The 56375-nt window shown below is 66.7% G+C and carries 55 protein-coding genes and 2 pseudogenes (2 of these 57 running past the window's edge); 45 read left to right on the top strand and 12 right to left on the bottom strand.

Going from position 1 to position 56375, the window contains the following annotated elements; all coding sequences use genetic code 11:
• The 6 genes from ACERLL_RS07490 to ACERLL_RS07465 form a co-directional block, all read left to right on the top strand.
• Nucleotides 1–896, top strand: the 3' portion of a protein-coding gene (locus ACERLL_RS07490; RefSeq protein WP_373655448.1) for a glutathione S-transferase family protein. Its footprint begins 91 nt before the window's first position; only the last 896 of its 987 coding nucleotides appear in the window; its start codon lies off the left edge, out of view; it ends in the stop codon at nt 894–896.
• Nucleotides 897–1028: 132 nt separating this feature from the next.
• A complete protein-coding gene (locus tag ACERLL_RS07485; RefSeq protein WP_373655447.1) occupies nt 1029–1670 on the top strand; it encodes a TetR/AcrR family transcriptional regulator in 642 nt (213 codons plus the stop codon).
• A 404-nt stretch (nt 1671–2074) separates the two neighbouring features.
• A complete protein-coding gene (locus tag ACERLL_RS07480; protein WP_373655446.1) occupies nt 2075–2524 on the top strand; it encodes a BON domain-containing protein in 450 nt (149 codons plus the stop codon).
• Nucleotides 2521–4479: an Lnb N-terminal periplasmic domain-containing protein gene (locus ACERLL_RS07475; RefSeq protein ID WP_373655445.1), complete on the top strand. Its 1959-nt coding sequence runs from the start codon at nt 2521–2523 to the stop codon at nt 4477–4479. The genes ACERLL_RS07480 and ACERLL_RS07475 overlap by 4 nt, the downstream gene beginning before the upstream one ends.
• The gene (locus tag ACERLL_RS07470; protein ID WP_373655444.1) at nt 4461–5369 is read left to right on the top strand and encodes an alpha/beta hydrolase; all 909 of its coding nucleotides are present in this window, start codon (nt 4461–4463) and stop codon (nt 5367–5369) included. Before ACERLL_RS07475 ends, ACERLL_RS07470 begins: the two co-directional genes overlap by 19 nt.
• 67 nt (nt 5370–5436) lie before the next feature.
• Nucleotides 5437–5922 (top strand): DUF3015 domain-containing protein, encoded by a 486-nt coding sequence (locus ACERLL_RS07465; RefSeq protein WP_373655443.1) that lies wholly within the window; start codon nt 5437–5439, stop codon nt 5920–5922.
• A gap of 154 nt (nt 5923–6076) precedes the next feature.
• Here the strand turns inward: ACERLL_RS07465 and purB are convergent, their stop codons facing one another.
• A complete protein-coding gene (purB, locus tag ACERLL_RS07460) occupies nt 6077–7444 on the bottom strand; it encodes an adenylosuccinate lyase (protein WP_373655442.1) in 1368 nt (455 codons plus the stop codon).
• Nucleotides 7445–7643: 199 nt separating this feature from the next.
• Here purB and ACERLL_RS07455 point away from each other — a divergent pair, with 199 nt between their 5' ends.
• Entirely contained in the window at nt 7644–9008 is a 1365-nt protein-coding gene (locus ACERLL_RS07455; RefSeq protein ID WP_373655441.1) for an alanine/glycine:cation symporter family protein, read from the top strand.
• Between the two features lie 10 nt (nt 9009–9018).
• Here the strand turns inward: ACERLL_RS07455 and ACERLL_RS07450 are convergent, their stop codons facing one another.
• Both ACERLL_RS07450 and ACERLL_RS07445 read right to left on the bottom strand, forming a co-directional pair.
• Nucleotides 9019–9654, bottom strand: coding sequence for a response regulator transcription factor (locus ACERLL_RS07450; RefSeq protein WP_373655440.1), 636 nt, complete (start codon nt 9652–9654; stop codon nt 9019–9021).
• Entirely contained in the window at nt 9644–11077 is a 1434-nt protein-coding gene (locus tag ACERLL_RS07445) for an ATP-binding protein (RefSeq protein ID WP_373655439.1), read from the bottom strand. Before ACERLL_RS07445 ends, ACERLL_RS07450 begins: the two co-directional genes overlap by 11 nt.
• Nucleotides 11078–11897: 820 nt before the next feature.
• Between ACERLL_RS07445 and ACERLL_RS07440 the strand changes: the two genes are divergently transcribed.
• Nucleotides 11898–13538, top strand: a complete 1641-nt coding sequence (locus ACERLL_RS07440) for an alpha-D-glucose phosphate-specific phosphoglucomutase (protein ID WP_373655438.1) — start codon at nt 11898–11900, stop codon at nt 13536–13538.
• Between the two features lie 11 nt (nt 13539–13549).
• Nucleotides 13550–13942 (top strand): hypothetical protein, encoded by a 393-nt coding sequence (locus tag ACERLL_RS07435; RefSeq protein WP_373655437.1) that lies wholly within the window; start codon nt 13550–13552, stop codon nt 13940–13942.
• Between the two features lie 22 nt (nt 13943–13964).
• Here ACERLL_RS07435 and ACERLL_RS07430 read toward each other — a convergent pair whose 3' ends face one another.
• Nucleotides 13965–16223 (bottom strand): PAS domain-containing sensor histidine kinase, encoded by a 2259-nt coding sequence (locus ACERLL_RS07430; protein WP_373655436.1) that lies wholly within the window; start codon nt 16221–16223, stop codon nt 13965–13967.
• 167 nt (nt 16224–16390) lie between these two features.
• The gene (locus ACERLL_RS07425) at nt 16391–18643 is read right to left on the bottom strand and encodes a PAS domain-containing protein (RefSeq protein WP_373655435.1); all 2253 of its coding nucleotides are present in this window, start codon (nt 18641–18643) and stop codon (nt 16391–16393) included.
• 485 nt (nt 18644–19128) lie between these two features.
• Between ACERLL_RS07425 and ACERLL_RS07420 the strand changes: the two genes are divergently transcribed.
• The 3 genes and pseudogenes from ACERLL_RS07420 to ACERLL_RS07410 all read left to right on the top strand — a co-directional run.
• Entirely contained in the window at nt 19129–19545 is a 417-nt protein-coding gene (locus ACERLL_RS07420) for a hypothetical protein (protein ID WP_373655434.1), read from the top strand.
• Between the two features lie 89 nt (nt 19546–19634).
• Nucleotides 19635–19796: pseudogene (locus tag ACERLL_RS07415) on the top strand (hypothetical protein); the annotation flags it as partial.
• Nucleotides 19797–19921: 125 nt separating this feature from the next.
• A pseudogene (locus ACERLL_RS07410) lies at nt 19922–20203 on the top strand (molybdopterin cofactor-binding domain-containing protein); the annotation flags it as partial.
• Nucleotides 20204–20727: 524 nt separating this feature from the next.
• Here ACERLL_RS07410 and ACERLL_RS07405 read toward each other — a convergent pair.
• Together ACERLL_RS07405 and ACERLL_RS07400 are read right to left on the bottom strand one after the other, a co-directional pair.
• Entirely contained in the window at nt 20728–21006 is a 279-nt protein-coding gene (locus ACERLL_RS07405; protein ID WP_373655433.1) for a transcriptional regulator, read from the bottom strand.
• A gap of 36 nt (nt 21007–21042) precedes the next feature.
• The gene (locus ACERLL_RS07400; RefSeq protein WP_373655432.1) at nt 21043–21372 is read right to left on the bottom strand and encodes a TraR/DksA family transcriptional regulator; all 330 of its coding nucleotides are present in this window, start codon (nt 21370–21372) and stop codon (nt 21043–21045) included.
• Between the two features lie 181 nt (nt 21373–21553).
• On the opposite strand from ACERLL_RS07400, the gene ACERLL_RS07395 reads away from it, so the two are divergent.
• The 17 genes from ACERLL_RS07395 (at nt 21554) to ACERLL_RS07315 (ending at nt 39433) form a co-directional block, all read left to right on the top strand.
• Complete coding sequence (locus ACERLL_RS07395; protein WP_373655431.1) at nt 21554–22063, top strand: DsrE family protein; 510 nt, start codon at nt 21554–21556, stop codon at nt 22061–22063.
• Nucleotides 22064–22180: 117 nt separating this feature from the next.
• Nucleotides 22181–22753 carry a flavodoxin domain-containing protein gene (locus tag ACERLL_RS07390; protein ID WP_373655430.1) on the top strand — a complete coding sequence of 191 codons (573 nt, stop codon included), beginning with the start codon at nt 22181–22183 and terminating at the stop codon, nt 22751–22753.
• 48 nt (nt 22754–22801) lie between these two features.
• Nucleotides 22802–23302, top strand: a complete 501-nt coding sequence (locus ACERLL_RS07385; protein ID WP_373655429.1) for an MOSC domain-containing protein — start codon at nt 22802–22804, stop codon at nt 23300–23302.
• Nucleotides 23303–23554: 252 nt separating this feature from the next.
• Nucleotides 23555–23746 (top strand): hypothetical protein, encoded by a 192-nt coding sequence (locus ACERLL_RS07380; protein WP_373655428.1) that lies wholly within the window; start codon nt 23555–23557, stop codon nt 23744–23746.
• A 342-nt stretch (nt 23747–24088) separates the two neighbouring features.
• On the top strand, nt 24089–24658 hold the full coding sequence (locus ACERLL_RS07375; RefSeq protein ID WP_373655427.1) for an outer membrane beta-barrel protein: 570 nt from the start codon (nt 24089–24091) through the stop codon (nt 24656–24658).
• 116 nt (nt 24659–24774) lie between these two features.
• A complete protein-coding gene (locus tag ACERLL_RS07370; protein WP_373655426.1) occupies nt 24775–25113 on the top strand; it encodes a potassium channel family protein in 339 nt (112 codons plus the stop codon).
• Nucleotides 25114–25237: 124 nt separating this feature from the next.
• Nucleotides 25238–25702, top strand: a complete 465-nt coding sequence (locus ACERLL_RS07365; RefSeq protein ID WP_373655425.1) for a pyridoxamine 5'-phosphate oxidase family protein — start codon at nt 25238–25240, stop codon at nt 25700–25702.
• Between the two features lie 162 nt (nt 25703–25864).
• Nucleotides 25865–27457, top strand: a complete 1593-nt coding sequence (locus ACERLL_RS07360) for a phospholipase D family protein (RefSeq protein ID WP_373655424.1) — start codon at nt 25865–25867, stop codon at nt 27455–27457.
• Between the two features lie 181 nt (nt 27458–27638).
• Entirely contained in the window at nt 27639–28031 is a 393-nt protein-coding gene (locus ACERLL_RS07355) for a hypothetical protein (RefSeq protein ID WP_373655423.1), read from the top strand.
• A gap of 189 nt (nt 28032–28220) precedes the next feature.
• Nucleotides 28221–28841 (top strand): porin family protein, encoded by a 621-nt coding sequence (locus ACERLL_RS07350; protein WP_373655422.1) that lies wholly within the window; start codon nt 28221–28223, stop codon nt 28839–28841.
• Nucleotides 28842–29189: 348 nt separating this feature from the next.
• Entirely contained in the window at nt 29190–30281 is a 1092-nt protein-coding gene (locus ACERLL_RS07345) for an efflux RND transporter periplasmic adaptor subunit (protein ID WP_373655421.1), read from the top strand.
• A gap of 111 nt (nt 30282–30392) precedes the next feature.
• Nucleotides 30393–33569 carry an efflux RND transporter permease subunit gene (locus ACERLL_RS07340; protein WP_373655420.1) on the top strand — a complete coding sequence of 1059 codons (3177 nt, stop codon included), beginning with the start codon at nt 30393–30395 and terminating at the stop codon, nt 33567–33569.
• Nucleotides 33566–35068, top strand: coding sequence for a BCCT family transporter (locus ACERLL_RS07335; RefSeq protein WP_373655419.1), 1503 nt, complete (start codon nt 33566–33568; stop codon nt 35066–35068). Before ACERLL_RS07340 ends, ACERLL_RS07335 begins: the two co-directional genes overlap by 4 nt.
• Nucleotides 35069–35297: 229 nt before the next feature.
• Nucleotides 35298–35606, top strand: coding sequence for a hypothetical protein (locus ACERLL_RS07330; protein ID WP_373655418.1), 309 nt, complete (start codon nt 35298–35300; stop codon nt 35604–35606).
• A 410-nt stretch (nt 35607–36016) separates the two neighbouring features.
• Nucleotides 36017–36835: a hypothetical protein gene (locus tag ACERLL_RS07325; RefSeq protein ID WP_373655417.1), complete on the top strand. Its 819-nt coding sequence runs from the start codon at nt 36017–36019 to the stop codon at nt 36833–36835.
• Between the two features lie 121 nt (nt 36836–36956).
• Nucleotides 36957–37811, top strand: coding sequence for a bile acid:sodium symporter family protein (locus tag ACERLL_RS07320; RefSeq protein WP_373655416.1), 855 nt, complete (start codon nt 36957–36959; stop codon nt 37809–37811).
• Between the two features lie 143 nt (nt 37812–37954).
• Nucleotides 37955–39433: an arylsulfatase gene (locus ACERLL_RS07315; RefSeq protein WP_373655415.1), complete on the top strand. Its 1479-nt coding sequence runs from the start codon at nt 37955–37957 to the stop codon at nt 39431–39433.
• Nucleotides 39434–39484: 51 nt separating this feature from the next.
• Here ACERLL_RS07315 and ACERLL_RS07310 read toward each other — a convergent pair whose 3' ends face one another.
• Nucleotides 39485–39628, bottom strand: a complete 144-nt coding sequence (locus ACERLL_RS07310) for a hypothetical protein (protein WP_373655414.1) — start codon at nt 39626–39628, stop codon at nt 39485–39487.
• Between the two features lie 51 nt (nt 39629–39679).
• Nucleotides 39680–40513 (bottom strand): bestrophin-like domain, encoded by an 834-nt coding sequence (locus ACERLL_RS07305; protein WP_373655413.1) that lies wholly within the window; start codon nt 40511–40513, stop codon nt 39680–39682.
• A gap of 365 nt (nt 40514–40878) precedes the next feature.
• On the opposite strand from ACERLL_RS07305, the gene ACERLL_RS07300 reads away from it, so the two are divergent.
• Nucleotides 40879–41109 carry a hypothetical protein gene (locus ACERLL_RS07300; protein ID WP_373655412.1) on the top strand — a complete coding sequence of 77 codons (231 nt, stop codon included), beginning with the start codon at nt 40879–40881 and terminating at the stop codon, nt 41107–41109.
• A 50-nt stretch (nt 41110–41159) separates the two neighbouring features.
• On the top strand, nt 41160–41348 hold the full coding sequence (locus tag ACERLL_RS07295) for a hypothetical protein (protein ID WP_373655411.1): 189 nt from the start codon (nt 41160–41162) through the stop codon (nt 41346–41348).
• 178 nt (nt 41349–41526) lie between these two features.
• Here the strand turns inward: ACERLL_RS07295 and ACERLL_RS07290 are convergent, their stop codons facing one another.
• Nucleotides 41527–42210: a zinc metallopeptidase gene (locus tag ACERLL_RS07290; RefSeq protein WP_373655410.1), complete on the bottom strand. Its 684-nt coding sequence runs from the start codon at nt 42208–42210 to the stop codon at nt 41527–41529.
• 169 nt (nt 42211–42379) lie between these two features.
• On the opposite strand from ACERLL_RS07290, the gene gpmA reads away from it, so the two are divergent.
• From gpmA to ACERLL_RS07225, 13 genes are all read left to right on the top strand, one after another.
• Complete coding sequence (gpmA, locus tag ACERLL_RS07285; RefSeq protein WP_373655409.1) at nt 42380–43090, top strand: 2,3-diphosphoglycerate-dependent phosphoglycerate mutase; 711 nt, start codon at nt 42380–42382, stop codon at nt 43088–43090.
• Between the two features lie 27 nt (nt 43091–43117).
• Nucleotides 43118–43375, top strand: a complete 258-nt coding sequence (locus ACERLL_RS07280; RefSeq protein WP_373655408.1) for a hypothetical protein — start codon at nt 43118–43120, stop codon at nt 43373–43375.
• Nucleotides 43376–43411: 36 nt separating this feature from the next.
• Nucleotides 43412–43765 (top strand): arsenate reductase (glutaredoxin), encoded by a 354-nt coding sequence (gene arsC / locus ACERLL_RS07275; RefSeq protein WP_373655407.1) that lies wholly within the window; start codon nt 43412–43414, stop codon nt 43763–43765.
• Nucleotides 43766–44065: 300 nt separating this feature from the next.
• Nucleotides 44066–44362, top strand: coding sequence for a hypothetical protein (locus tag ACERLL_RS07270; protein WP_373655406.1), 297 nt, complete (start codon nt 44066–44068; stop codon nt 44360–44362).
• Between the two features lie 105 nt (nt 44363–44467).
• On the top strand, nt 44468–45142 hold the full coding sequence (locus ACERLL_RS07265) for an LON peptidase substrate-binding domain-containing protein (protein ID WP_373655405.1): 675 nt from the start codon (nt 44468–44470) through the stop codon (nt 45140–45142).
• 9 nt (nt 45143–45151) lie between these two features.
• Nucleotides 45152–46645, top strand: coding sequence for a carboxypeptidase M32 (locus ACERLL_RS07260; RefSeq protein ID WP_373655404.1), 1494 nt, complete (start codon nt 45152–45154; stop codon nt 46643–46645).
• Between the two features lie 157 nt (nt 46646–46802).
• Nucleotides 46803–48098: an NADP-dependent isocitrate dehydrogenase gene (icd, locus tag ACERLL_RS07255; RefSeq protein ID WP_373655403.1), complete on the top strand. Its 1296-nt coding sequence runs from the start codon at nt 46803–46805 to the stop codon at nt 48096–48098.
• 6 nt (nt 48099–48104) lie between these two features.
• Nucleotides 48105–48761 carry a hypothetical protein gene (locus ACERLL_RS07250; protein ID WP_373655402.1) on the top strand — a complete coding sequence of 219 codons (657 nt, stop codon included), beginning with the start codon at nt 48105–48107 and terminating at the stop codon, nt 48759–48761.
• Nucleotides 48762–48775: 14 nt separating this feature from the next.
• Nucleotides 48776–49726 carry a malate dehydrogenase gene (gene mdh / locus ACERLL_RS07245; RefSeq protein ID WP_373655401.1) on the top strand — a complete coding sequence of 317 codons (951 nt, stop codon included), beginning with the start codon at nt 48776–48778 and terminating at the stop codon, nt 49724–49726.
• 189 nt (nt 49727–49915) lie between these two features.
• Nucleotides 49916–51085: an ADP-forming succinate--CoA ligase subunit beta gene (gene sucC / locus ACERLL_RS07240; RefSeq protein ID WP_373655400.1), complete on the top strand. Its 1170-nt coding sequence runs from the start codon at nt 49916–49918 to the stop codon at nt 51083–51085.
• A complete protein-coding gene (sucD, locus tag ACERLL_RS07235; protein WP_373655399.1) occupies nt 51082–51960 on the top strand; it encodes a succinate--CoA ligase subunit alpha in 879 nt (292 codons plus the stop codon). The genes sucC and sucD overlap by 4 nt, the downstream gene beginning before the upstream one ends.
• A gap of 120 nt (nt 51961–52080) precedes the next feature.
• The gene (locus tag ACERLL_RS07230; protein WP_373655398.1) at nt 52081–53709 is read left to right on the top strand and encodes an NAD+ synthase; all 1629 of its coding nucleotides are present in this window, start codon (nt 52081–52083) and stop codon (nt 53707–53709) included.
• A 204-nt stretch (nt 53710–53913) separates the two neighbouring features.
• A complete protein-coding gene (locus ACERLL_RS07225; RefSeq protein ID WP_373655397.1) occupies nt 53914–54252 on the top strand; it encodes a P-II family nitrogen regulator in 339 nt (112 codons plus the stop codon).
• A gap of 272 nt (nt 54253–54524) precedes the next feature.
• On the opposite strand, the gene ACERLL_RS07220 is transcribed toward ACERLL_RS07225, so the two are convergent.
• Nucleotides 54525–55043 carry a nitroreductase family protein gene (locus tag ACERLL_RS07220; protein ID WP_373655396.1) on the bottom strand — a complete coding sequence of 173 codons (519 nt, stop codon included), beginning with the start codon at nt 55041–55043 and terminating at the stop codon, nt 54525–54527.
• A gap of 36 nt (nt 55044–55079) precedes the next feature.
• A complete protein-coding gene (locus ACERLL_RS07215; RefSeq protein WP_373655395.1) occupies nt 55080–55850 on the bottom strand; it encodes an outer membrane protein assembly factor BamD in 771 nt (256 codons plus the stop codon).
• Between the two features lie 76 nt (nt 55851–55926).
• Between ACERLL_RS07215 and ACERLL_RS07210 the strand changes: the two genes are divergently transcribed.
• Nucleotides 55927–56375, top strand: the 5' portion of a protein-coding gene (locus ACERLL_RS07210) for an RluA family pseudouridine synthase (RefSeq protein WP_373655394.1). The gene runs 541 nt beyond the window's last position; 449 of the gene's 990 nt are visible here — the first part of the coding sequence; its start codon is at nt 55927–55929; the stop codon falls past the right edge of the window.

Genomic DNA, 56375 nt, shown 5'->3' with positions numbered 1-56375 from the left:
GGGACTGGGTGCGCCGCGACGGCTCCACGGGCTTTCCGGCCGAGTCCGGACGGTACCACCTGTACCTGTCCCTCGCCTGTCCGTGGGCCCACCGGACCCTGATATTCCGCAAGCTCAAGGGTCTGGAGGAGGCCATCACCATCTCCATAGTGGATCCCATAATGGGCGAGGAGGGCTGGCATTTCTCCGAGGGGCCCGGATGCATTCCGGACACGGTCAACGGCTGCGCCTACCTGCGGGAAGTATACGTCAAGGGCGATCCCCGCTATACCGGACGGGTCACGGTCCCGCTGCTGTGGGACAAGCAGGCCGGAACCGCGGTGAGCAACGAGTCGGCGGATATCATCCGCATGCTCAACAGCGAATTCGACCATATAGCCGATGACCGCCTGGACTTCTATCCGGAGGCCCTCCGCGGGGAGATCGACGCGGTGAACGCCTGGGTCTACAACGACATCAACAACGGCGTCTATCGCACCGGATTCGCCCAGACCCAGGAAGCCTACGAGGAGGCCTTCGACGCCCTGTTCGGCGCCCTGGACGCCGTGGAGGACCGGCTTGCGGAGCACCGCTACCTGGTGGGGAACCGGCTAACCGAGGCGGACTGGCGGCTGTTCACCACGCTGGTGCGCTTCGATCCCGTCTATGTAGGCCATTTCAAATGCAACCGCCAGCGGATCGCCGACTTCCCCAACCTGGTGGGCTACCTGCGGGAGCTCTATCAGGTGCCGGGCGTGGCGGAAACCGTGGATCTCGACCACATTAAGCGCCACTACTACGGAAGCCACCCGACCCTCAATCCCACCGGCATCGTGCCCAAGGGGCCGCGGCTGCGCTACGACGGGCCGCATGACCGCGACCGGTTCCCGCGAGAGGGTCCCTTCCCGGGCGCGTAGGCTCGGGAAAGGCCTTACGCCCGCACACCCGCCGAGCCCGCCTGAGCGGGGCCGGACAAGCAAGCGTGCCACCAGATGTTGACGGCGTAAACTTACCACTATAAGTTTACGGTATAAACATCGGAGGAAGCCATGGCTGACCCGCCTTCGGAAGAACGGGATGACTATCACCACGGCGATCTGGAGCGGTCCCTAATCCGTGCCGGCCGGTCGCTGGTGGAGGAGGGCGGTCCCGATGCCCTGACCCTGCGCGCGGCCGCGCGGCGCAGCGGCGTTTCCCACGCCGCGCCCTACCGGCATTTCGAGGACCGGGAAGCCCTGCTGGCGGCGGTTGCCGAGGAGGGTTTCGCGGAATTCCGCGATGCGCTCACGGAGGCGGCCCGGGCGGAGCATCTGCCCGGCGATCGGGTCCGGGCCATGGGGGAGGCCTATGTGGCCTTTGGCCGGAGCCGCCCCGGACTGTTCCGGCTCATGTTCGGCCCCGCGGTAGCCGACAAGTGCCGCCACCCCGCCCTGCAGAAGCAGGCCCGGGCGGCCTACCGGGTGATCGAGGAGGGGGTGGCGCGCGCCGTCGCAGACAACGGAACCGACCCTTCCGTGGCAACCATGAGCGTGTGGGCCCTGGTGCACGGGCTGGCCAGCCTGTTCCTGGATGGACAGGGCCCCCCCGAGCTGGATACCGAGCCGGAGGCGCTTACCCGGGCCGTTACGGAATGGTTCGCAACGGCCGTGACGGAGCGCCCCGGGGGAAACGACCAGACGGAGGCATCATAAGGGCCGTGCGCCCATTCTGGCGACGTTTCTGCCCCTGGCCAATCTCTACTGGATGGTGCTCAAGCCCGTCTGAAGGAGCCGTCCCGGATAGGGGCCGGGTGGTCAGTACCCGGCCGGCCGGTTAGGGTAGGCCGTCCAGGTGGGGGGTGTTTGCCAATCCGGAGCCGTGTAAAGGGTTTAACCACGCTCCGGACCTTGCCAATATGGCTTCGATAATCCCGGTTCTCCCCCGGCTCAAGAAATGGACGACCGCAGGGCGCGCGCCCCGGTTGGAACCGTTCCCCCCCGGCCGTACCGGCGATCGGGGAGGCTTTTCTTGCCGTGGCGCCGACCGGAGAACCGCCCGTTGAAGCCCGGATCCCGATACGTTCCATCGATGGATCGATACCAGGAGAGGTGCATTCATGTTCAGCAGAATATCGGCGGGAATCCTGCTGGCCGTGCTCATGGCGTTGGCCGCCCCGGCCCTGGCCCAGGAGAAGGGTGGGGAGCCGGGGAAAGGCCCGGACGAAGAAGGGGGCATCAGCAAGGAGCTCGGTGATCTGGGCCAGGAGATCCGGAAGTCCATGCGCGAGCAGGGCCGTTACCTTGGCAAGAAGCTGAGTGAATGGAGCGAGGAAAGCAGCTCCTGGGCCGCGGACCGTGGGCTGCAGGCGCGGGTCAAGACCACCCTGTCCGGGGTCCTCGGGGCCGGCAGCATCGCCACCGTCAATGTCGACGTGAGCGACGGCGTCGTGACCCTGCAGGGCGATCTCTCCAGCTGGAAGCAGGTGGCCCGCGCCGTCCGCTCCGTGGAGCAGGTGGAGGGCGTCCGGCGGGTGATCTCGGAGCTGACCGCGTCGGGCAGCGTGTGACCGTCGGGCGTGTCCTCGCGCTGGTTTGGGTCGGGCTGCTCCTGGTACCGGCCGTGCCGGTCTGGGCGGCGGAGGGGGACCCGACCTATCTCCAATCCCTGATCCGGGAGGCCCACCGCAAGAACCTGGCGGAGCGGGCCCAATGGCGAGCCTTCCTGCACTACGAGCCCACCACCCTGGGCGGGCTGGAGAGCCGTTCGGACGATCCCGATTTCTTCTTCGCCGACGAGGGCAAGACCGATCCCCGGGCGGAGCTGGAAGCCACCCTGCGCGCCTTCTTCGCCGAGCCCACGGAGGCCCAGCCCATCGAGGCGGGGGAGACCGGCCGGCAGCATCCCCAATGCGCCTTCCCGGCGCGCTACCACTGGCTGCGCGGCGAGCTGGGCTTCGACCCGGCACGTCTTCCCGAGCGCCCCTGCCCGCGCTTCGAGTGGTGGCGGGACCAGCTGGATGCCGCCGGCCTGACCCTGGTCTTCCCCGCCGCCTACATGAACAACCCCTCATCCATGTTCGGCCATACGCTCCTGCGGCTGGACCAGCCGGACCAGACGCCCGATACGCGGATGCTGGCCTATGCCATCAATTACGCCGCCGAAACGGGCGACGACGGGGGCATGCTGTTCGCCGTGAAGGGGCTGACGGGCTTCTATCCCGGCCATTTCTCCATCGCGCCCTATTACGAGAAGGTCAAGCTCTACAGCGATCTGGAGAGCCGGGATATCTGGGAGTATCCCGTGTCCATGGACCAGCCCGAGCTGGACCGGCTGGTGCGGCATCTCTGGGAGCTGCGGGGGATCCGCTTCGATTACTATTTCTTCGACGAGAATTGCTCCTCGCAGCTGCTCGCCCTGCTGAAGGCGGCCCGGCCGGAGCTCCGTCTGGTAAGCCGTTTCGACTACTGGGCCATCCCCGCGGACACCGTGCGCGCCGTGCGGGAGGAGACCGGCCTGCGCGCCGAGCCGGTATACAGGCCCTCCCTGGCGACGCGCATCACCCATTGGGCCGGTCAGCTCCGACGACGGCAGCAAGTCACGGCCCGCCGGATCGCCGAGGGTCGCCTGATGCCGGATACGGAAAGGCTGACGGGGCTTCCCCCGAAGCCCCGCGCCCGCACCTTGGAGCTGGCCTACCACTATCTGCGCTACCTGAAGGCGGATGGCGAGCGGTCCCGCGAGGAAGCGGCGGATATCGGCCGCGCCCTGCTGGTGCGGCGCAGCCGGTTGGAGGTGGGAGCCAGGGAGAAGGGCCCGCCGGCGCCGCAAGTACGCCCGGATCGGGGCCACGCCTCGGCGCGGGTGCAATTGGGCGCCGGGGTCCGGCGGGGCTACGGTTTCCAGGAGGTGGACCTGCGGCCGGCCTTCCACGACCTGCTGGATCCCCAGGGCGGGTACGTGGACGGCGCCCAGATCGATCTGTTCGGGATCACGGTGCGCCGCTATTCGGCGGACGGGCGCACGGAGCTGCACCGGTTCTCCGTGGCGGACATCTTCTCCCTGACGCCTCGGGACCGCTTCCGCCAGTCCATCTCGTGGAAGGTGAATACCGCCCTGGACCGCTATCCCCTGGAACCGAAGGAAGGCGATTTCGGCGAGCGGCCCTGGCGCTGGCGGAGCAACGGTGGTGCCGGTCTGGCCTGGGACCTGGGCAGTGGTGGACTGGTCTATGCCTTCCTGGAGGGCACCGCGGACGTGTCGGGGAGCCTGGACAGAGCGGTGGCGCTGGGGGCGGGACCGGCCCTGGGGCTGATCGCCGACCCGCTCCCGGGCTGGCGGGTGCATCTGCGGGGACGCCTGCAGCGCTTCGCCCTGGGCGAGACCTTCACGGAGGGCTCCTACCACCTGGACCAGCGGGTCACCCTGGCGCGCAATCACGCCCTGAAGCTGAAGGCCGCCCGCCGGCACCTGTTCGGCCGCTGGTGGAACGAGGCCATACTGGAATGGGCCTGGTACGTGTAAGGGGTCCGCTACGGGCCCTGCTGTTGCTCTGCCTGCCGCTGCTGCCCGGCTGCACCGGCCTGTTCTTCTATCCGGACCGCGAGATGGTGCTGAATCCGGCCACCCTCGGCCTCGGCTTCGAGCAGGCCCGGTTCCGGTCCGTGGACGGTGTCCGTCTGCACGGCTGGTACCTCCCCGCCGAGACGGAACGGAGCCCGGCGGGGACCGTGCTGTTCCTGCACGGCAACGCGGAGAACATCAGCAACCATCTCCAGGTGGTGGACTGGCTTCCGGGACGGGGATTCAATGTCTTCCTGTTCGACTATCGGGGCTATGGCCGCTCCGGTGGCGAGGTGGAGCTGGAGGGGGTGCTGCGGGACGTCCGCAGCGCCCTGGCCTACCTTGCGGAAAGGGAGCCTCCCGGCGTGCCCCTGGCCGTCCTCGGCCAGAGCCTCGGCGGCGCTCTGGCCCCCTACGCGGTGACCCGCTCCGAGCACCGGGACCGGGTCGAGGCGGTGGTGCTGGATAGCGCCTTCTCCGGTTTCCGGACCATCACCCGGGAGAAGCTCGCCTCCGTCTGGATCACCTGGCCCTTTCAGTGGCTGGCGGGCAACGTGGAGGATCGTTTCAGCCCGCTCCGCCATGTGCCGGATCTGGCGCCCATCCCCCTGCTCGTTTCCCACAATCTGGGCGACGAGGTGGTCCCGCCGAGCCATGCCATGGACCTGTACTGGAACGCCGTGGAGCCCAAGCGGCTCTGGCTGTTTCCGGATGGTCGCCACGGTATCACCTACTTCCGGCCCCAGGCCCGCGACCTGCTCGCCGCCTATCTCTGGGAGCGCTTCGGACAGCCTGGGGAACCTCCCGAACCCGGAGACGGGATGCCCCCATTCCACCTTGACACCCCCTGAAACCGGTGCCCCTAATGCCTTACTACACTGCTTTTCTGCCCGAATCACCGGACAAGGGGATAGGTACATGTGGAAAAAGTCTTTGCTAATTGGCGCCCTGGCCGCGTTTCCGATGTCCTCCGCCATGGCCGAGGACAGCACCGGCTGCGGTGCCGGAACCATGCTGTTCGACGGCCAGCAGGGCATCGCGCCACAGGTGCTGGCGGTGACCACCAACGGCATCTTCGGTAACCAGACCTTTGGCATCACCTCCGGGACCCTGGGCTGCGACCAGGACGGCGTGGTCAAGTCCACGGAGAAGCTCTCCAAGTTCATCGACGACAACATGAACAAGCTGGCGGCGGACATGGCCACGGGCGGCGGGGAAACCCTGGCTTCCCTGGCCAGCCTGATGGGCGTCGAGCAGGACGATCGTGCGGCCTTCTACCGCTCCGCCCAGGAGCATTTCAAGCGCATCTATGGCGAGGAGGATGTGACCGCCAGCGAGGTGGTGAAGAACCTGAACGCCGTCATGGCGGAGAATCCGCGCCTGTCCGGCTACACCACCGCCTAGGTTGGCGGCACGCCTCGGTCAACAAAGCGGCCCAGGGGGGCCCGCTTTGTTGTGGGCGTCCGGCGGACTATCTGGCGGACTCCCGGGAGCCCCCGAAATGAAAAAGGCGGCCCCGGACGGGGCCGCCTTCCGCGGCAGGCGCGGGCCTCGGGCCTCAGATGGCGCGCGCCTGCTCGGCGGCGTTGCCGATGTAGCTGGCGGGGGTGAGGGCCTTGAGCTTTTGCTTCTCGGATTCGGGCAGCGGCAAGGTCTCCACGAATTCGGCCAGCTTCTCGGCGTCCACCGCACGGCCCCGGGTGAGCTCCTTTAGGCGCTCGTAGGGCCGGTCGACGCCGTTACGGCGCATGACCGTCTGGATGGGCTCGGCGAGCACCTCCCAGGCGCCGTCCAGGTCCTCCGCCAGCCGCTCGCGGTTGATCTCCAGCTTGTCCAGCCCGCGCAGCGCGGATTTGTAGGCCAGCAGGCTGTAGCCGAATCCGGTGCCCATATTCCGCAGCACCGTGGAGTCGGTGAGATCGCGCTGGAAGCGGGAAACGGTCAGCTTGCCGGCGAGGTGGTCCAGGGTCGCGTTGGCCAGGCCCAGGTTGCCCTCAGCGTTCTCGAAATCGATGGGATTGACCTTGTGGGGCATGGTGGAGCTGCCCACCTCGCCTTCCACCAGCCGCTGCTTGAAGTAGCCGAAGCTGATATAGCCCCAGAGGTCCCGGCACAGATCGGTGAGCACCGTGTTGAACCGGCTCATGGCGCCGAATAGCTCGGCCATGTAGTCGTGCGGCTCGATCTGGGTGGTGTAGGAGCTCCACTCCAGCCCCAGGCTCTCCACGAACCGCTCGGCCAGGTCCGGCCAGTCCACCTCGGGATACGCCACCATGTGGGCGTTGAAGTTGCCGGTGGCGCCGTTCATCTTGCCGCGCACGGGACTCTCCGCCACCACCGCGCGCGCCTGGAGGAGCCGGTGGGCCAGGACCGCCAGCTCCTTGCCCACCGTTGTGGGCGTGGCGGGCTGGCCGTGGGTGCGGCCGAGCATGGGCTCCTCGGCCCAGGCATGGGCCAGCTCGCGCAGCTTGTTCACCAGGCCGTCGGCCACCGAAAGGAAGGATTCGGCGCGCGCCTCCGCCAGGGACAGGCCGTGGGCGAGGTTGTTGATGTCCTCGGAGGTGCAGGCGAAGTGGAAGAACTCGCTGCCCGCATCCACCTCGGGCAGCTCGGTGGCCCGCTCCTTGAGGTAGTATTCCACCGCCTTGACGTCGTGGTTGGTGGAGGCCTCGATCTCCTTGATTCGCTGCGCGTCCACCAGGCCGAAGTTGGACACGATGCGGTCCAGGAAGGCGTCCGCCTGCTCGGAAAGGGGCGAAAGCTCCTCCACCGCCGGCTCCGCGGCCAGGGCCTTGAACCAGGCCACCTCCACGCGGACGCGGTTGCGGATCAGGCCGTATTCGCTGAAATAGGGGCGCAGGTCCGCGATCTTGGTCCCGTAGCGTCCATCCAGGGGCGAAACGGCAGTAAGGGCAGAAAGCTCCATTCCGGCGACCTTTTCGTGAACAAAGGCGTGATACTTTACCATGCCGAGCGGCCGGGCTCAGCGGCTTTTCCGCGTCCCGGGGCCGAAAAACCGGATCGGCCCGGTGGGAATCGGCCGGCGGTTCCGTCGGCAGGCCGATCGTCGGGCTCGGCGGGGCGCGCCGCTCCGCCGTCGGAACGGGCCATGAAAGGGACAGCGCATGGAACGACTGAACGCCTTCCTGGAGTCCGTCAGCGGGGTCCTCTGGACGCCGGTGATGCTGATCCTCCTCCTGGGCACCGGGATGTACCTCACCCTCGGCCTCCGGCTGCTGCCGCTGCGGAAGCTCGGCTACGGCTTCCGCATGCTGTGGGCCGGCATCCGTCCCGGGGCCCAGAAGGGGGAGGGGGAGATCACCCCCTTCGGCGCGCTCATGACCAGCCTCTCCGCCACCATCGGCACCGGGAACATCGCCGGCGTGGGCACGGCCATCCATCTGGGCGGACCGGGCGCAGTCTTCTGGATGTGGGTTACCGCCCTGGTGGGCATGGCCACCAAGTACTCCGAGGCCGTGCTGGCCGTGCGCTACCGGGAGGTGGACAGCCGCTCCATGCACGTGGGCGGACCCATGTACTACATCAAGAACGGCCTCGGCCCGCGCTGGCAGTGGCTCGGCGTCGCCTTCGCCCTGTTCGGCCTGATCGCGGCCTTCGGCATCGGCAACACCGTGCAGTCCAACTCCGTTGCCGATTCCATGAACCAGGCCCTGGGCGTGCCGCAGTGGGCCACGGGGGCGGTGATCGCGATGGTGGCATTCGCCGTCATCGTCGGCGGGATCGGCCGCATCGCCCGGGTGGCGGAAGCCCTGGTGCCCGTCATGGGCTTAATCTACGTGGCGGGCGCCCTGGTGATCCTGGCCTTCAATCTCCCGGACATCCCGCAGGGCGTGGCGCGGATCTTCACCGACGCCTTCAGCGGTACCGCGGCCGTGGGCGGCTTCGCGGGCGCCGGGGTGGTGGCGGCGGTGCAGTTCGGCGTGGCCCGCGGCCTGTTCTCCAACGAGGCCGGTCTCGGCTCCGCGCCGATGGCCCACGCCGCGGCGCAGACCACCGATCCGGTTCGCCAGGGGGTGGTGGGTATGCTCGGCACCTTCATCGACACTATTCTGGTCTGCACCATGACCGCGCTGGTCATCGTTACCACCGGCGCCTGGGACAGCGGCGAAACCGGTGCGGGCCTGACCACCATGGCCTTCAACAAGGGGCTGCCCGGCCCGGGTGATTTCGTGGTGGCCTTCGGACTCATCGTCTTCGCCTTCACCACAACGCTGACCTGGGCCTATTACGGCGAGCGCTGCGTGGAGTTCCTGGTGGGCGTTAAGCCGCTGAAGGCCTTCCGGCTGATCTGGGTGGCGGGCATTCTGGTGGGGTCGGTGGCCAGCCTGGAGCTGATCTGGAATCTGGCGGACATCACCCTGGCGCTCATGGCCTTCCCCAATCTGCTGGCGCTCCTGCTCCTGTCTCCGGTGGTCATGCGCATCAGCCGGGAGTACTTCCTGCGCGAGGAAGAAGGGACCGCCCGCTAGGGGGCTGCCGTTATTCGGGGATGCGCACTTCCTCGCCGATCTCCATAAGCATCAGGACCAGATGGGCCACCGAGCCGGCGCCCACCTTCTCCATCAAGCGGTAGCGGTGGGTCTCCACCGTCCGGGGGCTGAGCTGCAGACGGCGGGCGATCTCCTTGCTGGAACGTCCGCCGGCCACCTCCCGGGCAACCTCCTGCTCCCGGGGACTCAGCTTGGAGAAGCGGTTGGCGTAGAGCGCGCGCCGCCGCTGCGCGTCCTGGCGCATTTCCGACCATTCCACGGCACGCTCCACGCTCTCCAGAAGCTGCCGCGGATCGTACGGCTTCTCTATGAAATCCCACGCCCCGAGCTTCATGGCCTGAACGGTCTGCGGAATGTCGCCGTGGGCGGTGATGAAGACGATCGGGATCTCCGCGCCGATCTTCACGAGCTCGTTCTGTAGCGCCAGGCCGGTCATCCCGGGCATGCGGATGTCGAGGATCACGCACCCCGTGGTCTCGTTCCGATAGGCGGCGAAGAAGGATTCGGCGTGGTCATGGGTCTCCGTATGGAACCCGGAGTTCTCCAGCAGCCAACGCGTGGAATCCAGAACGTAAGGATCGTCATCCACCACGAAGACCGTGCTTCCCCGTTGCTTATTCGGCATCGCGGAGCAGCCCTCCTGTCCGTGGGAGGGTGAATCGGAACCGAGCTCCGCTTCCCGCCGTGCAGGGCTCCCCCCAGAACCTCCCGCCGTGGGCTTCAATGATCGAATGGCAGATGGGCAGTCCCCGGCCCACTCCTTGTTGCTTCGTCGAAAAGAAGGGCTGGTATATGGACTCCAAATGATGGTCCGGTAATCCGGGGCCTTGGTCTTCAATGGTAACTCCGACCTCCTTGTTTCCACTGGTCGTGATCGTGATAGCTGTTTCCGTTTTTTCTTCGGAACCGTTCTCTTCCAGGGCTTCAAAGGCATTACGGACCAGGTTCAGTATAACCTCCTGAATCTGGATGGCATCACAGGGAACCTTCGGAAGGTCCGGGGTCAGATCCAACCGGATCCTGGATGTTTGCGCCCAAGAAGTTTCCGCCTCGAGAAGCTCAAGCGCTTCTCTCAATAAAGCATTCCGGTCGGTTTCCTCTTTTTGGAGCTTCCCCTGTCGCAGGAAGTTGCGCATGTCAGTAACGATCCGATGAATGCGCTGAACCTGGGCAAGATTCTTGCGTAGGAAGTCCGCTCCGCCATGAGAATCAGCTTGGGACCCCATGGTCTCCATGGCTAAATTGCCGTAATTGATGGCTGCGGTGAGCGGTTGGCGGGGCTGGTGGGCAAGGGAAGCGCCCACTTGGCTCAAGTGCATTACTCTACGGGTATCGCTGCGGTGCCGACGGTTCTGCCGCGCTCCTTCCGCGATTCGGTTGCGTTCAATCAACTCCCCCATTAGGGCGCCGACCGTGACCAGGAATCGCTTTCGGTCTTCGGATAGCAGAGTAGGTTTGGAAAAGAAAAGGCTAAGGACCCCTGCCTCGGAGCTAGCGTTACCCGAGAGGGGAATGGAGATTTGGGCTTTGGGCCCGTTTGCCTGATCGGGGATATCCGGGCTGAGCTCCACAAGCCTGTCCTCCTGCAGCGCCATTTCGCAAAGACACCAGTAATTCCGGGTAGCTGGAGTACATGGACAGACTGGTAGGGAAGGCAGGTTATAGCTGCCCAGAAGAGTGAAACCAGCCGGGTTCCGCGTTTCCGCAAGCAGGACTGCCCCGGAAAATATTGCTGTACCCCATCGCAGCTCGGCGAGGAGGGTAAGGCTGCGGTTCAGTTTCTCTTCAAGTGGCTCCCAACCCATAGATAGTCGGAACATCCCGACAAGTGCCTGGTGCTGAGCCCAGTCCCCTTCCTGTCCGAGGGGCTCCCGACCATGGCAAGGGGCAAGATCCCGAGAGGCCAGACCAAAGGCGAGATTTCCTGCCAGCTCCTCTAGAAGTGGAACCGTTTCTGAATCGAAGCCCCCTGACACGGAGGAAAAAAGCACCATGCCGCCGAAGGTGACCCCCTCGTGGGTCAGAGGAAGGGCGATCATGGCGCGCATGCCGCGAAGGCTCGCCAACCGGGCCTGAGGGTCGGACTCCGCTGCTTGGGGGAGTTGTTAAGCACCAGGCAAAAGCCCCGACCCACGTCTCCCACGGCTACCTGCCCGTATTTCCTGCCGTCCGCTTTGGAAACCTGCCGAAGGAATTCCGAATCCATGCCCTTGAAGGCCACTGGCCGTAACGCTCCAGGATCGTCGGAGGAAGCAAAACCGATCCAGATCATCGGGTACTCTGCCGTCTCAACGGCTGCGCGATAGATAGCGCGCAGAAGTGGTCCCTCCCCTGTGACCCCGCGGACCGGGGCATTACCGGTTCTCAGGAATTCCAGGGCAGGTGCCTTCCGGGGCATATCCTCGCGAGCCTAGTGTGGTGAGCCCTGACGGTAGGGAGTGTGGAAAGGAGGGGGTATCCGTAAAATTTTGTATTTATTAAGTATATTTACGTAATAATAAGTGCGCAGGCGTACGCCCATATCAACATGGTTCCTCTTAGGCTATATGTGCTGTGACAGAGTTCATTTCGCGGTCCAGGAGGCATCGGGATTTTGGATTGGTGAAAGTGGGTACTAGCTTATATGGCGAATGCCATCGCCCTCCCGGTCTAATGGCTAGCCCAATCCCCCGGGCATTTCCGCATTATCTTGAAGTATGTAGAGAATTTCCCGTGGCTGCGCTACCCTGTATCGCCCGCCGCATGGGGCCACCCGGCCGGCTGGGCCTTTCCTTCTCCGGGAGAATGATGATGGGATCATGAGAGGGGGACCGGCCATGCCCAGGGCCGTACCCCGCGCGGTTTCCCATTCCGCCACCGGGAGTGATCATGGCCATCATCGAGGAAGTCTCCACCCCCTTCGACGACCAGCGCCCCGGAACGTCCGGGCTCCGCAAGACGGTGGAGCAGTTCTCACAGCCTCGCTATCTGGAGAACTTCATCCAGGCCATCTTCGATACCTGCACGGAGCTCCAGGGAGGTACCCTCGTCCTTGGGGGAGACGGCCGCTACTACTCCGAGACCGCCATCGACACCATTCTCCGCATGGCGGCCGCCAACGGGGTGGGGCGGGTCCTGGTGGGCCGGGAGGGGCTGTTCTCGACCCCGGCGGTTTCCGCCACCATCCGTCGCCGCGGCGCGGCGGGGGGCATCCTGCTGACCGCCAGCCACAACCCCGGCGGCCCGGAAGGGGACTTCGGGGTGAAGTACAACGTCGCCAACGGCGGTCCGGCCCCCGAGCAGGTGACCGAGGCCATTTTCGCCCGCTCCCGGGAGATAACCGGGTACCGGATCGTCCAGGCGTTCGCCGCGGTGGACTTGGCCCGGGAGGGCGCGGCGGAGGTGGACGGCATGCCGGTGGAGGTGATCGACCCGGTGGCCGACTACCGCGCGCTCATGGCGGAGCTCTTCGACTTCGACGCCCTGCGCGCCCTGTTCCGATCCGGGACCTTCACCATGGTCTTCGACGCCATGCACGCGGTTACCGGCCCCTACGCCAAGGCCCTCCTGGAGGAGGAGCTGGGCGCCCCCGCGGGTACCGTTATCAACGGCGAGCCCCGCCCCGACTTCGCCGGCGGTCACCCCGATCCGAACCCCATCCACGCGCGCGACCTGATGGAGCGCATGTACCGCCACGACGCCCCGGATTTCGGCGCCGCCTCGGACGGGGACGGCGACCGCAACATGATCGTGGGCCGGCACTTCTTCGTGAATCCCTCCGACAGTCTGGCGGTGATCGCCGACCACCTGGACACGATTCCGGGCTACCGGGGGCGGGTGACGGGCGTGGCCCGCTCCATGCCCACCAGCCGGGCGGTAGTGCGGGTAGCGGAGGCGAGGGGCTATGACCACTACGAGACCCCCACCGGCTGGAAGTTCTTCGGCAATCTGCTGGATGCCGGCCGGGTCCAGCTGTGCGGCGAGGAATCCTTCGGGACCTCCTCCGATCACGTCCGCGAGAAGGACGGTCTCTGGGCGGTCCTCGCCTGGCTGTCCATTCTGGCTGGCAGGCGGGAGTCCGTGGAGGCGGTGGTTCGCGCCCATTGGACCGCGTACGGTCGGGATCTCTACTCCCGCCACGACTACGAGGGACTGACCAAGGACCAGGGCGAGCGGCTCATGGCCAACCTGCGGGACAAGCTGTCCGGGCTCCGGGGTACGGCCACCCGGCCGGGTCCGCGCGTTTCGGACGCCGACGAGTTCGCCTACACCGATCCCGTGGACGGTCATACCACTTCCGGGCAGGGCTTCCGGCTCTGGTTCGACAACGGCGCCCGGGCGGTGCTGCGGCTTTCGGGGACGGGCACCTCAGGGGCCACCCTGCGGGCATACCTGGAAAAGTGGCAGGGGGACACGCTCAAGCACAACGATGACGTCCAGGAGCTCCTTGCCGACGTGGCCGAGGCCGCCCGGGAGGTGGCGGAAGTGGAGGCCTTCACGGGCCGGCGGGAGCCGAGCCTGGTGGTGTGAGGGAGCGCCCCGTGCGTCTGATGCTGTCCATTCTGGTACCCCCCGTTGCGGGGCTGGCCGCCTTCGGGCTCCTCTGGGTGGGCCCTTTCCTGGCCGGAATCCGGCATTTGCCCGCCGATTCCTATTCGCTCGGTGCCCTGTTCGCGGCCTGGGCCATTCCCGTCTACCCCCTGGTTACGGTCCTGCATCTGCCGGTCTTCCTGGCAGCCTGGTGGTGGCCCCGCGTGGCGGGCCCCATCCAGTTCCTGGGCATGATCGGCATCTACACCGGCTCCTTCGCCTTGATCGGTGTCGCCTGGATGGGGGTGTCCCTCCTCATCGGCTCCTGGCACCAGTGGGTGGCGCTGGGGACCGCCTCCGCGCTCCATGCCGGGGCTTTCCTGAACCTGCGGCCCGCCCGCTAGGGCGGCATTTCCCGCCGGGGACCTATTCCCGGGATTCCTCGGACGGAGGCTCTTCAGTCACGGGCAGGAGGATTTGAAAGGTGGCCCCCTCGGCCTCGGCATTGTTCCGGGCCGTCAAACGGCCGCCGTGGGCCTGGATGATGGAGCGGGTGATCCAGAGCCCCAGCCCAAGGCCCTTTTCCTTGGTGGTGAAGAAGGGCGCCAGGGCGTCCAGCTCGAGGCCCGCGGGCAGGCCCGTGCCGTGGTCGGTAATGGTTACCTCCACGTACTCCCCTTCCCGGCGGGTGGTCAGGATCAAGGGCCCGGGACTGTCCGGATTCTGTTCCATGCAGGATTCCATGCCGTTGCGGGCCAGGTTGAAGATGGCCTCCTGGATCTGGACCCGGTCCACCTCGACGCGGGGCAGGTCCTCCTCCAGTTCCGGCAGGATGGATGGCACGGTCCCGGTGCAGCCGGTACAGATGAAGGGAATGATCTCCAGGATGAGCCGGTTGAGATCGAGGGGCTGGAGCTCGGGGCCCTGGCCCTTCAGGAAGTTCCGGATCTGCGTCAGGATTTCCGAGGCTTTCTGGGCTTCGTTCTCCACGCCTTCCAGGATCTCCCCCAGCTGCGAGGGCATGGCGCCCTGATTGGAGAGTAGCTGGCTGCCCGCCGCTGCGTAGTTGTTCAAGGAGGTGAGCGGCTGATTGAGCTGGTGGCTCAGGATGGATATCAGCTCGCCCATGGAGATCAGCCGGCTGACCCGGTTCAATTGCTCCAGGTATTGACGCTCCCGCTCCTCCGCTTCCTTCTGCGCCGAAATATCCACCCCGATGGCGGAGAACCGCTCCACGCTTCCCTCCCGGGTGAAGTGCGCCACCAGGGTCAGCAAAAAGGGGATCTCCCGGCCTTCCTTGTCCAGCAGTACCGTTTGCCCGGTCCACAGGCCTTCCCGTCTCGCGGTGGGCAGGGCCTCCTCCTCTAGGACCTCCCGGAGGCTGTGCTCGGCGAAGAAGCTTTCCGCCGAGGCGGCCCCGGCGTCGCGGGGGGCCAGCATTTCCTGCGCATAATGATTGTGGTAGAGGAGATTCAGGTCGGCGTCGCAGATCCCCACCGGCCCGGGGAAGGCTTCCAGGATGTCGGCCAGCCGTTTCAGGCTCTTCTCGGTATGCCGCAAGCGGCTGACATCGGTTATGAAGGCTACCGAGTAGGCGGGGCGCCCGTCGGGATCGGAATAGGTGCTGACGTTCGCCACCACCGGCACCTTGTGCCCGTCACTGGCCAGGAAGCGCACCTCGTAATGCCGGGTACTGTGCTCACGGCGCTGATTCGCCTTCTCCCAGAAGGCCTCCCGGTCTTCCGGATCGAGCCAGGCGTCGGGCCGGGCTCCGAGCAGCTCCTCCCGGCTCCGGCCGAGCATGCGGCAGAAGGCGCTGTTTACCTCGACGGTTTCCAGGGTCTCGAAATCCCCCATCCAGAAGCCTTCGGGGGAAGCCCCCAGGATCTCCTGCAGCATATGCTCGCTGTTCTGGAGGCGCTGTTCCGTATGGCGGTGGTCGGTGATGTCCCGGCCCAGTCCGATGACGCCGCGGAGCCGGCCGTCCGTGTCCCGATAGGGAAGCTTCAGGAGCTCCAGCAGCGACCATTCGCCGTCGGTGTTCCGGACCCAGCGCTCGGTCTTCCGCGGGCGCTGCTCCGTGAGCACTTCCCGGTCGGTGGCGGTGCAACGGTCGGCGATGTGCGCGGGCAACAGGTCATGGTCCCGGGCGCCCACAACTTCGTGGATGTCCTTTCCGAGCCCCTCCAGGAAGCGCTGGTTGCAGGATTCGTAAACGCCGTGGTGGTCCTTCAGGAAGGCGGCATCGGGAAAATGCTCCATGAGGGATTCCTGAAAACCCAGCACCCGGGTCAGCTCCTCCTCCCGGGAGGCGTCCAGCAGGGCGGTGTGGATATGGAGCTGTCCAGCGGCATGCAGGACAGTACCCCGAAGCTCCAGCACGCCGGGGGTGGGCGGATAGGCCCCGGTCCGGATGCGCTGGGAGGCGTTGGTATCCCGGACCGCCCGCTCCAGGAAATCGGCGACGCGATCGGCCGCATCCGGAAACAGGTCGCCCGCCAGGCTCCCTTCCACCCGGCTTTTCGGGGTGCCGAGCAGCCGGCAGGCCGCGGGGCTGGCGCGCAGGATGCCGCCCTGCTCCGGCTCCATCAGGAGCTGGGGAAGCGGGCTCCTATTGAATAACTGCTCGAACAGGCCGGATTCTTCTCCCCGGGGCTGCGCGTCGGTTTCGGAATCCATATGCATTTATTCCCCCCCAGCCCATTTTTTCTCCCCGCCCTGGTTATACCGCAAAAGGCGATCCCGTATTGCCGGGGTTGCACTACCTGGGTACGGGTGCATCCCGGATGGAAAGTCCACGAAAAGTTCCCTTTTAACCACTTATAAAGCAATTAGAAAAACCGGCATAGACCTCAGTACACGTCCTGCATTGTCTCGCCGTCGGGGAGGATCATCTGCAGGGTCGCCCCTTCCCCGTGGGGGTTATTCCAGGCCTCGAGGCGGCCATGGTGGGCTTCCAGGATCGAATAGGTTATCCAGAGGCCCAGGCCCAGCCCCTCCGCCTTGGTGGAGAAAAAGGGTGTAAGGGCCTGGACATCCAGATCCGCCGGAAGCCCCCCACCGGAATCGATGATCGAGATCACCATGTGCCCGTCGCCTTGGCGGGTGCGGATGGTGACGGGCCCAGGGTCCGAAGGGCGGTGCTCGCGGCTCGCTTCCATGGCATTCCGGACCAGGTTCAGCAGGGCCTCCTGAAGCTGCACGTAATCCGCCACCACCCGGGCCGGGCCCGTATCCAGGTCGAGCCGGATGGGTACGGGATGCGCTTCCGGGAGGCTGGAGCGGACGAAGGGCAGGAGCTCGCGGATCAGGCTGTTGATGTCCAGGGCTTCGAAGGCGGGCCCCTCTCCCTTCAGGAACTTGCGGACATGGGCGAGGATGTCCCCGGCCTTTTGCGCTTCCCCCGCGATTCGGGTCATCAGGTCCTCGAAGCGCGTGGATTCCGGGCATTCCCGGGGAAGCAGCCGGATGCCCGCCGTCGCGTAGTTGCTGAGCGCCGCCAGCGGCTGGTTGAGCTGGTGGCTCAGGAGGGAGACCAGTCCGCCCATGGAGATCAGCCGGCTGATGCTGTTCAACTGCTCCGCGTAGCGGCGCTCCCGCAGCTCCGCCGTTTTCTGGGCGGTGATGTTCACGCCGATGGTGGAGTACCGCTCCACCGTCCCGGCGGCGTTGTAGTGGGCCAGAATGGTCTGGAGGATGGGTGTCTCGCGGCCCTGCGTATCGAGCAGGGCGGTTTCCCCCGCCCATTTGCCTTCCCGGGCGGCGGTAGGAACGCCTTCCTCCAATATTATCCGCTCGGCCCACTCGGGGTGGAACTCGGGAACCCTGGAGTGTCCCGGATGCAAGGGACCGAAGAGCTCCGTGGCGTATTGGTTGTGATAGAGGATGCGGAGGTTGCTGTCGGCCATGCCCACCAGCCCGGGGAAGGCCTCCAGGATGTCCTCGAGCTGCTTGAGGAATTCCGCCTTGGCCTTCACCTCGGAGATGTCCGTGACGAAGGCGAAGGAATGGACCGGATTCCCCGCCTCATCGAAGGAGGTGGAGGCATTGGCGATGACCGGAATCCGCCGCCCTTTGCGGTCCACGAAGCGCAGCTCGTAGCGACGGTTGCCGGTGTGCTTGCGCCGCTCCGATTCCCGCCAGAGAAGGGGATGATCCTCCGGATCGATCCAGTCCTCCGGCCGGGTGCCCAGCAGCTCCTCCCGGCTGCGGTCGAGCATGCGGCAGAAGGTGTCGTTGACCTCCACCGTCTCCAGCGTCGCGAAATCGCCCATCCAGAAGCCTTCGGTGGAGGTGGCCAGGATCTTGCGGAGCCGACGCTCGCTTTCCCGGAGCTGCTCCTCGGCCCGGTGCCGTTCGGTGATGTCGCGGGCGATGCCGAACAAGCCCTGGATCTCGCCCCGGGCGTCCCGGTAGGGAAGCTTGAGGACGTCGTAGAGCGACCAGGAACCGTCCGGGTTGGGGATCCATTCCTCCGTGTGCCGGGGACGGTCGGTGGTAAAGGCCTCGTAATCGCCCACCTTGCAGCCCTCGGCGATCTCCGCGGGTGCGAGCTCGGCGGTGGTCCTGCCGATGACCTCCCCGCGGGTCCTGCCGATCCGCTGCAGGAATTCCTCGTTGCAGAAGCGGAAGACGCCGTTCCGGTCCCGCTGGAAGATCAGGTCGGGCATATGCTCGATCAGGGATTCGTGGAAGGCGTGGGCATCCTGTAGCTGCTCCTCGGCGGAAACATCCTGAAGCTGGATATGGATGCGTGCCCCGCTCTCCAGACGCAGAGGCGTCCCCTGGAGCTCCAGGAGGGCGGACCCGCCGCCATTCCCGGTTCCGGGACGCACCCGCAGGGAGGCCGCCTCCCCGGTGATTACCGTCCGGAGGAAGGAATCCAGGGCCTCGGCGCTATCCGGGAGGATAGCGGCCAGCGGGCATCCCATGGGCGCATCGTGGAATCGCCCGAGCAGACGGCGTGCCGGGAGGTTGCTTTCCAGGATGACGCCGCTTTCGGGGTCGAGGAGGAGCTGCGGAGCCGGACTATTCCGGAAGAGCTGACCCAGGGGCGTGCTTTCCCAGGGGAGGGCGGAGGCGCCCGGTCCGGAGTCGCTTGGCATTGGCGGCTTCCCAGGGCATGGCGTATGGAGCTCTGGCAGGAGCGGATCGGGAGGAGTGCTTTCGGCGAATCGGCGTACCCTTTCCCCATTCCCGCAGTGGGCGGGGAGCCGGGCAAGGGCCGGAACCGAATCCCGGCAAGTGCCGGGACAGCGAGCCGGCTCCGGAGCCCGTCCCGCCGACCGCGTTCCCAAGCTCTTTAACAGATTTCGACCGTGACGGGCAAGGGAATATCCGGATACGGGGAAACCGCTCTTGCCAGCCCCGGCTCCTGCGGTGTCGCCATTCTCGTTGCAAGGATTCACGCCGGTTTTCAAAGCGCTGTAAAGGTTCCGGACAGCCCGGTGTCGCCGGGCGGCGCCAGGAAGCGGGGCCCCCGTCCGGCGAAACCGGAGCTTATTCATGGAATTCAGTCGCTTGTGCGCTTGGCCCGGCTTTTGCTGCCCCTTTCTTGAATGGAAACCCCGAAGTCGGGAGGAAAGGGACCATGCGCACGTTTTTCGCCTTTCTGGTCAGCCCCCTGGCGGGGATAACCGTCTTTTTCATGGTCTGGCTGCTGGCGGGCATGGCCGTGGAATGGGCCGATACCGGGGAGGCGACCCTGGCGCCGGACAAGCCGTTACCGGCCTGGGCCCTGGCGGCCTATCCGGTGGTGCTGCTGTTGAGCATTCCCCTGTTCCTGGAGATCCGGGCCGCCGTGGGCTGGACCACGGGCAGCCTGTTCTTCGCCGCCGCCGCGGCCTATCCCTCGGTACTGTTGCTGCTGGGCTACGCGGGAGTGGAATTCCATTCCCTCATGCGTGGCTGGCCGGACTGGCTCGGGGTGCTGGTGGCGGCCCTGGTGCATGCCGAGCTCTTCCAGGGCATCGTTCATTCCCAGCAAAAGAACTATTTCTATCGGTAAAGGTCGGGGAAGGGCGCTCCGCCAAACGGAGTCCCGGGGCGGGATGCATCCCGCCCCGCCCGCTGACGAAGGGCCGCCGCGGTGCCAAGGTGGAAAGAGGACGGGCTTTCCACGGAGGCGCCGCCAGGGTCGAGCTTACCGTCAACGGCGTGGCCCGCCGCTGTGAGGCCGCGCCGGAGCGGCCCCTGCTCTGGGTCCTCCGTCATGATCTCGGATTGAAGGGGACCAAATACGGCTGCGGAGTGCGGGTGTGCGGTGCCTGCCTGGTCCATCTGAACGGCGAGGCGGTCCATGCCTGCACCACCAGCCTGGACCAGGTACCTGGCGCACATGCCCCTGGAGCCCATGAACTGCACGGCCCGCGCGGACGCGGCGCATTGCGAGGTCTGGGTGGGCACCCAGGCGCAGACCCGCGCGCCGGGCCGCGGCGGAGGCCGCTGGACTCCCCCTGGAGCGTGTGCGGGTGCATACCACCTTCCTGGGCGGAGGGTTCGGTCGGCGCCTGGAAACGGATTTCGTCAGCGAGGCGGTGGCCGTGGCGCGGCGGCTGGACGGCCCGGTGCAGGTACTCTGGACCCCCACGGACGACACCCGGCACGGCTTCTACCGTCCCGGCCACGCCGCCCGGCTATGCGGCGTCCTGGACGGCGCGGGCCGGCTGTCGGCCTGGTGGATGCGGATCGCCGGTCCCACTTTGGCGCTGGGCGGCGTTTCCGTCCCCTACGCGCTTCCCCATTACCGCGAGGAGCGCGTGGAGTCGGATCCGGGGATTCCGGGGGGGCATGGCGCTCCGTGGAGGCTTCCAACAACGCCTTCCCCGTGGAATGCTTCCTGGACGAGCTGGCCGAGGCGGCGGGACGGGATCCGCTGGCCTTCCGCCTCGACCACCTGGCCGACGCCCCGCGTCACCGCGCGGTCCTGGAAGAGGCGGCCCGGGGGCCGGCTGGGGCGCGGCGCCCGAGGGACGGCATCAGGGCCTGGCCGTCTACCGGGCCTTCGGCAGCATCGTGGCCCAGGTGGTGGAGCTGGCGGTGGATGCCGCGGACCGGGTTACGGTTTACCGGGTGACCGTGGCCATCGACTGCGGCCGCGCCGTCCAGCCGGACGGCATCCGCGCGCAGATGGAGGGAGGGCGTGGCCTTCGCCCTCTCCGCCGCTTGCGCCGGCAGCGGCCAATGCGGTTCACGCGGCCACTATCCACACGCGGGGCTCGTGGATCCAGGTGCCCCGGCACTCGGGGCATTTCCCGGGCTTGGTGAGCTTGTCGGCGGAGAAGGTGAAGCCGCACTTTCGGCAGACGGCCGGAATTACCTCCAGGCGGTACGGCTCGTTGCGGAGGCTCTGGCGCAGGTGCGTCAGCTCGTCCGCCACGTCCTTGCCGCGCATCCCCAGGGCCTGGGCCAGCTCGCCCACGCCCATGGGATTATCCCGCAGCATCAGGATCAGGTCCTTGCGGTACATGCCGGTGCCCTTGCTCCGTGGGAGCGGACTGAAAGCTCAATCCTCGGCGCGCGCGCATTCGATGCAGAAAGTGACCGAGGGGTCCGCTTCCAGACGCCCGACGCCTATGGGCTCCTCACAGCGCAGGCAGTAGCCGTACTCGCCCGATTCGATTCGCTGCAGGGCGCCGCGGATGCGCTGCTTCTCCAGCTGGGCGCGGCGGTTGCTCGCCTGGGCCATGGCCTGCTGCTGGAGGGCGTCCATGCGCGTGAGCCGACCGGTACGGGCCTGGTCCAGGTCCACCGTCCCCGAGGCCTCCGTGCGTGCGTCGTGGCCGGAGTCCAGCTCGGCCAATCGCGCCTGCAGGCGCTTCGCCAAAGCGTCCATGTCGATATCCGTTCGCATACCCCAAGCATACCGCGCCGCCCACCGTCCGCCCATGGCTTCGGAGCTGCCGTCGATCCAGCTCCCGCTGGCTCGACATCCCGGACCCGGCGTCCTTCCCTCCGGTCCGGAATTCCGGTATGAATGCACCGAATGAACATTCGGTCGGACAAAGGAGGAATGCATGCGGACTATCCTGCGGGCGGGCGGACTGGCGGTTCTGTTGTTGCTGGCGTGCTGGCCGGTCCAGGCTCCGGCGGAGGCGGCCTACGACGATTCGGCCGCGCTGAAGGGCGTGACGGAAGGCAAGGGCGTCTTTCTGGTGGACATCGGCGACCCCCGGAAGCTGGGGCTGTATCTGAACCTGATCCCGGGGACCTACCGAAACCTGGCCGATCAGGGCGCCGAGCCGGACTTCGTGCTCACCTTCATCGGACCGTCCGTGAAGTTCCTGACCAAGGACAGCGACAGCCTGCGGGCCCTCGAGCATGAAGCGGCGCTGAAGCGGGTCCGGCAGGGGATCGACAAGCTGCGCGCCCTGGACAACGTGCGTCTGGAAGTGTGCAACGTCGCCCTGGAGGTTACGGGAACCGATGCCGACAAGCTGCTTCCGGGCCTGGAGATCGTGCGTGACGGATTCGTGTCCATGATCGGCTACCAGGAGCAAGGCTACCACCTGGTCCCCGTCTACTGAGGTTCCTGCTCCCGTTTCCGGATCCCTCCCGATTCCCGGTCCCGCGGGACTCTGCTATTCCTGGCCCGAAGGCCCGGGGCAGTTTGACCGGGCCGGCTTCCGGCGAGGGGGAACGGGATGCGGATGCTGATCGTTTACGGAACCGGCGAAGGCCAGACCCGCAAGATCGCCGAAGTCCTTGCCCGGCAGTGCCGGGAGGTTGGGCACGACGCGGACCTGTACCAGGGGGATGCCCTGCCGCGCGGCCTGGCCCTGACCCCCTACGCGGGGGTGCTGGTGGGCGCCTCCGTGCACATGGCCCGCCATCAGCCCTACATCCGACGCTTCATACAGAGGTATCTGGAGGAGCTGCGGGCCCGGCCGTGCGCCTTCTTCTCCGTGAGCGCTGCAGCGGCCAGCCCCGATCCGGAGTCCCAGGCCCAGGTCCGGGAGCTGGTGACGGCCTTCCTTGCCGAGGAGGGCTGGCAGCCCGGACAATGGGCGGCCTTCGCCGGGGCCGTTCCCTATACCCGCTACGGGCGCCTGAAGCGCTGGATGATGCGCCAGATCCTCCGGCGCGCCGGCGGCCCCACCGATACCAGCCGGGACTGGGAATTCACCGACTGGGAGGCGGTGCGCCTTTTCGGGGAGCAATTCCTGCAGGCGGTGTCCCGGCAGCGTGCCGGGCGGATGGACGTGGCTTCCGGCTGATTCCCCGGCTATACAGCCCCTTGCGCCCGAGAGGGAAGCTTACCCGCCATGGAAGAACCGACCGGCATAACGCTGGAGCACCTGCGTAGCACCTTTCCCCGCGGGGGCGAGCTGGTCTGGATCGGTATCCGGCCCGGCCGGCGCACGGCCATGGAGGCCCCGGAGGCCGTCACCGCCGTTGCCGGGAGCGGCCTGGAAGGCGACCGCTATGCCGCCTCGGGGAAGCGCCAGGTCACCCTCATCCAGGCGGAGCACCTACCGGTGATCGCCGCGCTGGCGGGATGGGAGAGCCCGCTGGACCCCGCGCTTCTGCGGCGCAATCTGGTGGTGGGGGGCATCAACCTGCTGGCCCTGAAGGATTGCAGGTTCCGCATCGGCGAGGCGGTGCTGGAGGGCACGGGCCTTTGCCATCCCTGCTCGCGGATGGAGGAGGTGCTGGGGCCGGGGGGCTACAATGCCGTCCGCGGCCACGGCGGCCTTACCGCCCGGGTACTGGAAGGCGGCGGGATGCGGGTCGCCGACCCGGTGGCGCCCCTCCAATCCGGATAGCCTCGCTCCCTCCCGGGGCTATCTCCCCGGCTGCCGCGATGCCTCCGCTCCTAGGCATGCTCCCCTACATCCGGAACTCCTGGCCGGGCGCAATTTCTCATTCAAGAAAGGCCTTGAAAGTACTGTTCTCCCGAATGCCTGTTCATGCGGGGAACGGACCCGGAGCGGAGCGTCCGCCCCCGGGAAACGGCGGGCGGGACCAACCATGCACCGGGATGCCCGGTCCGCCTCCAACCGACAGGGGAATCAACCATGAGAGCACGTAACCGCATGCCGCGCTTCGCCTATCTCGGATCGATCGGGGTGGCCCTGGTATCCGCCATCGCGGTGCCTTTCTGGATGTCCCGGCGGTCCCGGCGCGGGGAGAGGGGCTACCTGCTCCGCCGCAAGGGCCATTATTTCAACCGCAAGGGCCACCTTCGCCGCGGGCATCTGTTTCACTGAGCCCTAGGGCCCGAGGGGGCCGTGGGCCCTCCGTGGCCGATTTCCTGCCCGGCGGACCGGGGAGGTGCGTGCCCCGGGCTCCGGGCGGGGTCGAGGCGCGCTACCGCCACGCCCTGATCCCTTCGCCTTTCCCGATTTCCCCGCCCATTGCCCTCCTGAACCCTTGCCGGTGCGGCCGTGCCCGGATCGTCCGCGTCCCCAAACCGAGCCCGGCCAAGTTGCGGCCAGCTTTCCGTTGCCGGCCCGTCCGGACGAGGTTTATGCAGACGGGAGGGGGCCGTCTGCACCGGGTATGCGTGGTAGGCAGCCTCCGGCCATGGAAGCCAGACAGAGGAGGCAGCAATGCCGGTTCGGAAGATGCTTCTGATAACGGGGGCCGCCGTCCTGGTGGGCTGGCCGCTGGCGGGACAGGCCGGCGGACAGAGCGGGCTCTATGTCGGTGCGGGCGTGGGAAACGCGCGGCTGGAGGCCAGCGCCGACCTGCCCGGTGGCGGTGAGGCCACCGTGAGCGGTAACGACTCCGCCTACAAGCTGATCCTGGGGTACAACTTCGGCTGGCTGCCCTTCCTGGATCTCGGTCTGGAGGGCTCCTATGTGGATTTCGGCAAGGCCTCGGAAAGGGTGGGCGGCGACAAGGTTACCTACGAGCAGACCGCCTTCGACGGCTTCGGGGTCGCCGGAGTTAGCTTCGGCCCCCTCGGGGTCTTCGCCAAGACCGGGTTCATCACCTGGAACAGCGAGATCGACGGGCCCGGGTTCTCCCGCAGCGATTCCAGCACGGATCCGGCCTACGGCATCGGCGCCCGCATCCAGGTCCTGTCCATAACCGGGCGCCTCGAGTATGAGCTGTTCGACCTGGGCGGGAACAAGGAATTGGAGATGACCTCGCTCAGCGCGCTCTACACCTTCTAGATCGGTATTGGCGTATTCAGGAAAGTTGGCCTTTCTTGCCGGATCTAAAAGGTAACGGTTGCCAAGCGGGTAATCGGCCTCAGCTCGCTCTGGCTTAGCGGCCGAGAGGAGAGGGGATGAGGTTCACGGTCGAGTTTCTGTGGAATCTGGGCGGCATGCTAGGCGAGGGATTGCCGCTCTTGCTCGGCCTGATGATGATTATCTCCCTTCTTTCGGCTGCCGCCGGCTATCGGGAAGGCTGGTCATTCGGGAACAGCCTGTATTTCGGTTTCATTACCGCCCTGACTATCGGTTATGGGGACATGCGGCCGGTATCGGGCCTCGGCAGGGCGCTGGCGGTTTTTATCGGCCTGTTCGGGCTGATTACCACCGGGCTCGTCATCGCCGTCGCCGTGGAGGCTGCCAGCCTTACCTTCCAGCAGCTCCAAGGGACCACGGATTACTCCAAAAGGTGAGGAAGGGCCCTAATGGCCGCCCAGGGGGGAACGGGATATACAGTCCAATTTTCTGGACTCCTGTTTCCCCCAGCTCCGTTGGAGCCAAGGTGGCTGTTTCGGGCAAAACCCTGGAGCTCGGGCAATGAACGAAGAAACCGAGCGCTTCATCCTCGACCTGCTGGCCGATCACAACATCCTGACCCTGGCCACGGTACGTCCCGACGGTTATCCCCAGGCCATTACCGTGGGCTACGTGAATGACGGCCTGACCCTGTATGTGGGTGTGGGTGCGGACAGCCAGAAGGCGGCGAACATCGCCAAGGATTCGAGGGCTTCCCTGACCGTGGACCGCGACTACGCGGACTGGAACAAGATCAAGGGACTTTCCATGGGGGGCCGGGCGGAGCTGGTGGACGATGAGGCGGAAATCCAGAGAGCCCTGGACCTGATGCTGAAGAAATTCCCCCAGATAACCGAGCTCCTGGGGTCGGACGAAAGTCTGGCCGAGATGGACGAGATGGCCCTGATCCGCATCACACCGGAGGTGATCTCGGTGCTGAACTATGAGCTCGGCTTCGGCCATACGGAAATGGTGTGGCTGGACTAGGCGGGAGGGTGGCCACGGACCGGGACTGGGTTGGGCTACCCGGCGCTCCGAGGAGGCCCCGTAAATGAACCCTTGCCGACATTGCAAGGAAGAGCGGGAATGAGGCGACAGACCCGCCAGGGCCCTGGAAGTAGGACGCCGGGACCGGGGATAGTGCCTTTATTGTTTCTCCTTTTGGCCCTGGCCGGCTGCGCGACCCTGCCCACGGATTTTGAGCGTACCCCCTCCCAGGCCGTCGAGCCTACGGGGGACACGAAGCTCGGGCAATTGTTTGCTCCCCGGGTGGCCGCCCACGGGGGCGACCTTTCCGGGATCCATTCCCTGCGATATGGCACCGATGCCCTGGCGGCGCGTATCGGGCTGGCCAACGCCGCCCAACGCACTCTCGACGCCCAGTACTACATCTGGAGCGGGGACCTCACTGGCAGATCGGTGCTGGCCGCGCTGATGCGGGCCGCCGACCGCGGTGTCCGGGTGCGCCTGCTGCTCGATGACCTGTCGGAATATGGCTATGACCGGGCGCTCAAGACCTTCGCGCTCCACCCCAATGTCCAGGTGCGGATGTTCAATCCCTTCGCCGAGCGGGGCTTCCTCGGCATCCAATTCCTCACCCAGTTCAGCCGCCTGAACCGGCGCATGCACAACAAGGCCTTCGTGGCGGATAACCAAGCCGCAATCGTCGGCGGGCGCAACATCGCCGATGAATACTTCGAAGCCAAGCCCGAGCACGACTACCGGGATTTCGACGTCCTTACCGTGGGGCCGGTGGTGCGGGAGGTATCCCGATCTTTCGATGCCTACTGGAACAGCAAGTTCGCCATCCCGGTAGCGGTCCTGGAGGGAGAGGGGGAGCCGCCTACCCGGGCCGACCTGAGGGAGCTTCGCGAGCGGCTCGCCGCCCATGTCCGGAAGGCCCGCCGATCCGAATATGCCGAGGCCGTTCAGGGTGGCGAATTCGTTGAAGAGGCCAAAAGCGGCGAGCTGTCGATGCTGTGGGCGGAGGCTTACGTGGTCTCCGACGCCCCGAGCAAGTTTGGCACCGATCCGGAGGACCCGTCGGGCCACCTCGGACCGCAGCTACGGTCCATTGTGGAGGGGCTGGACCAAGAGCTCTTCATTATTTCCCCGTATTTCGTTCCCGGGGAATCCGGCGTGGAGCTGTTCAGGAAATTGGAGCAGCAAGGCGTCGACGTACGCATCCTCACCAACTCCCTGGCCTCCATCGACTCTCCGTCCTTCGCCGGCTATGTCCGCTACCGGGTGCCGCTGCTGCGCGCCGGCGTGGAGCTCTACGAGCTAAAGCCCTCCGCCCGGCTCCCGGAGGAAAGGAAGCGGGGCGGCCCACTAGGGTCCAAGGGCCCTTCCGGCGGCAGTCTGCATGCCAAGGTATTCATATTCGACCGGAAAGAAACCTTTGTCGGGTCCATGAACCTGGATCCCCGCTCCCTGCGGCTGAACAGCGAGCTGGGGGTCATTGTCGAGAGCCGGGAGTTTGCGGGGGAGGTGTTAAGCACGGTGGAGAACCAGCTCGCCACCGGGGCTTACCGGCTCGACCTCGAATATGCCCCGATAATGCACCAGCCGCCGCCACGCCCAACCATGGCGTGGGATGACGTCGACCGCCCGAAGCTGGTCTGGGAAACGGTTAGCGAACAGGGGAAGAAGAAGCGATTCGAGACCGACCCGGAAACGAGCTGGTGGCGCCGGTTCCTTAACGGAGTCCTGTCCATTTTTGTGCCGGAGGGTCAGCTCTGAGCCCGGGCGGAACCACGGAAGCACAGGGACGGACAAACAGGGGGCGGGCATGGCCGAGGAAATCCGAATCGCCCACCACACGCCGAGGCGAACCCGCATGAGGGTTGCGGAAAACCTACGCGGTGGCCGGGAAACGTGGCGGATAGCGCAGACGCTCCGGAGTGCATCGAAGGCGCACGGGGTGGAGATCAGATCCAGAACGGGTAGCCTCATCGTGCATCACGAGCCCGGGGCCCTGACCGACATCAAAGCGGTGCTGGAGGACTTGGGCATTCTCCTGGCCGGTACCACTGATGTGGGAACGGAATTGGAGCGGGGCGCCGGCCCCGGTAGCGTGCTAATCAACGCCGTGAATGACTTGAACCGCCGCCTAAGACTGTCTTCGCGCGGCTTGCTCGATCTCCGGATCCTGGTCCCCGCGGGCTTCGCGGGACTCGCCGTGCGCCAAGCGCTGCGTCACGGTCTCCAGATCGAGGCCGCCCCCTGGTATCTCCTGGCCTACCTCGCCTTTGACAGCTTCGTAAAGCTGCACCCGCCACAAGGAGCCGGTTCCGGGACCATTCCGGACCGCTAGCGGTGCCTCAGGCCGCTTAGACGCCCCCATGGGGTCGGGGTCGCGTGCAAGTAGCCCGCCCTGGTGCTCTGGACCCCATGGGAGTGGCCTGTACAGCGTAGCCAAACCTCCCAATCCCATGGGCCCGGCCCGAAGCCCTATTTTGGTATGAAGGATTCTTCACGTTCGAAGATATTTGGGGATACCAAAATGGGCTACCAAAAGCGCCTCATCGCGACCGCCACGGGTGTCCTGCTGGCGGCTGGAACCGCAACGGCTCAGGCTGCCGAGGATGTAGGCCCCGGTTGGCGGGGTGTCTACTTCGGTGCCGGTGTCGGCCAGTACAGCTACAAGCAGGAAGGAGAAGTGGGCGGCATCGATTATTCCCTGGATGAGTCGGATACCGCCTACAAGGCCTTTCTCGGTTATCGTTTCACGCCCTATGTCAGCATCGAGGCGGCCTACGCGGATCTCGGCAATCCCGCGGGCAATCTGACCGAGGACCTGGGCGGTAATCGCCTCAAGGCCGATACCGAGGCCTGGTATGGGTATTTGGTGGGGTATCTGCCCATTGCGAATGCCTTCGACTTCTTCGGCAAGGTGGGCGTGGCCGACTGGAGCGTCAACGCCAAGCTTCAAGGGGACGGCTTCGAGAGCGAAATCGACAACACCCCCGACGGCACGGACTTCGCCTGGGGCCTGGGCGCGGAGGTGAACCTGCCACTCAATTTCTCAGTCCGGGCGGAGTACGAGCGGATCGAGATGGGCGAAGGGCCGCTGAAGAACCTGGACAATGAGCTGATCAGCGCATCCGTGCTCTGGCAATTCTGAGCCTTTGTTCTGACCCCCTTCCAGCCCGATTGGCGCAGCGGCCATCGGGCTGGAAGCTTTCCCAAGTAAAGCTTGGTGTCTCCCTGTCCTGTTTGCATTGCTGCCAAATGCTTTCCCCTCCCCCGTGACCCCCGGGCGCAAACCGCACAAACCGCATCAGTCCTCTTGAATTTGGGACCGGTAGGGTTGTCACCACCTTGCTGTGGAAGCCTAACTGTGCCTATAGATAATTGATAGTCACTGTCATTTATGCCGTTGGTCAGGGCACCCGACCTTTCGGTGAATCCCCGCCTGCCAGATACCAGACAGGTAATGAACCCTCCTGGTTTGGGCGCTAAGAAGGCATCCATGGCGAACTCCCGCAGAATCCTGGTAAACGCGCTCATCCTCGTCCTGGTGGCGGTCTTGGGCGCCTGCGAGCGGGGGGAGGAGCAGGATGCGCAGCGGGAGCGGACGGTTCGACCGGTCAAGACCATGGTGCTCACCGGGGCGGAGGTGGCGGGTAGCCGGCGGTTCCCGGCAACGGTGCGGGCGGCGCAGCGGGTGGATATCGCCTTTCAGGTCTCCGGCCAGGTGGTGGAGCTGCCGGTTCAAGAAGGGCAGACCATCGGTAAGGGTGGCCTGGTGGCCCGTCTGGACGCCCAGCGTTACCGGTCCAGCTTGCAGTCCGCCCGCGCGGAATACCAGGAGGCCCGCGCCAGTTTTCGGCGCGCCCGAAAGCTGGTGAAGGGAGGATTCGTTTCGCAAACCGAATTCGAACAGGCGCGGGCCCGCATGCAGAAGGCCGAGGCGGCCCTGGAAAAGGCCCGGAAGGATGTGGAGGACACCGTGCTGCGATCGCCCTTCGAGGGGGTGGTGGCCCGGGTGATGGTGGACCAGTTCCAGGAGGTGCAGGCCAAGGAGCCGGTGGCCAGCATCCAGGACATCACCACCATCGAGCTGGTGGTGGACGCCCCCGAGCGCATCGTGGCCCGCCGCGGACAGGCGCCGCGGGCGGAGATGGTGGCGGTGTTCGAGTCGCTGCCGGAGCAGGAATTCCCCGTCACCCTCAAGGAGTTCGCCACCGAGGCGGACCCGGTGACGCAAACCTTCGAATACGTCTTCGCGCTCCCCCAGCCGGAGAATGCCAACCTCCTCCCCGGAATGACCGCCTCGCTTATTGCCCGGCCCAAGGCAGAGAAGGAACAGCCAGGTAGGAAGGGCTTTGTCCTTCCCGCATCGGCGGTATTCGCCGCCGAGTCCGGGGCCCCTTCGGTGTGGGTGGTGGATCCGAAGACCAACAAGGTGTACCGCCGGAAGGTGGAAACGGGGGAGCTCACTGGGTCGGACAGTATCCGCGTACTGGAGGGCCTGGAGCGGGGGGACCGCATTGCGGTTGCCGGGGTGACCCAGTTGGAGGAGGGGATGAAGGTGAATCCGGTGGAGGAAATTGACTATTAGGACGTGGACCGGGCGTTCAGCCGCCGTGCGGCGTCTGTATGACGCCGCCCTGCGGGTCGCGGCGGGGACGCCGCCTCAAAAGGGGCCGTTTAACGCGGGGTGGCGTCTGCAATGAACCTCGCCGAATGGAGCCTCCGCAACAACATCACGGTCTGGGTGCTGACCGTGCTCATGGTGGTGGTCGGTGCCAGCTCCTTCTTTAACCTCTCCTGGCTGGAGGACCCCGAGTTCACCATCAAGGAGGCGGTGGTCATCACCCCCTATCCGGGGGCCTCGGCCCGGGAGGTGGAGGAGGAGGTCACCAACGTCATTGAGCGGGCCGTCCAGGAGATGGGCCAGCTTAAATTCGTCACTTCTCGTTCCTCCCGCGGTCGCTCGGAAGTCAATGCCACCATAAAAGACCAGTACGACAAATCCTCCCTGCCCCAGGTCTGGGACGAGCTGCGCCGCAAGGTCCACGACGCTCAGCGCAACCTCCCCCCGGGAGCGGGCCCTTCCGTGGTCAACGACGATTTCGGCGATGTCTACGGGGTCTACGTGGCCCTCACCGGCAAGGGCTATAGCGCGCAGGAGCGCTACGAAGTCGCCAAGTTCCTGCAGCGGGAGCTGCTAGGCGCCGAGGACGTCAAGCGCATCACCCTTTACGGGGCGCTCCCCGAGACCATCTACGTGGAGATGCAGCGGGACCAGATGAGCCGGTTCGGTGTCTCCCCCGAGGCCATATTCGCCGCGCTGCAGGCCAAGAATATCGCCGTGCCCGCCGGCAATCTGACCGTGGGCGACGAGCTCGTCGCCGTGGACCCCACCGGGGGATTCCGTTCCGAGGAGCAGTTCGGCGACCTGCTCATCCGGAGCGGCGGGGAAGGCGGTAACCTGATCCAGCTGCGCGACGTGGCGGAGATCAAGCGCGGCTACCAGGATCCCCCGGATACCATCCTGCGGGTGGACGGCCAGCCCGCCATCGGCCTGGGCATCTCCACGGTGGAAGGCGGCAACGTGGTCAACATGGGCAATGCCTTGAAGGAGCGCCTAGAGCAGCTTCGGGGCCAGCTGCCCATCGGCATGAAGATGCACCCCATCGCCGTGCAGAGCGATGCCGTGGTGGAGTCCGTGCGGGGGTTCCTGGTCAACCTGATCGAGGCGGTGGTGATCGTGGTCCTGGTCCTGCTGCTGTTCATGGGGCTGCGCAGCGGCTTGATCATTGGCGCCGTGCTGCTGGTGACCATCTGCGGCACCTTCATTTTCATGGACTTCCTGGACATCACCTTGCAGCGCATCTCCCTGGGGGCGCTGATCATCGCCCTGGGCATGCTCGTGGACAATGCCATCGTAGTCACCGACGGCATGCGCGTACGCATGCGCCAGGGGGAGGACGCCGACAAGGCCGCCCGCGAGGTGGTGGGCCAGACCGGCATCCCCCTGCTCGGCGCCACGGTCATCGCCGTGCTCGCCTTCGCCGCCATCGGCACGTCCCAGGACTCCACCGGGGAGTACACCCGCACCCTGTTCCAGGTGGTGCTGATCTCCCTGCTGCTAAGCTGGGTCACCGCAGTCACCGCCACGCCTTTGCTATGCAAAACCTTCCTGAAGCGGGGTGCGTCCGGCGGCGAGCAGGGCGGCGGGGACCCCTACAGCGGCGGGCTCTTCCAGGGCTATCGGCGCCTCCTGACCCTGGCCATCCGCCACCGGGGCATTACCCTGCTGGGGGTGCTTTCCCTGTTCCTGGCCGCGCTCGCCGCCTTCGGGGCGGTCTCGAAGAGCTTCTTCCCCGACTCCACCCGGCCGCAGTTCTACGTGGATTTCTGGTTCCCGCAGGGCACCCGCATCGAGGAGGTCGCCGAGCGTATGCGCCCGGTGGAGGCGTATCTGCGCGACCAGGAAGGAGTGAGCCAGGTGGCCACGCAGGTGGGCGGCAGCCAGGTGCGCTTCCTCCTCACCTACCCGGTGGAGAAGCTCGACCCGCGCTTCGCCCAGGCCCTGGTGAGCGTGGACGACTACCGCAAGATTCCGGATATGATTCAGCGCCTCCAGCGGGAGCTGCCGGAAAAGGTCCCCGATGCGGTGGTCAATGCCCGGCAGTTCATCCTCGGACCCTCCACCGGCGGCAAGGTCCAGCTCCGCATCAGCGGCCCGGACCCCCGGGTCCTGCGCCGGCTCGCCGAGGAGGCCCAGGGGATCATGCAGGACGACCCCGCCTCCAAGGGGGTGCGCAACGAATGGGGCAACATGGTCAAGGTGGTCAAGCCCATGCTGGCGGAGACCCAGGCCAGCCGGGCGGGGATCGACCGCACCGACCTGGGCCGGGCCATGGAGATGGCCGTGGACGGTACCCAGGTGGGGGTGTACCGGGAGGAGGACGAGCTGCTGCCCATCGTCGCCCGCCTGCCCTCGGCGGAGCGCTTCGACCTCGACAACCTCGGCTCCATCCCGGTGTGGAGCGAGGTGGCCGAGGAGATGATCGCCGCCGACCAGGTGGTTACCGGCTTCCGCCCTGAGTTCGAGAACACCGACATCTGGCGCCGCGACCGCACCACCATGCTGCGGCTCCACGCGGACGTGGACCGGGGCCTGCCGGCCGAAATGATGAACCGCATCAAGGCGCCCATTGAGAAGGCCCTGGGGGTGGATGCGGAAGCGGTACTGGGCCATCCGGTGTCCCGGGCGGAGTGGGGGCCGCAGACCATCCCGGTGCAGGACATGGGCAGGCTGCCGCTGAAGGGCATGCCCGGCTACTCCATCGCCTGGGGCGGCGAGGCGGAGGACTCGGCCCGAGCCAACGCCTCCCTGGCCGGCTACATCCCCATCTTCTTCGGCTTGATGGTGCTCATGGTCATCATCCTGTTCAACTCCATCCGCAAGACTCTGGTGATCTGGCTCACCGTGCCCCTGTCCATCATCGGCGTAACCGTGGGGCTCCTGCTGTTCGGCCAGCCCTTCGGCTTCATGGCCCTGCTCGGCCTAATGAGCCTTACCGGGATGCTCATCAAGAACGCCGTGGTCCTCATCGACCAGATCGATGCCGAGCGAGGGGGCGGCAAGGCGCCCTTCCCGGCGGTGGTGGATGCGGGGCTCAGCCGCCTGATCCCCGTGTCCATGGCGGCGCTTACCACCATCCTCGGCATGGTCCCGCTGGTGGGAGACGCCTTCTTTGTCGCCATGGCGGTGACCATCATGTTCGGGCTCGGCTTCGCCACGGTGCTGACCTTGGTCATCGTCCCGGTGCTCTACGCCGTCTTTTTCAAGGTGCCGAACCCTACCGTGGCGGAAACGGGGGAAAAGCAGGCTTGAAGGGGCTAACCCGTAATCTCGTCCCCCTGCTTGCCCTGCTGCTCACCACCGCAGTGGCGGTGTGGGGCATCGTCGATACCGATGGGCTGGCCGGCCTCGCCGAGCGGCACGTGGCCCTGGTTTTCCGGAGCCGGGGCTGGTTCGTGATGCTGACCACCAGCATCCTTCTCATCACGGCGGTGGCTCTGGCCCTATCCCGGTACGGCAGGCTGCGGCTCGGCGGCGATGACGACCGCCCGGAGTTCTCCACGCCCAGCTGGCTCACCATGATGTTCGCCGCCGGCATGGGCGTGGGCCTGCTCTTCTACGGCACCGCTGAGCCGGTAACCCACTTCCTCTTCCTACGCCAGGAGTTCGATCCGGCCCGGGCCTCCGACGGCGCCCTGTTCATCACCGATTTCCACTGGGGCCTGCACGCCTGGGCCATATACGGGATGACGGGGATGGTCATCGCCTACTTCAGCTTCCGCTGGGGCGGTCCGCAGCTGGTGGGCGCCCCCCTGGCGCAGGTCTACGGGGCTAATCGCTGGACCCGGGGTGCCGGGGGCGTGATCGATCTGCTGAGCATCTACGCCACCGCCATCGGCCTGGCCGGGTCGGTGGCCATGGGGGTGTTCCAGGTCTCCGACGGTCTCGCCGGGATGCTGGGGATGGAGCCCGGCGGCATGGGCTTGGCGCTGGCCGTGTTCGCCGTGCTGTTCGCCGCCTATATGTTCCCGCTTACGGTGGACCTGAGCCGCGGCATGGCCCTGCTCTCCAATACGGCCATCGCCATCACCATCGGCCTCATGGTCTACATCCTGCTGGTGGGGCCCACGGGAACCCTGATGGGCTCCATCGTGGATTCCATCGGCAACTACCTGAGCCGGGTGGCGCACCAGGGGTTCCGCACCTATGCCTTTTTCGATCGGTCCGTGGAGGGCTGGTTCGCGGAGTGGACCCTGAACTACATGGTGTGGTGGTTGGCATGGTCGCCCTTCGTCGGCGTGTTCATCGCCCGCATCTCCAGGGGGCGCACCATCCGCGAGTTCGTGGCCGGGGTGCTTCTGGTGCCCACGGCCTTCTCCATCTTCTGGTTCGGGGTACTCGGCAGCGCCGGCTTCTTCCAGGGGCGGGCGGGCCGCCTGGACCTGGAGGTGGTGAGTGAGGACGTGAACCGCGCCACCTTCCTGCTGTTGGACAACTTCCCCCTGTCGCCGCTGACCACCATCGCCACCATCGTCGCCGCCCTCCTGTTCATCATCACCAGCGTGGTGAGCGCGGCCTATGTGCTGGCCATGTTCTCCAGCCACGGCGACACCAACCCCCGGGTGCGGGTCAAGCTCACCTGGGGGGTGATCCTCGGTGTGCTGGGCCTGGCCATGATCCTGTCCGAGAGCGCCGAAGCGGTCCGCCAGATCATCGCCCTGAGTGCCGGCCCCTTCGTCTTCATCGTCCTGCTGCTGCTGGTGACCTTCTTGCGGGCCCTGCGCCAGGAACCCCCACGGAGGGCGGAATAATGGACAAATTCCTGAATGTCATGGTGTTCGCCTTTGTGGGACTGCTCATCTGGCTCTGGGTGAAACGGATTCCCGGGGAGGGCGAGGACTGAAAGGGTACTGTGGACCATTCGCGGCGGCGTGGACCCCGTTTTGCTCCCGCTACCAGGACGGAGCAGGAGGTGGTGGATAATGCTGGAAAGGCAGGGGTCCGGGGCTGGCGCAGACGGCCGGTGATCAAACTGCTGGAGTGAGGTCCGAACCGGCCCCGCGCGAGCGGGATTCGGCCGGGATCAACGGGCCGACCAGCGTCCTTGAGCAGATCAGGGAGATCAGAAAAGCGCGGGAAAAGGCGCGGCCCGTCTGGCCCACTATCCCCTCGCTGGGAAGATACGACCTCAAGCTGGCGGCTGATTACAACGCCCTGTACCAGCACCTCACCGACATCCCCGGAGAAGACACCGCGGCTGGTGGTGCCGTCCGGCTCTACGGCGAATGGCTGGGCCTCCGAGTAATAATCTTGCGCCCGTCGGCGGGGCGGGCGCTCCGTGGTACCTGAGGCGAAAAATCAACGCCTTCATATAGTTTTGTGGAGGGGTTTGCCGGAATAGTTCCTCAGTAAAGTCCCGGCCAAGGGGCATCCCACTATCCGTAAAGGCTTTGCGGGACCCGCCGAGGTGGGCCGCCGCTTCTCCTTTCGCCATGGAAGAATCCGGAGAGGTTCGGAATCCGCAATATGGGGTGGAGGGATAGTGCTGTTGGCCCGCCGACCTGTTCCATTTTCATTTAAGGAAATTCCCCGCTTTTTCTCCTGAAGATCCCTCTTTGCTCCAATTTACGGCGCCAAATGATGCCCGGCTCCTTGAGCCGGGGCGATTTGTTGTGCCCTTTTGGGAGGAGCGGAAAACCGTTATTCCGGTTTTTGAAGACAGGAATGCAGAAAGAACGGGAAATGGAAGGGTAATACTCATGAATAAGGTGACCACGGGTACCCTGGCAGCCCTACTGGGCCTGGGGGCTCCACCCGCACTGGCGCAGACCGCCGACCCGGAAGAGGAACGTCCGGATACCTTCGTCCTGAACCTGGGAGCTTTCTACATCGATGATGCGGATTCCACCATCAGCGCCAACCGGCCGGCGGGGCTGCTTGGGACCAGCATCAGCCTGGAGCGCGACCTGGATGTGGAGGAGCGGGTGACCGTACCGCGCCTGCAGGGTTATTTCCGGTTCAATCCCCACCACCGCATCGATTTCTCCTATTTCCAGTATGAACGGGACGGGAAGAAGACCATCGGCCGGGAGATCGACTTCCGGGACCAGACCTTCGACGTCGAGGCCCGGGTGAAGGGCTCGCTGGAGAACGAGGTCTGGAAGCTCGCCTATACCTGGTCCTTCTATCACACGAAAACGTTGGAGCTGGGCTTCACTGCCGGCGCGCGGGTGACCCGCTATGAAGCGGAGCTGAAGACGACCGGTGGGGCGGTTTCCGAGAAGGAGGAGGTGAAGGCGCCGCTACCCCTGCTGGGGCTGCGTCTGGACTATGCCATCAGCCGCAATTGGCATGTGCTTTTCACCACCGAATCCCTCTATGTGGAGCTGGGCGAGGATATCCGGGGCTCCTACAACGACATGCGGCTAGCTATCGAGTGGCGGCCCATCCAGCACGTGCACTTCGGCCTGGGGACCAACCGGTTTACCCTGAATGCCCGGGTGGACGAGCCGGACTGGCGGGGCCAGCTGGATAACGCCTATCGGGGCTACCTCGGGTATGTCGGGGTCCGGTTCTGACGTCTGCCGGCGGGAACCAGCTTGAGCGTACCCACCCTGTAGACCACGGACATGTATTCGAGCAGCCGGCGGTGCTTATCCATCCCGGTGGGAAGCAGTTGCTCTCCGGGGGAAGGGTTTCATGGGTGCCAGTGCAACCGTTTCCCTGATTGTTTTCGTCGCAGCCTCCATGGTGGGTATCGGCCTGCAGGTGACCACGGGGGCGATGCGAGAAGCATTGCGTCTGCGAGGTTTTCTCGGCCGCGCCCTGGTTGCGAACTTCCTGGTGATACCGCTGATGGGCGTGGCGCTGGTGCGCCTGGTGCCCATGAAGCCGGAGTTGGCGGTGGCATTATTGCTGCTGGCTTGCGCGCCCGGCGGGCCGAGCGCCTTGCAGTTTACGGGCAAACAAAAGGCGGCGCTGGCCCATGCCGGGACCACGGCTTTCGCACTTTCCCTCGTCGCGGTATTCCTTTCGCCCTTTTTGATGGAGCTAGCCCTTTCGGGGAGCATGCCCCTGGCCGTTCCCTATGCCCGGGCGTTCTGGGTGTTCCTGCTTCTCCTGGTGCTACCGCTGGGGCTCGGCCTACTCCTGCGCTCGCAGGTGCCCGGGCTGGCCACCAGGCTCGCCCCGCCCGCAGTGATTACCGGTACCTTGGCGTTCGTCGCCTTTATCGGCTTCACCCTCGCCCGGCGCCAAGCCAATATGGCGGCCTTGGAGCCCTGGGCCTTGCTGGCGATGTTCGGCTTCATCCTGGCATCCCTGGCCATTGGGTGGCTTCTGGGCGGCCCCGAAGCTCCTACCCGCAGGGTGCTGGCCACCGCCAGCAGCATGCGCAATGTGCCCTTTTGCCTTGCCGTGGCTCAGCACAGCCCCCCCGGAATAAACATCGAGGTGCCGTTGGTGGCCTTCAGCGCCCTCATGATCCCGCCGAATCTGGTTTTCTTCCTGGTGACGCTGCTGAAGGGGCGGCGGGGTGAAGGCCAAGCCAGCTAGGTAGCCGCAGCGTAACCCCCGGGTGAGCCCCTATTTTCGATCCCTTATCAGCTAGAAAGGTCAAAACAGTAAGGACCGTTGCTGTTGTAAGCGGGGCTGAGGACTGGTGCTTTTGTTTTGACCAAACCGATCGGAGAAGGGCCATGCCCGAAGGAAAACCGAACATCCTGGTCCTGTGGGGCGACGACATCGGCTGGTACAACCTGAGCTGTCACAACCACGGCGCCATGGGCTACGAAACGCCCAACCTCGATCGCCTCGCCCGCGAGGGGATCGATTTCACCGACTACTACGGCCAGCAGAGCTGCACCGCCGGCCGGGCCGCCTTTATCACCGGCCAGAACCCGGTCCGCACCGGCCTGACCAAGGTGGGCATCCCCGGGGCGGATGTGGGTCTGCAGGCCGAGGACCCCACCATCGCCGAGCTGCTCAAGCCCCTGGGCTACGTCACCGGGCAGTTCGGCAAGAACCACTTCGGCGACCTGGACAAGTTCCTGCCGCACAACCACGGTTTCGACGAGTTCTACGGCAACCTCTACCACCTGAACGCCGAGGAGGAGCCGGAGCATCCGGACTACCCCGAGGACCCCGAATTCCGCAAGCGCTTCGGTCCCCGGGGCGTGATCCACGCCTTCGCCGGCGGAGCCATGGAGGATACCGGCCCGCTGACCAAGGAGCGCATGGAGACCATCGACGACGATGTCACCGACCGTACCAAGGGCTTCATCCGGCAGGCCCACGAGGCGGGCAAGCCGTTCTTTATCTGGTGGAACGCCACGCGCATGCACCTGTGGACCTATCTCAAGGAGGAATCCCGGGGCCTGAGCGGCCAGGGCTTCTACAATGACGCCATGGTCGAGCACGACGGCCACGTGGGCCAGCTCCTCGACCTCCTGGACGAGCTCGGCATCGCCGAGGACACCATCGTCCTCTACAGCACCGACAACGGCCCCCACTACAACAGCTGGCCCGACGCCGCCATCAGCCCCTGGCGCAGCGAGAAGAACACCAACTGGGAAGGCGCCTACCGCGTGCCCTCCCTGGCCCGCTGGCCCGGCAAGTGGCGCTCCGGGGCGGTCCTGAACGGCATCGCCACCCACCAGGAATGGCTGCCCACCCTGCTGGCGGCCGTCGGGGAGCCCGATATCGTGGACAAGCTCCGCAAGGGGCACGAGGCGGGGGAGAAGCATTTCAAGGTGCACATCGACGGCTACAACCTGCTGCCCTACCTGAGCGGCGAGACCGACGAGAGTCCCCGCAAGTGGTTCTTCTACACCAACGACGACGGCAAGGTTGTTGCCATCCGCTACGGCGACTGGAAGGCGGTGTTCGCCGAGCAGCGGGCCAAGACCATGCAGCTGTGGGCGGAGCCCTTCGTGGACCTGCGCCTGCCCAAGCTCTTCAACCTGCGCCAGGACCCCTTCGAGCAGGCCGACGAGAACGCCAACGGGTACTGGAACTGGGTCATCGAGCACGCCTTCGTGATCTATCCCATGCAGGCCCTGGCGGCGGAGCAGCTCCAATCCTTCCGCGAGTTCCCGCCGCGCCAGAAACCGGCGGCCTTCAATCTGGATGCGGTGATCGAGAAGATGCAGACCGCCGTGGACGGGGGTCTTCACTAAAGGCAGGTGGGCGTCTTTTAGTGGCCTGTCCTGAGACAGGACACTAGATGCTTATGTCGTATCGGCAATTTTCTGGTTCGGCTGGCTTTCCATCTCCCTTAGCTCCCGTTGGAGGAACAAGTTCAGGGCCGTCCGGATCGCCGCGACGGCCGCCACCTGCAGCCAGGACACCGCTTGGATAAGCGCCTCTTCCACGGTCTTTCCGCAGAATGGTGCCTCCCGCGGTCAGTCTCGGGCCCGGGTGAGCTACTCGGTGCCTGGAAGACGGCTACCCGGTTGAAAACCCCTCGGAGGGCCTTCCGGGCCCACCGCACCGATGTTCTCCTGCACGTCCAGAAGGGGCTGCTGGCTCGCTGTGATGAATCCCATCCGCGCATTCTCCAGGTCCACGATCACGGTCAGCAGGATGGTGATGAGCACGACCATGGCGCCCAGGCCGATATAGAACCGGCGGTTGTCCAGCCCTGTCACGTAGCCCATGAAAAGCACCGCGATCACCGCGCCGACGTGGAGTACGAACAGCAGCGCCGGCGGGGCACGGTACAGATAGGCGGCGACCCGGCTGGTGTGCAGGTCGATGGTTTCGTTGAGGGAGCTGATGAACAGCGTCTTGCGCGCCGGATCGGCGCCGCTGCGGGAAAACTGCTCGGCCTGCTTCCACAGTGCTTCATGCAGCCGTTCCGCCTTGGCAATGGCCCGCTCAACTGCCTTTGGCATGGGCGTCGGTGTCCGGGTAATGACGTAGTCGCGCAGTAAGGCCCGCGTGCGCTCCCGCATCTTCTCGGGCATGGTGCCCGCCCGCAGGTAGGTGGTCTCGATGGCGTTGGCCTCCTGGATGACGAGCTGGCGGCGGGTGTCGAAGCGGTTGTAGGAACCGGAGTAGGTGAAGCTGAGCACCAGGGCCAGGAAACCGAGGATCGCGGCCTGGAGGGTGGTGGCCTGGGACCGCTGTGAGCTTTCTATTTGCCCCGCGTATGGACGCCCGAGCCGAAATCCGGCCTCGGTGGCTAGGAATAGCACGATCAGGACGATCAGACCCAGGAGGCGGGGGTCAAGGCCGAAGAATACGGCTTCTAGCATGGATTACTGCTCGGTGACGGATGGCTTAACGCTCTGTTGGAATTGATTCGGATCTTTCAGGTCTTCGTGCATCCGCAGGCCGTTAGGAAAGGTCTGGTAGGAAGAGCGTTAAGGGGATCGGGCGGATAATGCAATTAGGACAAGCCCAGACTCGTTGCTTGTTGTTGGATAGGCGGACGGGGTCTGATCATCCCGACCTGTAGGCTTCCCCTCCCGAAGCTGCTTGGTAGCCCTATATACACGATTCTTCCCCGGGTGTTACTCGGGAAAGAATACCGGGCGATCTTCCGTCGATCCGACTTTCCCGGCAGCGAGGTTACATGCGGCAGCGTCAGCGTCCCCGTTCCCGGAATCGACCGCCCCCAGTGTTTCGGCTGGGCCTGCGGTTCCGCGGCCGTCCCCTGCCCCGCTGGCGGCTGTTGCTTGGAATCCTGAGCGCCGGTGTCGCCGGCGTGCTCCTGCTGTGGGTTTTGCTGGGCTTCCTGCCGGGGTTTCCCCCGGTCCCGGGGGCGTCGGGACCGGGCGGATTGCGGGCGGTCGCCGCGGTGATCGTGGCGGGGCTGCTGGTGGCCAGCCTGGCCTTCGCCGATTTCTAGCTCCCGGATCCTATCTCCGGTCGGGTACCGGTTTCAGAAGGAGGCCCTGCATGTTCAAGCTTTCCGATTTCTTCATCCTGCTCGCCGTCATCGTTTCCTTCGCGGTATCCGGTTTTCTCTGGTACTCCGGAAACCAGAGCCAGGGCATCTTCACCGCCATCTGGGTCCCGGCGATCCTGTGCTTCGGGATCTATTTCAAGCTGGCGGCCCTGGTGGCCCGGAGCGAAGACCATGAGTAGTAACCTCCATCTGGCCGTAGCGGTCTTCGTGTTCTTCATGCTGGTGATCGGCCTGGCGCTGACGGTATTGGAGTTCCGCCGGGTCCGGCGTCGCGGCTGATCGGCGGCGCCAAGACGGTTGATGTACGACAAGGGCGGCATTCGGGCCGCCCTTCATCGGTGGGCTCCCGAGGGTCCGTTAGCGCCGCAGCAGCCGCAGCCAGTACCAGAGGTTGAGCATTCCGGACAGGGAGGCGGCGACATAGGTGAGGGCGGCCGCGGACAGGATGCGCCGGGCGGGGCGGCGATCGGCCTCGGGGAGATAGCCGCCCCGTTCGAGGACGGGCAGGGCGCGCTTGAAGCTGGCGTCCAGCTCCACCGGCAGGGTCACCAGATGGACCACGGCCGCCGCGCCCACGCTGACGACCCCCGCCAGCAGGGGCACCAGCAGTCCCGTGGGGGAGCGGCTGGCGAGCAGCACGAGCGGGGCGGTCATAACCACCACGGTACCGGTGCGCTGCAAGCCCTGGGCGATCTGCACCAGGCGGGTGCGCATGCGCAGCGGCCGGTAGTTGGCGTGGTCCTGCAGGGCGTGGCCGATCTCGTGGGCGGCCACCGCCACTGCCGTCAGGGAGCGTCCGTGGTAGTGCTCGGGCTGGAGGGCCACCACCTTGCGGTCCGGGTCGTAGTGGTCGCCCTTCTCCGAGGCCTCCACGCGGACGCCGTCGAGGCCCAGGTGCTCGCGGAGGTGGTCCGCCAGCTCGCCGCCCGTGCCCGGATAGTCGGGGCGGTCCTTGCCGTAGCGCGCCATGACGCTGCGGACCCAGAACTGGGGACCGAAGAGCAGGGCGAGCAGGCCGGCGGTAGCGATCAGGAGATGCATGGGAGACCCCCGCGGAACGGTTGCACCCTCGCATTATAGGACAGCGGAACGCCCGCCGGGGTTGCCGGTCCGCGCGCCGCGGCCGCCAGCGGTGAACCGAGCCTGGCCAGGGCGGGACCAAATGGGGGAAAGTGGAAGATCAATTCATCCGCCATGGAGCCCTTCTCCTATGCCCTACCTCGCCCTTATCCGGCACGGCGAGAGCCAGTGGAACCTGGAAAACCGGTTCACCGGCTGGACGGACGTGGACCTTTCGGAAAAGGGAGTGCAGCAGTCCCGGGAAGCCGGTCGGCGGCTGCATGGATCCGGATACACCTTCGACACCGCCTTCACCTCCTACCTGCGCCGGGCCATCCGCACCCTGTGGATCGTTCAGGACCACATGGACCAGATGTGGATCCCGGAATTCAAGGACTGGCGGCTCAACGAGCGCCACTACGGCGCCCTGCAGGGGGAGGACAAGGCTGCCTTCCAGGAGATCTACGGCAAGGAGCAGGTGCACCAGTGGCGGCGCTCCTATGCGGTCCGCCCGCCCCAGCTCGAGCCCGACGATCCCCGCCATGCGCGCTTCGAGCCCAAATACCGCGGCCTGGAGCCCGGGGAGATTCCCGCTGCGGAATCCCTGGCCGACACCGTACACCGGGTGCTGCCGTGCTGGCGCGAGCAGCTCCAGCCCCGTCTGCGCGCGGGCTCGGATCTGGTGGTGGCCGCGCACGGCAACAGCCTGCGCGGTCTGGTGAAGTACCTGGAGGGGATCGCCGACGACGCCATCCCCCATCTCGACATCCCGCTGGCCGTGCCGCGGATCTACGAATTCGGCGACGACGGCGCCATTCGCCGCTGCTTTTACCTGCGTGAGGAAGGCGAGGAGGAGCTTTGAGCTCCGGCACCCGGAAGGAGCGCGCCCATGAGCAGCCTGCTTAGCCGACGGGAGCGGGCCCGGCTGGAGCCGGCGGAGCGCGCCGGACGCATCCAGTGGGTTAGCGACCTGGCGGAGATCCCGGAGGATTTGCGGGCGCGGTTCGGCTTCGGGCCGCTGGGTCCGGCGGACGGTCCCGTGAAGCGCGCCATGCGGGCGATGAGCGACCCAGCCGCAACACGCCCCACGGCTATGTCCGCGCGGAAGGCTAGGGGAGCGGGCAGCGGGCCGCCAGGAATGCTATAGTCCGGCGCCGGACATCCAGCATGACAGGGAGGCGCCATGTCGGACATAACCATCTACCACAATCCCCGTTGCTCCAAGAGCCGCCAGACCCTGGACCTGCTCAAGGAGGAGGGCCTGGACCCGGTGGTGATCGACTACCAGAAGACGCCCCCCGCGGCGGAGGAGCTGGACCGCATCTGCACCATGCTGGACAAGGGTCCCCTGGAGGTTACCCGGACCCAGGAAAAGCTGTTCAAGGAGCTGGGATTGTCCAAGCAGGACGAGCGGAGCCGGGCCGAATGGCTGCGGCTGCTCACCGAGAACCCCAAGCTCATCGAGCGGCCCATCGTGGTCAACGGCGATCGCGCGGCCATCGGCCGGCCTCCGGAGAATGTGCGCGCCATCCTATAGGCCGCCGGCTAGACCGCCGGCCCGCGCGTGGTAGTCAGGCCATGTGGTTCAGACCACGTAGTTGGCGACGATGATCAGGGCCAGGGTGATTCCCATGAGCCCGATGAGGATCACGGCCAAGTTCTTGACCATAAAGCTGTCTTCAGGATGCAACATGGCGGCTTGCTCCCTGGAGCCGGGCCGGCTCCCATTGCTGCCCCCCTATAAAAATCTGATTTGGTGAGGAAAATTTAGTTCCGCATCTGCACGGCAACCTAGGGCTTCCCGGCGGGCACCGCCCGGGAGCGCGGAGGAGGAGCCATGGATCTGGAATCCTTCAAGGCGAGCTTGTCCGACGACGGCCCCCCCGACGGGGTGGGACGTCCCCTGCAGGCACTCTGGTGGGACGCCCAGGGCGACTGGGACGGCGCCCACCGTCTGGCCCAGGCCGAGCCCGGCCGCAGCGGCGCCTGGGTGCACGCCTACCTGCACCGCGAGGAGGGGGATCGCGGCAACGCGCAGTACTGGTACAGCCGGGCCGGCCGCAAGATGTCCCAGTCCTCCCTGGCCGCGGAATGGGAGGAGATCGCCGCCGCCCTGCTGGGAAACGGCGGCTAGCCTTCCGGGAACGGGCCGCGTCGCTCGCCCTCCTTGGCGAGCGGCCCGCGGCCTGGGAGAGTGAGAGGATAACCCAGGGCGGCAACGCCCCACCGCGAGGTCTCTATGGGCACCCGGGGACGCTATCCCGATATCGACGCACTCCCTTCCTCCGCCCCGGTATTTCCCCTGACCGGCGCGGTGCTCCTGCCGCGGGTGCGGCTGCCGCTCAATATCTTCGAGCCCCGCTACCTGGCCATGGTGGATGCCGCGCTCGCGGGTGACCGGGTGATCGGCATGATCCAGCCCGCCACGGCCGGCGCGGAAGGGGAGTCCATGAGCCCGGATCTGGCCCGGGTGGGCTGTCTGGGGCGGCTCAGCGCCTTCAGCGAGACCGAGGACGGTCGCTACCTCATCACCCTGACCGGTCTGTGCCGGTTCTCGGTGGGCGCGGAGCTGGAGGTGGATACCCCGTTCCGGCAGGTCCGCATGGAGTACGGCCACTACAGCGGCGACCTGAAGCCCGCACCCGAGCCCGATCTGGACCGGCGACGCCTGCTCGGCGCCCTGGAAGCCTATCTGCAGAACAGGGAGCTGGAGGTGGACTGGGATTCCCTGGAGGGAGCGGGCTCCGAAGGACTGGTGAACACCCTGGCCATGATGCTCCCCCTGGGGGCGCGGGAGAAGCAGGGACTGCTGCTGGCGGAGACGCTCAACCAGCGCGCCCAGCTGCTCGTGACCCTGCTGGAGATGGACCGCTCCCGGGGCTCGGAGGACGATTCGGATACGCCCTTGCAATAGGGGGGCGCCGTGGACGCCTATCAGGCCCTGTACGGGCATTTCGAGGAGCTGGCGGCCCTGGACCACGTCCGGGGCATCCTCGACTGGGACCGCCGGGTGGTCATGCCCGCCGGGGGCGCCGAGGAGCGGGCGCGGGCCCAGGCGGCCGTGGCCCGCTGGCGGCGCGCCCGGCTCGCCGATCCGCGCGTGGGTGAATGGCTGGAGGCGGTGGAGCCCGGATCGCTTGCGGTCGAGGACCGCGCCAATCTCCGCGAGATGGCCCGGCTCCATAGGCGGGCGGCGGCGGTCCCGGAGGGACTGACCGGGGCCCTGGCCGAGGCCGCCGCCCGGGCCGAGTCCGCCTGGGCGGCCTGCCGCCCGGCGGGCGACTGGGCGGCTTTCCGGCCTCATCTGGAAACGGTGGTGGAGCGGGTGCGGGAGCAGGCCGCCGCCCTGGCCGAGACAGAGAGAGTGACCCGCTACGGGGCGCTCCTTGCCGGCTTCCAGCCGGGCCTCACCGCGGACCGGGCGGAAGGACTGCTCGGCGAGCTGGAGGACTTCCTTCCCGGCCTGGTGGCGCGGGCGGAGCGGGAGGGGGAAGCCGCCCCCGATCCGGGTGGCCCCTTCGCGGCGGATCTCCAGGAGGATCTCGCCCGGCGCGTTACGGGGCTGCTCGGCTACGATTTCCATCATGGGCGGCTGGACCGGGCGGCCCATCCCTTCACCGGCGGGGCGCCGGCCGATATCCGTATCACCACGCGGTTCGAAGAGCGCGACTTCGCCCCCGGCCTCTTGGCCGCCGTCCACGAGGCCGGCCACGCGCTCTACGAGCAGCACCTGCCGGCGCGCTGGCGCCACCAGCCCGCTGGCCGGGCGCGCGGCATGGCGGTCCACGAGGGTCAGAGCCTGTTCATGGAGAACCAGGTGGGCCTTCACCCCGGCTTCCTGGCGCAGGTGGACGGGATGCTCGCCGAGGCGCGGGGGGCGGACCCGGACCGGCGGCAAGGGTCCGGAGCGGCCCTTTTCCGGCGCCTGACCCGGGTAGCGCCGGGGCTGATCCGGGTAGAGGCCGACGAGTGCACTTATCCCCTGCACATCCGCCTGCGCCACCTGCTGGAGCAGCGGCTGGTCACCGGCGAACTGGCGGTGGCGGACCTGCCCGAGGCCTGGGAGGCCAGCATGCGCGAGCACCTCGGCGTCGCCCCGGAGGGCGACCATGGCAACGGCGTCATGCAGGACCCGCACTGGGCCGCCGGCCTCTTCGGTTATTTCCCCTGTTATGCCCTGGGTGCCCTGATCGCCGCCCAGCTCATGGAAGCCCTGCGTCTGGATCTGCCGGCGCTGGACCACCAGCTGGCGGCGGGGGATCTGGCCCCGCCGCGCCGGTGGCTTGCCGAGCGGGTGTGGGCCCGGGGCAGCCTGGAGGAATTCGAGGCGCTGATCAGTGACGCCACCGGCAAACCGCTGGACACCGGGGCCTTCCGGAGGCACCTGGAGGCTCGGTACCTGCGAGGGCCGGGCTAGCGACCGGCGGATCCGGGGCGCTCCGGGCAAATTGCGCCGGCCGCCAGATCGGGTTAGCCTTCTCCCCCGAATTGACGCGCAAGTACAGCCGCTTTCCCCGGGTGCCGGACATCCGGGGCGCGGGGTCATGGTGAAAGCAGACGGAGTGCAACACTCGATGGCGTACGACAAGATCCAGGTACCGGAAGACGGCGAACCGATCACCCGCGGCGAGGATGGCCAGTGGCGCATCCCCTCCCGCCCGATCCTGCCCTACATCGAGGGCGACGGCATCGGCACGGACATCACCCCGGCCATGCGCAAGGTGGTGGATTCCGCCGTCGAGCGGGCCTACGAGGGCCACAAGCGGATCAGCTGGATGGAGATCTACGCCGGCGAGAAGGCCGTGCACACCTACGGGGACAACAACTGGCTCCCCGAGGAGACCATGGAGGCCCTGCGCGACTACCGGGTGGCCATCAAGGGCCCGCTGACCACGCCCGTGGGCGGCGGCTTCCGCAGCCTCAACGTGACCCTGCGGCAGGAGCTGGACCTGTACGTCTGCCTGCGTCCGGTGCGCTACTTCAACGGCACGCCCTCGCCGCTGAAGAAGCCCGAGACCGTGGACATGGTCATCTTCCGCGAGAACTCCGAGGACATCTACGCCGGCATCGAGTGGCCGGCGGGCTCCCCGGAGGCCCGCAAGCTGATCAAGTTCCTGCGCGAGGAGATGGGCGTGGAGAGCATCCGCTTCCCGGATACCTCCGGCATCGGCATCAAGCCGGTGTCCGAGGAGGGCACCCAGCGGCTGGTGCGCAAGGCCATCGAGTACGCCCTGGAGAACAACCGCCAGTCGGTGACCCTGGTGCACAAGGGCAACATCATGAAGTTCACCGAGGGCTCCTTTAAGCAGTGGGGCTACGAGCTGGCTGAGCGGGAGTTCGGCGACCGCACCTTCACCTGGCGCCAGTACGAGGCCATCCGCGACCAGGACGGCGTGGAAGCCGCCAACGCCGCCTGGGACGCGGCGGAGGAGGAGGGCCGGATCCTCATCAAGGACGCCATCGCCGACAATTTCCTGCAGCAGATCCTGCTGCGTCCGGCCGAGTTCGACGTCATCGCCACCATGAACCTCAACGGCGACTACATCTCCGACGCCCTCGCCGCGGAGGTGGGCGGCATCGGCATCGCCCCGGGCGGCAATCTCTCCGACGAGTACGCCATGTTCGAGGCCACCCACGGCACGGCGCCCAGCTACGCGCACCTGGACAAGGCCAATCCCGGCTCGCTGATCCTGTCCGCGGAGATGATGCTGCGCTTCCTGGGCTGGACCGACGCCGCCGATCTGGTAATCAAGGGCATGGAAGGCGCCATTTCCAACAAGACGGTCACCTACGATTTCGAGCGGCTCATGCCCGAGGCCACCCTGCTGTCCACCTCCGAGTTCGCCCAGGCCGTCGTGGACAACATGTAGGGCGGCATGGCCTCCCGGCTGCGTACCCGGGTCCTGGGCAAGCGGGTCCACCTGAAGCGGGTGGACGGCTGGGTGCGCCAGGACGGGGAATCGTCCCGGGACGGCCTCTCTCTGGATACCGGCTCGCGCCGCCTGCCGCTCCGCATTCCCGGCAGGTTCTTCCGCGACGGGCAGCGGCTTTCCCTGGTGGCGGTCTACCGGGGCAGGGGACGCCGTCGCGCCTGGGCCCTCTGGAGCGATCCCGGCTCGGGGCTCCGGGAATGGATCACGCGTCCGGCCGCCCTGGCGCGGCGCCTGCGCCTTGCCTGGCGCCCGCTCACGCCCCTCGACGCCCTCCTCGTCGGGGCGCTGGTCTGGGCGGTGGCCGTGCGCGGCCTCCGGCTCCCCGCCCTCTATGCGGGGGCGGCGGCCTGGTTCGGCGAGGCGCCGGTCCATGCCGTGCTGGACCGGATCTCGGCGCTGTTCCACGGGCTCGACCGCCTGCTGGTGCGGCTCGAATGGATGCGGGCCTACGAGCGGGTCTTCGACCATCCCGTGTGGCTGGGCGCCGGGGTGGTCCTGGCCTATGCGGCCCTGAAGGGGGCGCTGCTGGGACTTTCCCTGGGGTATTCCATTTTCCGGCTCCGCCGCGCCGTGCTACGGGCGAGCGGGGCGAAGCACTGAACGGAGCAGGCCCGATGCATCTCCCCAAGATCGCCATGATCGGCGCCGGGCAGGTGGGCGCCACCGCCGCCCACCTGATCGCCAAGAAGGAGCTGGGCAACCTGGTGCTGGTGGATGTCGACGCCGGCATGGCCCGCGGCAAGGCCCTGGACATTGCCGAGTCCGGTCCCGTGGCCGGCTTCGACGTGGCGGTGTCCGGCACCGACGACTACGCCGACATCGCCGGCTCCGAGGTGGTGGTGATCACCGCCGGCATGGCCCGCAAGCCCGGAATGGACCGCTCCGAGCTGCTGCGCAAGAATGTCGAGATCGTCTCCGGCATCGCCCGGCAGGTGGCCGAGCATGCCCCCGAGGCCTATGTCATCGTGGTCACCAACCCCCTGGATGCCATGGTGTGCACGGTGAAGGAGGTGACCGGCTTCCCGCCCAACCGGGTCATGGGCATGGCGGGCGTCCTCGACTCCGCCCGCATGCGGCGCTTCATCTCCCAGGAGCTGCGGGTCTCCGGCAAGGACGTTACGGCCATGGTGCTGGGCAGCCACGGCGACCGCATGGTGCCGGTGCGGGGCAGCTCCACGGTGGGCGGCATTCCCATCACCGAGCTGCTCTCCGCCGAGCGGCTGGAGGCCATCGTCGAGCGCACCCGCCACGGTGGCGGCGAGGTGGTGGAGCTGCTGAAGACCGGCTCCGCCTACTACGCGCCTGGGGCGAGCATCACCGAGATGGTGGAGTCCATCGTCCGCGATCAGCGCCGCATCCGGCCGGTGGCCGCCTACCTGCAGGGGGAGTACGGCGTTTCCGATCTCTATATCGGGGTGCCGGCCATCATCGGCTCCGGCGGCGTGGAGCAGGTGGTGGAGATCCACCTCACCGAGGCCGAGCGGGAGCAGTTCGACGCCTCCGTGGAGTCGGTGCGCAAGCTGATCGCCGAGGCGCGCGCCGTGAGCGGGCCCGGAGGAGCCTAGCGGGGCGGCGGGCGCCCAGGCCTTCCTGGCCGGAAGCGCCCTCCGGGGGCGCGGACTCCGCTCAGCGCCGCCGCGTCCCCATACAGTGGCGCGGCCGGAGGCCGCTCCCACAGGGGCTATGTTTTTACAGGGCTTTCGCATCCGCCGGACGGATGGAATGATTCCCGAAATTGCAAACCGGGGTGCTAGATGCTGATTCACGAATACCAAGCCAAGGCCATCCTGGAGGAGCACGGCGTGCCCGTGCCTGCCGGGCGGCCGGCCTTCACCGTCGCCGAGGCGGTGGACGCCGCCGAGCATCTGGGCGGCGACCGCTGGGCGGTGAAGGCCCAGGTCCATGCCGGGGGTCGGGGCAAGGCGGGCGGGGTGCAGCTCGCCGATTCCCTGGACGAGGTGCGCGAGCGCGCCGACGGCCTCATGGAGCACACCCTGGTCACCGAGCAGACCGGGGCCAAGGGCCGGCTGGTGCGCCGGCTGCTGGTGGAGAAGGCCTACGGCTTCACCCAGGAGTTCTACGTGGGCGCGGTGGTGGACCGTCACGTGGACTCCATCGTCTTCATGGTCTCCAGCGAGGGCGGCGTGGAGATCGAGGAGGTGGCCCGTACCAATCCGGAGAAGATCCTCCGGGTGACCGTGGACCCCGCCGTGGGCCTGCAGCCCTTCCAGGCGCGCAAGCTGGGCTTCGGGCTCGGCATGGACTGGGCCCAGGTGCGCCAGTTCACCAAGATCCTGATGGCCCTGTACCGCGCCTTCGTGGACAAGGACGCCTCGCTGGTGGAGCTCAACCCCCTGGTGCTCACCGACGAGGGCAATCTGCTGGCCCTGGACGCCAAGTTCAACCTCGACGACAACGGGCTGATCCGCCACAAGGACCTCACCGAGCTGCGCGATCCCAACGAGGAGGAGCCCAAGGAGCACGAGGCCACCGCCCACGGGCTCAACTACATCGCCCTGGAGGGCAACATCGGCTGCATGGTCAACGGTGCCGGCCTGGCCATGGCCACCATGGACATCATCAAGCTCTACGGCGGCGAGCCGGCTAACTTCCTCGACGTGGGCGGCGGGACCTCCGTGGAGCGGGTGACCGCGGCCTTCAAGATCCTGCTCTCCGACGAGAACGTGGAGGCCATCCTCATCAACATCTTCGGCGGCATCGTCCGCTGCGACGTCATCGCCGAAGGCATCATCGCCGCGGTCCAGGAGGTGGCCCTGAACGTGCCGCTGGTGGTGCGGCTGGAGGGCACCAACGTGGAGCAGGGCCGCAAGCTGCTCCAGGACAGCGGCCTCGACCTGATCACCGCCACCACCCTGGCGGACGCGGCGGAGAAGGCGGTTACCGCCGGAAAGGGCGCGGCATGAGCATCCTCGTCGACAAGGACAGCAAGGTCATCTGCCAGGGCTTCACCGGCGAGCAGGGGACCTTCCACTCGCGGCAGGCCATCGACTACGGCACCCGCATGGTGGGCGGCGTGACCCCCGGCAAGGGCGGCCAGACCCACCTGGATCTGCCGGTGTTCGACACCGTGGAGCAGGCGGTGCGCGAGACCGGGGCCTCGGTTTCCATGCAGTACGTCCCCGCCGCCATGGCCGCCGACGCCGTCATGGAGGCGGCGGACGCCGGCATCGAGCTGGTGGTCACCATCACCGAGGGCATTCCCGTGCTGGACATGACGCGGGTGAAGGCCTACCTCAAGGACCGCCCCACGCGCCTGATCGGCCCGAATTGCCCCGGCGTGATCACCCCCGGCCAGTCCAAGGTGGGCATCATGCCCGCGGCCATCCACACGCCGGGCGGCGTGGGCGTGGTGTCGCGCTCGGGGACGCTCACCTACGAGGCGGTCTACCAGACCACCCAGCTCGGCCTGGGCCAGTCCACCTGCGTGGGCATCGGCGGCGATCCCATCAGCGGATCGGACTTCGTGGACATGCTGGCCATGTTCGAGGCCGATCCGCAGACGGAGGTGGTGATCATGGTGGGCGAGATCGGCGGCACCGCCGAGGAGGAGGCCGCCGAGTTCGTGCGCGCCCGCATGACCAAGCCCGTGGTGGGCTACATCGCCGGCATGACCGCGCCGCCGGGGCGGCGCATGGGCCATGCCGGCGCGGTGATCTCCGGCGGCAAGGGCACGGCGGAGGAGAAGTTCGCCGCCATGGAGGCGGCGGGCATCGCCATCGCCCGCTCCCCGGCGGAGATCGGCCAGCGGGCCAAGGAGGCCCTGGAGGCAACGGCCTGATACGGCGCGAATCGCCGCGGAGGGCGGTCGCCGGCCGCGGCATTTCCCTGAGCGGCTTCCCCGGATGGCGGCGAGGCCGCCGCTCCCGCATCTGATCCTGTCCTCTGAACGGAGCTGCTTGTGACCGACCGTCCCCTGCGCATCGCCCTGGCCCAGATCGATCCCGTGGTGGGCGATCTGGAAGGGAACGTGAACCGCATCCTGGGTGCCTTGGAGGGTGCCCGGGAGGCGGGAGTGGACCTGGTGGTGACCCCGGAGCTGGCCCTCACGGGGTATCCGCCGCAGGACCTGCTCCTGCACCGCCAGTTCGTGGAGGATTGCGAGAGCGCCATGGGCCGGCTGGTGCAGCAGGTGCAGGACGTGGACCTGGTGGTGGGCCATCCCGAAGTCGCCGCGGAAGGCCTGTACAACGCCGCCAGCTGGGTGCGGGCTGGGGCGGTGCGGGCGCGCTACCGCAAGCAGCGCCTGCCCAACTACGGCGTCTTCGACGAGAAGCGCTATTTCCTTACCGGCTCCGAGCCCTGCGTGGTGGAGCTGGACGGCGTGCCGGTGGGCGTCACCATCTGCGAGGACGCCTGGGAGACCGACGGTCCCATGACCCGGGCGGTTTCCGCCGGCGCCCGCATCCTGGTGAACCTCAACGCCTCGCCCTACGACTACACCAAGCTGCACAAGCGGGAGCAGGAGATCGGCCACCGCGCCCGCGAGACGGGGGTGCCCGTCGCCTACGTGAACATGGTGGGCGGCCAGGACGAGCTGGTGTTCGACGGCGCCTCCTTCGCCGTGGATGCCGGGGGCTACGTGGTGGATCGGGCGCCGGCCTTCGAGACGGTGCTCCAGGTCACGGAGTGGGAGCGCGCGGGGGACGCCCTGCTGACCGCCGGTCGGGAGGTGCTGGCCTCGGAAAGCCAGGAGGAGGGTATCTACGGCGCCCTGACCACCGGCATCCGGGATTACGTGGAGAAGAACGGCTTCCCCGGCGTGGTGGTGGGGCTGTCCGGCGGCATCGACTCCGCCCTGACCCTGTGCCTGGCGGTGGATGCCCTGGGGCCGGACCGGGTGGAAGCGGTGTTCATGCCCTCCCGCTATACCTCGGATATGTCCGGCGAGGATTCGCGCGACCTGGCGGCCAACCTCGGCGTGGCCCTCCACGAGCTTTCCATCGACCACATCCACCAGGCCTTCCTGGACGGCCTGCGCGGGGAGCTCGGCTCCGACCCGCACGGCGTCGCCGCGGAGAACATCCAGGCGCGCGCCCGCGGCATCCTGCTCATGGCCATCTCCAACGAGCGCAACCTCATGGTGCTCGCCACGGGTAACAAGAGCGAGATGTCCATGGGCTACGCCACCCTGTACGGGGACATGGTGGGCGGATTCTCGGCGCTCAAGGACGTGCCCAAGACCGTGGTGTACCGGCTGGCGGAGCTGGTGAACCGCGACGTGGAGATCCTGCCCCGGCGCATCATCGACCGGCCGCCCTCGGCCGAGCTGGCCCCGGACCAGAAGGACTCCGACACCCTGCCGCCCTACGAGGTGCTCGACGCCATCCTGTTCGCCTACGTGGAGGAGGATCTGGCCCCCGAGACCATCGCCGCACGCGGCCACGATCCGGCGCTGGTCCGCCAGGTGCTGAACCGGGTGGAGAACAACGAGTACAAGCGGCGCCAGGCCCCGCCGGGGGTGCGCATCAGTCCGCGCGGCTTCGGAACCGATCGGCGCTATCCGATCACGAACAAGTATAGGTTCTAGAGGATAGGAACGGCGGAAAAACGCCAAGGCGCCAAGACACCGAGAAGGTCAGGGAAGGCCCGGACCTCTCCGAATGGGGGGCGGGTTGGTGAAGGTGCTTCCCGGGCCCCGGAATGGCCGGACCAATGGAAGTGTTTTAATCGTATTCCTGGCTTCTTGGCGCCTTGGCGTTTTCTTTAACGCTTTTCTAGAAGGGATCTATCCATGAAGAAGATCGAGGCGATCATCAAGCCGTTCAAGCTCGACGACGTCCGCGAGGCGCTGTCGGAGATGGGCATCGCCGGGCTGACGGTGACCGAGGTGAAGGGCTTCGGCCGCCAGAAGGGCCACACCGAGCTCTACCGGGGTGCGGAGTACGTGGTGGATTTCCTGCCCAAGGTGAAGATCGAGGTGGTGCTTTCCGAGGACATGGTGGACCGGGCTATCGAGGCCATCATGGAGTCGGCCCGCAGCGGCAAGATCGGCGACGGCAAGATCTTCGTCACGCCGGTGGAGCGCATCGTGCGCATCCGCACCGGCGAGGAGAACGACAACGCCATCTGAGGCGGCGGAATCCGGCTCCGCGCCCTCCGGTCCGCGTTACTGACCAGAGGGAATGGTGCCGGCGGGCCCCGCCGGAACGGAGCCCGAAGAAGCGGATGGTTCCCGCAAGGCTGGATGATGCCTGGGGCTTCCGTGGGAGCGGCCTCCGGCCGCGACGATCCGGAAACGCACGGCCGGCAACCGCTTTTACCGGAGACCTGCGACCGCCGGGCGGGGGACGGAAACAAGCCTCCCCGTTCGCTCCCCGGTTGGAAATGGCGTCCGGCCGGCTCCTAGCGGTAGGAGACCAGCTCGTTCAGCTTGCGGCGCGGCGTGGGCTCCGGGATTTCGGCGGGATAACCGAGCGCCAGCACCGCCACGGGATGGAGATGGTCGGGAATCTCCAGGATCTCCCGCAGCGTCTCCTCCACGAAGCCCCCGGCCCAGGCCGATCCCAGCCCCTCGGCCACGGCCGCCAGCTGGATGTAGGTGGCGGCGATGGTGGCGTCCTGCAGGGCGAAGAGGTCCCGGCCCCGCTCGCCGAATTGGGTGGCGGAAAGCTCGGGGTCGGAGCAGACCACGATGTTGACCGGGGCCTTGGCCAGGAAGTCTTCCCCGGAATGTTCGGCGATGCGCTGCCGCAGCCCGGCGTCCTGGACCACCACCAGGTGGTAGGCCTGCTTGTCGCCGGCGGACGGCCCGGCCAGGGCCATTTCCAGAACGCCGTGCAGGGCCGCGGGCTCGATGGTGACGTCGCTCTGGTAGCGACGGATGCTGTGACGGTGGCGGACGGTCTGGAAGAAGTCCCACATGGTGTCGGGCGTCTCCTCGTTGGCCCCGCAGGGCGCTCAGTTGTCGTTGGCGCTTTCGCCGAATCGGTCGCTCACCGCGGAGCGGGCCCCGGACAGATAGCTGCTGTCCGGGTAGTTCTCCGACAGGATGGCGAGAGTGTCCCGAGCCAGGTCCTCGAGGCGCAGCTCAGCGTAGCTGCGCGTCAGCAGGGCCAGGGCCGGCTCCACGGAGGGGGTGCCCGGATGCTCGGTGAGGATGGTCTGGGTGCGGTTGGCCACGGCCAGGAAGGCCTCGCGGTCCATGTAGAATCGGGCCACGTGCAGCTCGTGGGCGGCCAGGATCTCGTCCACCTTGCGGAGGCGGGCGTGGGCGTCGGGCACGTACTCCGATTCCGGATGCTGGCGGATCAGCTGGGAGAGCGCCTCCAGGGCCTTGCGCGCCGGCTCCGGATCGCGGTCCGACTTGCCGATCTTCTGGTACTGGGCGATGCCCTTGAGGTAAAGGGCGTAGTCCACGTGTGGATTGCTGGGGTGCAGGCGGATGAAGCGCTCCGCGGCGTTCACCGCCGCCAGCGAGTCGCCCTTTAGGTAATAGGCGTAGGCCGTCATGATCTGCGCCTGGATGGCCCGCCGGCTGTAGGGGTACAGGGACTCCAGGCGCTGGTAATTGTCGATGGCCTGGGAGTAGAGCCTCTGCTCCATGGCCTCCCGGGCCTTGGCCAGGATCTCCTCCGGGGAATCCCCTTCGGCGACTTCCAGGGTGTTACAGCCGGCCGCCAGCAGGAGGGCGGCGAGGAGGGCGGCCAGATTTCGCGTGAGTCGGCGCATGACGAGCTCGTGCAACCTCCAGGGAAAGACGCCGCCGGCAAGCGGCGAAAGCGGCCAGTTTACGAGAATCCTGCCCATGGAAAAAGTGGACGTCCCGGAAAACCTCGACGAAACCGCCCCTTCTCCGCACCGCATCCAGCTCCCCCGGGAGTGGCGGGGCGAGCGCCTGGACCGCGCCCTGACCCGGCTGTTCGGCGGCCATTCCCGCGCCGAGATCCAGGAGTGGCTGGCGGCGGGCCGCGTGGTGCTGGAGGGCCGCCGCCCCGCCGCCAAGACCAGGGTGGCGGGCGGCGAGTGGGTGGTGGTCGATCCCCCCGCCGCGGAGGACCGCGACGAGGCCTGGGTGGCCCGTCCGGTCCCCCTGGACGTGGTCCACGCCGACGAGCACCTGATCGTCCTGGCCAAGGACCCCGGGCGGGTGGTTCACCCCGCGGCGGGGCACATGGAGGACACCCTGGTCAACGGCCTGCTGTACCGCTTTCCGGAGCTGGCCGGGGTGGAGCGGGCGGGCATCGTCCACCGCCT

The organism is Thiohalorhabdus sp. Cl-TMA (genome assembly GCF_041821045.1).
Lineage (GTDB): Bacteria > Pseudomonadota > Gammaproteobacteria > Thiohalorhabdales > Thiohalorhabdaceae > Thiohalorhabdus > Thiohalorhabdus methylotropha.
This window is presented reverse-complemented; position numbering and strand designations above follow the sequence as displayed.

Excerpts from the sequence above, each read along its gene's own strand:
- ACERLL_RS07265 (WP_373655405.1), top strand. The coding sequence starts at position 44,468 with ATGGGCACCCGGGGACGCTATCCCGATATCGACGCACTCCCTTCCTCC.
- gpmA (WP_373655409.1), top strand. The coding sequence starts at position 42,380 with ATGCCCTACCTCGCCCTTATCCGGCACGGCGAGAGCCAGTGGAACCTG.
- ACERLL_RS07400 (WP_373655432.1), bottom strand. The coding sequence starts at position 21,372 with ATGGACGCTTTGGCGAAGCGCCTGCAGGCGCGATTGGCCGAGCTGGAC.
- ACERLL_RS07470 (WP_373655444.1), top strand. The coding sequence starts at position 4,461 with ATGGGCCTGGTACGTGTAAGGGGTCCGCTACGGGCCCTGCTGTTGCTC.
- ACERLL_RS07325 (WP_373655417.1), top strand. The coding sequence starts at position 36,017 with ATGAATAAGGTGACCACGGGTACCCTGGCAGCCCTACTGGGCCTGGGG.
- ACERLL_RS07225 (WP_373655397.1), top strand. The coding sequence starts at position 53,914 with ATGAAGAAGATCGAGGCGATCATCAAGCCGTTCAAGCTCGACGACGTC.
- ACERLL_RS07445 (WP_373655439.1), bottom strand. The coding sequence starts at position 11,077 with ATGCGCGCCATGATCGCCCTTCCTCTGACCCACGAGGGGGTCACCTTC.
- ACERLL_RS07220 (WP_373655396.1), bottom strand. The coding sequence starts at position 55,043 with ATGTGGGACTTCTTCCAGACCGTCCGCCACCGTCACAGCATCCGTCGC.
- ACERLL_RS07385 (WP_373655429.1), top strand. The coding sequence starts at position 22,802 with ATGGAAGAACCGACCGGCATAACGCTGGAGCACCTGCGTAGCACCTTT.
- ACERLL_RS07465 (WP_373655443.1), top strand. The coding sequence starts at position 5,437 with ATGTGGAAAAAGTCTTTGCTAATTGGCGCCCTGGCCGCGTTTCCGATG.
- ACERLL_RS07430 (WP_373655436.1), bottom strand. The coding sequence starts at position 16,223 with ATGCATATGGATTCCGAAACCGACGCGCAGCCCCGGGGAGAAGAATCC.
- ACERLL_RS07390 (WP_373655430.1), top strand. The coding sequence starts at position 22,181 with ATGCGGATGCTGATCGTTTACGGAACCGGCGAAGGCCAGACCCGCAAG.
- ACERLL_RS07440 (WP_373655438.1), top strand. The coding sequence starts at position 11,898 with ATGGCCATCATCGAGGAAGTCTCCACCCCCTTCGACGACCAGCGCCCC.
- ACERLL_RS07350 (WP_373655422.1), top strand. The coding sequence starts at position 28,221 with ATGGGCTACCAAAAGCGCCTCATCGCGACCGCCACGGGTGTCCTGCTG.
- ACERLL_RS07450 (WP_373655440.1), bottom strand. The coding sequence starts at position 9,654 with ATGCCGAATAAGCAACGGGGAAGCACGGTCTTCGTGGTGGATGACGAT.
- ACERLL_RS07345 (WP_373655421.1), top strand. The coding sequence starts at position 29,190 with ATGGCGAACTCCCGCAGAATCCTGGTAAACGCGCTCATCCTCGTCCTG.
- ACERLL_RS07315 (WP_373655415.1), top strand. The coding sequence starts at position 37,955 with ATGCCCGAAGGAAAACCGAACATCCTGGTCCTGTGGGGCGACGACATC.
- ACERLL_RS07375 (WP_373655427.1), top strand. The coding sequence starts at position 24,089 with ATGCCGGTTCGGAAGATGCTTCTGATAACGGGGGCCGCCGTCCTGGTG.
- ACERLL_RS07365 (WP_373655425.1), top strand. The coding sequence starts at position 25,238 with ATGAACGAAGAAACCGAGCGCTTCATCCTCGACCTGCTGGCCGATCAC.
- ACERLL_RS07420 (WP_373655434.1), top strand. The coding sequence starts at position 19,129 with ATGCGCACGTTTTTCGCCTTTCTGGTCAGCCCCCTGGCGGGGATAACC.
- ACERLL_RS07480 (WP_373655446.1), top strand. The coding sequence starts at position 2,075 with ATGTTCAGCAGAATATCGGCGGGAATCCTGCTGGCCGTGCTCATGGCG.
- sucD (WP_373655399.1), top strand. The coding sequence starts at position 51,082 with ATGAGCATCCTCGTCGACAAGGACAGCAAGGTCATCTGCCAGGGCTTC.
- ACERLL_RS07380 (WP_373655428.1), top strand. The coding sequence starts at position 23,555 with ATGAGAGCACGTAACCGCATGCCGCGCTTCGCCTATCTCGGATCGATC.
- ACERLL_RS07485 (WP_373655447.1), top strand. The coding sequence starts at position 1,029 with ATGGCTGACCCGCCTTCGGAAGAACGGGATGACTATCACCACGGCGAT.
- ACERLL_RS07425 (WP_373655435.1), bottom strand. The coding sequence starts at position 18,643 with ATGCCAAGCGACTCCGGACCGGGCGCCTCCGCCCTCCCCTGGGAAAGC.
- ACERLL_RS07215 (WP_373655395.1), bottom strand. The coding sequence starts at position 55,850 with ATGCGCCGACTCACGCGAAATCTGGCCGCCCTCCTCGCCGCCCTCCTG.
- ACERLL_RS07280 (WP_373655408.1), top strand. The coding sequence starts at position 43,118 with ATGAGCAGCCTGCTTAGCCGACGGGAGCGGGCCCGGCTGGAGCCGGCG.
- ACERLL_RS07395 (WP_373655431.1), top strand. The coding sequence starts at position 21,554 with ATGCGGACTATCCTGCGGGCGGGCGGACTGGCGGTTCTGTTGTTGCTG.
- mdh (WP_373655401.1), top strand. The coding sequence starts at position 48,776 with ATGCATCTCCCCAAGATCGCCATGATCGGCGCCGGGCAGGTGGGCGCC.
- ACERLL_RS07290 (WP_373655410.1), bottom strand. The coding sequence starts at position 42,210 with ATGCATCTCCTGATCGCTACCGCCGGCCTGCTCGCCCTGCTCTTCGGT.
- sucC (WP_373655400.1), top strand. The coding sequence starts at position 49,916 with ATGCTGATTCACGAATACCAAGCCAAGGCCATCCTGGAGGAGCACGGC.
- ACERLL_RS07295 (WP_373655411.1), top strand. The coding sequence starts at position 41,160 with ATGTTCAAGCTTTCCGATTTCTTCATCCTGCTCGCCGTCATCGTTTCC.
- purB (WP_373655442.1), bottom strand. The coding sequence starts at position 7,444 with ATGGAGCTTTCTGCCCTTACTGCCGTTTCGCCCCTGGATGGACGCTAC.
- ACERLL_RS07370 (WP_373655426.1), top strand. The coding sequence starts at position 24,775 with ATGAGGTTCACGGTCGAGTTTCTGTGGAATCTGGGCGGCATGCTAGGC.
- ACERLL_RS07405 (WP_373655433.1), bottom strand. The coding sequence starts at position 21,006 with ATGTACCGCAAGGACCTGATCCTGATGCTGCGGGATAATCCCATGGGC.
- ACERLL_RS07305 (WP_373655413.1), bottom strand. The coding sequence starts at position 40,513 with ATGCTAGAAGCCGTATTCTTCGGCCTTGACCCCCGCCTCCTGGGTCTG.
- ACERLL_RS07455 (WP_373655441.1), top strand. The coding sequence starts at position 7,644 with ATGGAACGACTGAACGCCTTCCTGGAGTCCGTCAGCGGGGTCCTCTGG.
- arsC (WP_373655407.1), top strand. The coding sequence starts at position 43,412 with ATGTCGGACATAACCATCTACCACAATCCCCGTTGCTCCAAGAGCCGC.
- ACERLL_RS07320 (WP_373655416.1), top strand. The coding sequence starts at position 36,957 with ATGGGTGCCAGTGCAACCGTTTCCCTGATTGTTTTCGTCGCAGCCTCC.
- ACERLL_RS07340 (WP_373655420.1), top strand. The coding sequence starts at position 30,393 with ATGAACCTCGCCGAATGGAGCCTCCGCAACAACATCACGGTCTGGGTG.
- ACERLL_RS07270 (WP_373655406.1), top strand. The coding sequence starts at position 44,066 with ATGGATCTGGAATCCTTCAAGGCGAGCTTGTCCGACGACGGCCCCCCC.
- ACERLL_RS07250 (WP_373655402.1), top strand. The coding sequence starts at position 48,105 with ATGGCCTCCCGGCTGCGTACCCGGGTCCTGGGCAAGCGGGTCCACCTG.
- icd (WP_373655403.1), top strand. The coding sequence starts at position 46,803 with ATGGCGTACGACAAGATCCAGGTACCGGAAGACGGCGAACCGATCACC.